60 protein-coding genes (2 of these 60 only partly in view) are annotated in these 55372 nt (G+C 68.4%); 23 read left to right on the top strand and 37 right to left on the bottom strand.

Translation table 11 applies throughout. The annotated features are described in order from the left end of the window. The 8 genes from BM362_RS08335 to BM362_RS08300 form a co-directional block, all read right to left on the bottom strand. Positions 1-1454, bottom strand: partial view of an AfsR/SARP family transcriptional regulator gene (locus tag BM362_RS08335; RefSeq protein ID WP_093572788.1) — the 5' portion only. The gene continues 1300 nt to the left of window position 1, outside the view; the window shows 1454 of its 2754 coding nt (coding positions 1-1454); it begins with the start codon at positions 1452-1454; the stop codon falls past the left edge of the window. 361 nt (positions 1455-1815) lie between these two features. Then, positions 1816-2718, bottom strand: coding sequence for an ectoine hydroxylase (gene thpD, locus BM362_RS08330; protein WP_093572618.1), 903 nt, complete (start codon positions 2716-2718; stop codon positions 1816-1818). Positions 2719-2781: 63 nt separating this feature from the next. Continuing rightward, positions 2782-3174, bottom strand: coding sequence for an ectoine synthase (locus tag BM362_RS08325; protein ID WP_093572617.1), 393 nt, complete (start codon positions 3172-3174; stop codon positions 2782-2784). A gap of 30 nt (positions 3175-3204) precedes the next feature. Then, positions 3205-4455 (bottom strand): diaminobutyrate--2-oxoglutarate transaminase, encoded by a 1251-nt coding sequence (ectB, locus tag BM362_RS08320; protein WP_093572616.1) that lies wholly within the window; start codon positions 4453-4455, stop codon positions 3205-3207. A gap of 41 nt (positions 4456-4496) precedes the next feature. Further along, positions 4497-4991, bottom strand: coding sequence for a diaminobutyrate acetyltransferase (ectA, locus tag BM362_RS08315; protein ID WP_167545226.1), 495 nt, complete (start codon positions 4989-4991; stop codon positions 4497-4499). A gap of 242 nt (positions 4992-5233) precedes the next feature. Further along, entirely contained in the window at positions 5234-8251 is a 3018-nt protein-coding gene (locus BM362_RS08310) for a patatin-like protein (protein ID WP_093572615.1), read from the bottom strand. A gap of 47 nt (positions 8252-8298) precedes the next feature. Then, the gene (locus BM362_RS08305) at positions 8299-9543 is read right to left on the bottom strand and encodes a DUF445 domain-containing protein (RefSeq protein WP_067576683.1); all 1245 of its coding nucleotides are present in this window, start codon (positions 9541-9543) and stop codon (positions 8299-8301) included. A 4-nt stretch (positions 9544-9547) separates the two neighbouring features. After that, positions 9548-10339 carry an Abi-alpha family protein gene (locus BM362_RS08300; RefSeq protein ID WP_093572614.1) on the bottom strand — a complete coding sequence of 264 codons (792 nt, stop codon included), beginning with the start codon at positions 10337-10339 and terminating at the stop codon, positions 9548-9550. Positions 10340-10430: 91 nt separating this feature from the next. Between BM362_RS08300 and BM362_RS08295 the strand changes: the two genes are divergently transcribed. Continuing rightward, the gene (locus BM362_RS08295; protein ID WP_167545225.1) at positions 10431-11207 is read left to right on the top strand and encodes a maleylpyruvate isomerase mycothiol-dependent enzyme family protein; all 777 of its coding nucleotides are present in this window, start codon (positions 10431-10433) and stop codon (positions 11205-11207) included. A gap of 14 nt (positions 11208-11221) precedes the next feature. On the opposite strand, the gene BM362_RS08290 is transcribed toward BM362_RS08295, so the two are convergent. From BM362_RS08290 to BM362_RS50220, 3 genes are read right to left on the bottom strand one after another with little or no spacing between them, the layout of a single operon-like run. After that, entirely contained in the window at positions 11222-11638 is a 417-nt protein-coding gene (locus BM362_RS08290) for a LapA family protein (protein WP_093572612.1), read from the bottom strand. 37 nt (positions 11639-11675) lie between these two features. Beyond that, a complete protein-coding gene (locus BM362_RS08285) occupies positions 11676-12806 on the bottom strand; it encodes a dipeptidase (RefSeq protein ID WP_067576687.1) in 1131 nt (376 codons plus the stop codon). Positions 12807-12855: 49 nt separating this feature from the next. After that, on the bottom strand, positions 12856-13206 hold the full coding sequence (locus tag BM362_RS50220; RefSeq protein WP_342029787.1) for an alpha/beta hydrolase: 351 nt from the start codon (positions 13204-13206) through the stop codon (positions 12856-12858). Positions 13207-13467: 261 nt separating this feature from the next. Here BM362_RS50220 and BM362_RS08275 point away from each other — a divergent pair, with 261 nt between their 5' ends. Next, positions 13468-13920, top strand: a complete 453-nt coding sequence (locus BM362_RS08275; RefSeq protein WP_093572611.1) for a MarR family winged helix-turn-helix transcriptional regulator — start codon at positions 13468-13470, stop codon at positions 13918-13920. Positions 13921-13942: 22 nt separating this feature from the next. On the opposite strand, the gene BM362_RS08270 is transcribed toward BM362_RS08275, so the two are convergent. The 7 genes from BM362_RS08270 to BM362_RS08240 form a co-directional block, all read right to left on the bottom strand. Next, complete coding sequence (locus BM362_RS08270) at positions 13943-14446, bottom strand: RNA polymerase sigma factor (protein WP_067576689.1); 504 nt, start codon at positions 14444-14446, stop codon at positions 13943-13945. Between the two features lie 185 nt (positions 14447-14631). Further along, positions 14632-15126, bottom strand: a complete 495-nt coding sequence (locus BM362_RS08265; RefSeq protein ID WP_093572610.1) for a winged helix-turn-helix transcriptional regulator — start codon at positions 15124-15126, stop codon at positions 14632-14634. A gap of 137 nt (positions 15127-15263) precedes the next feature. Further along, positions 15264-16118: an amidohydrolase family protein gene (locus BM362_RS08260; RefSeq protein ID WP_067576694.1), complete on the bottom strand. Its 855-nt coding sequence runs from the start codon at positions 16116-16118 to the stop codon at positions 15264-15266. A gap of 13 nt (positions 16119-16131) precedes the next feature. Beyond that, positions 16132-17694, bottom strand: coding sequence for a benzoate-CoA ligase family protein (locus BM362_RS08255; RefSeq protein ID WP_093572609.1), 1563 nt, complete (start codon positions 17692-17694; stop codon positions 16132-16134). Positions 17695-17704: 10 nt separating this feature from the next. Then, complete coding sequence (gene boxB / locus BM362_RS08250; protein ID WP_067576698.1) at positions 17705-19126, bottom strand: benzoyl-CoA 2,3-epoxidase subunit BoxB; 1422 nt, start codon at positions 19124-19126, stop codon at positions 17705-17707. Between the two features lie 4 nt (positions 19127-19130). Beyond that, positions 19131-20768: a 2,3-epoxybenzoyl-CoA dihydrolase gene (gene boxC, locus BM362_RS08245; RefSeq protein ID WP_093572608.1), complete on the bottom strand. Its 1638-nt coding sequence runs from the start codon at positions 20766-20768 to the stop codon at positions 19131-19133. A gap of 32 nt (positions 20769-20800) precedes the next feature. Beyond that, a complete protein-coding gene (locus BM362_RS08240; RefSeq protein ID WP_093572607.1) occupies positions 20801-21238 on the bottom strand; it encodes a hypothetical protein in 438 nt (145 codons plus the stop codon). Positions 21239-21329: 91 nt separating this feature from the next. Between BM362_RS08240 and BM362_RS08235 the strand changes: the two genes are divergently transcribed. Continuing rightward, a complete protein-coding gene (locus BM362_RS08235; RefSeq protein ID WP_093572606.1) occupies positions 21330-22187 on the top strand; it encodes an alpha/beta fold hydrolase in 858 nt (285 codons plus the stop codon). Here the strand turns inward: BM362_RS08235 and BM362_RS08230 are convergent. Then, positions 22177-22938 (bottom strand): 2-keto-4-pentenoate hydratase, encoded by a 762-nt coding sequence (locus tag BM362_RS08230; RefSeq protein WP_208865113.1) that lies wholly within the window; start codon positions 22936-22938, stop codon positions 22177-22179. The two genes, BM362_RS08235 and BM362_RS08230, sit on opposite strands and share 11 nt — an antisense overlap. Continuing rightward, positions 22935-23732 (bottom strand): 2-keto-4-pentenoate hydratase, encoded by a 798-nt coding sequence (locus BM362_RS08225; RefSeq protein ID WP_067576704.1) that lies wholly within the window; start codon positions 23730-23732, stop codon positions 22935-22937. The genes BM362_RS08230 and BM362_RS08225 overlap by 4 nt, the downstream gene beginning before the upstream one ends. 152 nt (positions 23733-23884) lie before the next feature. On the opposite strand from BM362_RS08225, the gene BM362_RS08220 reads away from it, so the two are divergent. Genes BM362_RS08220 through BM362_RS08210 form a run of 3 tightly spaced genes read left to right on the top strand, consistent with a single transcriptional unit; the run spans position 23885 to position 25440 of the window. Then, a complete protein-coding gene (locus BM362_RS08220) occupies positions 23885-24388 on the top strand; it encodes a VOC family protein (RefSeq protein WP_067576706.1) in 504 nt (167 codons plus the stop codon). A 42-nt stretch (positions 24389-24430) separates the two neighbouring features. Further along, the gene (locus BM362_RS08215; RefSeq protein WP_093572605.1) at positions 24431-24997 is read left to right on the top strand and encodes a hypothetical protein; all 567 of its coding nucleotides are present in this window, start codon (positions 24431-24433) and stop codon (positions 24995-24997) included. 41 nt (positions 24998-25038) lie between these two features. Further along, positions 25039-25440 carry a CoA-binding protein gene (locus BM362_RS08210; RefSeq protein WP_093572604.1) on the top strand — a complete coding sequence of 134 codons (402 nt, stop codon included), beginning with the start codon at positions 25039-25041 and terminating at the stop codon, positions 25438-25440. Here the strand turns inward: BM362_RS08210 and BM362_RS08205 are convergent. The 5 genes from BM362_RS08205 to BM362_RS08185 form a co-directional block, all read right to left on the bottom strand. Further along, positions 25429-25971, bottom strand: coding sequence for a chloramphenicol phosphotransferase CPT family protein (locus BM362_RS08205; RefSeq protein WP_093572603.1), 543 nt, complete (start codon positions 25969-25971; stop codon positions 25429-25431). The genes BM362_RS08210 and BM362_RS08205 overlap by 12 nt on opposite strands. Beyond that, positions 25968-26636, bottom strand: coding sequence for a response regulator transcription factor (locus BM362_RS08200; protein ID WP_093572602.1), 669 nt, complete (start codon positions 26634-26636; stop codon positions 25968-25970). Before BM362_RS08200 ends, BM362_RS08205 begins: the two co-directional genes overlap by 4 nt. A gap of 2 nt (positions 26637-26638) precedes the next feature. After that, a complete protein-coding gene (locus BM362_RS08195) occupies positions 26639-27976 on the bottom strand; it encodes a HAMP domain-containing sensor histidine kinase (RefSeq protein WP_244287064.1) in 1338 nt (445 codons plus the stop codon). Positions 27977-28056: 80 nt separating this feature from the next. Continuing rightward, complete coding sequence (locus BM362_RS08190; RefSeq protein WP_067576718.1) at positions 28057-28764, bottom strand: type 1 glutamine amidotransferase; 708 nt, start codon at positions 28762-28764, stop codon at positions 28057-28059. Next, positions 28757-29983: a MurT ligase domain-containing protein gene (locus BM362_RS08185; RefSeq protein WP_067576720.1), complete on the bottom strand. Its 1227-nt coding sequence runs from the start codon at positions 29981-29983 to the stop codon at positions 28757-28759. The genes BM362_RS08190 and BM362_RS08185 overlap by 8 nt, the downstream gene beginning before the upstream one ends. A 243-nt stretch (positions 29984-30226) precedes the next feature. On the opposite strand from BM362_RS08185, the gene BM362_RS08180 reads away from it, so the two are divergent. After that, positions 30227-31006, top strand: a complete 780-nt coding sequence (locus BM362_RS08180; RefSeq protein WP_161269810.1) for an IclR family transcriptional regulator — start codon at positions 30227-30229, stop codon at positions 31004-31006. Positions 31007-31190: 184 nt separating this feature from the next. On the opposite strand, the gene BM362_RS08175 is transcribed toward BM362_RS08180, so the two are convergent. The 3 genes from BM362_RS08175 to BM362_RS08165 are packed head-to-tail and all read right to left on the bottom strand — an operon-like array spanning position 31191 to position 33304. Next, the gene (locus BM362_RS08175) at positions 31191-32468 is read right to left on the bottom strand and encodes an RNA polymerase sigma factor (RefSeq protein ID WP_093572601.1); all 1278 of its coding nucleotides are present in this window, start codon (positions 32466-32468) and stop codon (positions 31191-31193) included. Positions 32469-32522: 54 nt separating this feature from the next. Continuing rightward, positions 32523-32879, bottom strand: coding sequence for a YciI family protein (locus tag BM362_RS08170; protein ID WP_067576724.1), 357 nt, complete (start codon positions 32877-32879; stop codon positions 32523-32525). Continuing rightward, positions 32879-33304: a YciI family protein gene (locus BM362_RS08165; protein WP_067576726.1), complete on the bottom strand. Its 426-nt coding sequence runs from the start codon at positions 33302-33304 to the stop codon at positions 32879-32881. Before BM362_RS08165 ends, BM362_RS08170 begins: the two co-directional genes overlap by 1 nt. A 135-nt stretch (positions 33305-33439) precedes the next feature. Between BM362_RS08165 and BM362_RS08160 the strand changes: the two genes are divergently transcribed. Together BM362_RS08160 and BM362_RS08155 are read left to right on the top strand one after the other, a co-directional pair. Further along, complete coding sequence (locus BM362_RS08160) at positions 33440-34438, top strand: small ribosomal subunit Rsm22 family protein (protein WP_067576728.1); 999 nt, start codon at positions 33440-33442, stop codon at positions 34436-34438. Between the two features lie 86 nt (positions 34439-34524). Then, entirely contained in the window at positions 34525-35283 is a 759-nt protein-coding gene (locus BM362_RS08155) for a maleylpyruvate isomerase family mycothiol-dependent enzyme (protein ID WP_093572600.1), read from the top strand. Positions 35284-35288: 5 nt separating this feature from the next. On the opposite strand, the gene BM362_RS08150 is transcribed toward BM362_RS08155, so the two are convergent. Then, positions 35289-36560, bottom strand: coding sequence for a cytochrome P450 (locus BM362_RS08150; protein WP_093572599.1), 1272 nt, complete (start codon positions 36558-36560; stop codon positions 35289-35291). 47 nt (positions 36561-36607) lie between these two features. On the opposite strand from BM362_RS08150, the gene BM362_RS08145 reads away from it, so the two are divergent. Both BM362_RS08145 and BM362_RS08140 read left to right on the top strand, forming a co-directional pair. Continuing rightward, a complete protein-coding gene (locus BM362_RS08145; protein ID WP_093572598.1) occupies positions 36608-37336 on the top strand; it encodes an alpha/beta fold hydrolase in 729 nt (242 codons plus the stop codon). Positions 37337-37357: 21 nt separating this feature from the next. Next, complete coding sequence (locus tag BM362_RS08140; RefSeq protein ID WP_067576735.1) at positions 37358-38182, top strand: acyl-CoA thioesterase; 825 nt, start codon at positions 37358-37360, stop codon at positions 38180-38182. Positions 38183-38202: 20 nt separating this feature from the next. Here the strand turns inward: BM362_RS08140 and BM362_RS08135 are convergent, their stop codons facing one another. Beyond that, positions 38203-38757, bottom strand: coding sequence for a hypothetical protein (locus BM362_RS08135; RefSeq protein ID WP_067576737.1), 555 nt, complete (start codon positions 38755-38757; stop codon positions 38203-38205). Positions 38758-39084: 327 nt separating this feature from the next. Here BM362_RS08135 and BM362_RS08130 point away from each other — a divergent pair, with 327 nt between their 5' ends. Next, positions 39085-39297: a hypothetical protein gene (locus tag BM362_RS08130; RefSeq protein WP_037354589.1), complete on the top strand. Its 213-nt coding sequence runs from the start codon at positions 39085-39087 to the stop codon at positions 39295-39297. Between the two features lie 664 nt (positions 39298-39961). On the opposite strand, the gene BM362_RS08125 is transcribed toward BM362_RS08130, so the two are convergent. Continuing rightward, positions 39962-40507 carry a TetR/AcrR family transcriptional regulator gene (locus BM362_RS08125; RefSeq protein WP_067576739.1) on the bottom strand — a complete coding sequence of 182 codons (546 nt, stop codon included), beginning with the start codon at positions 40505-40507 and terminating at the stop codon, positions 39962-39964. A 795-nt stretch (positions 40508-41302) separates the two neighbouring features. On the opposite strand from BM362_RS08125, the gene BM362_RS08120 reads away from it, so the two are divergent. Together BM362_RS08120 and BM362_RS08115 are read left to right on the top strand one after the other, a co-directional pair. Then, the gene (locus tag BM362_RS08120; RefSeq protein WP_198545174.1) at positions 41303-41911 is read left to right on the top strand and encodes a nuclear transport factor 2 family protein; all 609 of its coding nucleotides are present in this window, start codon (positions 41303-41305) and stop codon (positions 41909-41911) included. Continuing rightward, complete coding sequence (locus BM362_RS08115; RefSeq protein ID WP_009084166.1) at positions 41908-42522, top strand: response regulator transcription factor; 615 nt, start codon at positions 41908-41910, stop codon at positions 42520-42522. The genes BM362_RS08120 and BM362_RS08115 overlap by 4 nt, the downstream gene beginning before the upstream one ends. On the opposite strand, the gene BM362_RS08110 is transcribed toward BM362_RS08115, so the two are convergent. From BM362_RS08110 to BM362_RS08095, 4 genes are all read right to left on the bottom strand, one after another. Then, positions 42512-43729, bottom strand: coding sequence for an amidase (locus tag BM362_RS08110; protein ID WP_167545224.1), 1218 nt, complete (start codon positions 43727-43729; stop codon positions 42512-42514). The genes BM362_RS08115 and BM362_RS08110 overlap by 11 nt on opposite strands. Next, positions 43726-43974 (bottom strand): hypothetical protein, encoded by a 249-nt coding sequence (locus tag BM362_RS08105; RefSeq protein WP_067578010.1) that lies wholly within the window; start codon positions 43972-43974, stop codon positions 43726-43728. Before BM362_RS08105 ends, BM362_RS08110 begins: the two co-directional genes overlap by 4 nt. Positions 43975-43996: 22 nt before the next feature. Further along, the gene (locus BM362_RS08100) at positions 43997-44503 is read right to left on the bottom strand and encodes a flavin reductase (RefSeq protein ID WP_067576743.1); all 507 of its coding nucleotides are present in this window, start codon (positions 44501-44503) and stop codon (positions 43997-43999) included. 96 nt (positions 44504-44599) lie between these two features. After that, positions 44600-46057, bottom strand: coding sequence for a PAS domain-containing sensor histidine kinase (locus BM362_RS08095; protein WP_067576746.1), 1458 nt, complete (start codon positions 46055-46057; stop codon positions 44600-44602). 136 nt (positions 46058-46193) lie between these two features. On the opposite strand from BM362_RS08095, the gene BM362_RS08090 reads away from it, so the two are divergent. From BM362_RS08090 to BM362_RS08050, 9 genes are all read left to right on the top strand, one after another. Next, the gene (locus BM362_RS08090) at positions 46194-47315 is read left to right on the top strand and encodes an acyl-CoA dehydrogenase family protein (protein ID WP_093572596.1); all 1122 of its coding nucleotides are present in this window, start codon (positions 46194-46196) and stop codon (positions 47313-47315) included. Positions 47316-47347: 32 nt separating this feature from the next. Beyond that, positions 47348-47728 carry a hypothetical protein gene (locus BM362_RS08085; RefSeq protein ID WP_067576750.1) on the top strand — a complete coding sequence of 127 codons (381 nt, stop codon included), beginning with the start codon at positions 47348-47350 and terminating at the stop codon, positions 47726-47728. A 13-nt stretch (positions 47729-47741) separates the two neighbouring features. Continuing rightward, entirely contained in the window at positions 47742-49013 is a 1272-nt protein-coding gene (locus BM362_RS08080) for an aromatic ring-hydroxylating oxygenase subunit alpha (RefSeq protein ID WP_067576752.1), read from the top strand. Then, positions 49006-49509: an aromatic-ring-hydroxylating dioxygenase subunit beta gene (locus BM362_RS08075; protein WP_093572595.1), complete on the top strand. Its 504-nt coding sequence runs from the start codon at positions 49006-49008 to the stop codon at positions 49507-49509. The genes BM362_RS08080 and BM362_RS08075 overlap by 8 nt, the downstream gene beginning before the upstream one ends. Beyond that, positions 49506-50249 carry an SDR family NAD(P)-dependent oxidoreductase gene (locus BM362_RS08070; protein ID WP_093572594.1) on the top strand — a complete coding sequence of 248 codons (744 nt, stop codon included), beginning with the start codon at positions 49506-49508 and terminating at the stop codon, positions 50247-50249. Before BM362_RS08075 ends, BM362_RS08070 begins: the two co-directional genes overlap by 4 nt. Before the next feature lie 21 nt (positions 50250-50270). Further along, a complete protein-coding gene (locus BM362_RS08065) occupies positions 50271-51227 on the top strand; it encodes a PDR/VanB family oxidoreductase (RefSeq protein WP_093572593.1) in 957 nt (318 codons plus the stop codon). Between the two features lie 181 nt (positions 51228-51408). After that, entirely contained in the window at positions 51409-52728 is a 1320-nt protein-coding gene (locus BM362_RS08060; protein ID WP_067576760.1) for an MFS transporter, read from the top strand. A 29-nt stretch (positions 52729-52757) separates the two neighbouring features. Further along, positions 52758-53327 (top strand): helix-turn-helix domain-containing protein, encoded by a 570-nt coding sequence (locus BM362_RS08055; RefSeq protein ID WP_093572592.1) that lies wholly within the window; start codon positions 52758-52760, stop codon positions 53325-53327. Positions 53328-53400: 73 nt separating this feature from the next. Beyond that, positions 53401-54012: a DUF4190 domain-containing protein gene (locus BM362_RS08050; protein WP_093572784.1), complete on the top strand. Its 612-nt coding sequence runs from the start codon at positions 53401-53403 to the stop codon at positions 54010-54012. Positions 54013-54067: 55 nt separating this feature from the next. On the opposite strand, the gene BM362_RS08045 is transcribed toward BM362_RS08050, so the two are convergent. Then, a complete protein-coding gene (locus BM362_RS08045; protein WP_067576764.1) occupies positions 54068-54661 on the bottom strand; it encodes an SRPBCC family protein in 594 nt (197 codons plus the stop codon). A 27-nt stretch (positions 54662-54688) separates the two neighbouring features. After that, positions 54689-55372, bottom strand: partial view of a xanthine dehydrogenase family protein molybdopterin-binding subunit gene (locus tag BM362_RS08040; RefSeq protein WP_093572591.1) — the final stretch only. 1656 nt of this gene lie beyond the right edge of the window; only the last 684 of its 2340 coding nucleotides appear in the window; the start codon falls outside the window, past its right edge; it ends in the stop codon at positions 54689-54691.

Here is a 55372-nt window from a genome sequence, read left to right as displayed (position 1 = left end):
CGTTCGTTTCCCAGCTCCCCGACGAGATCCATGAGTGTCCATTGTGGACTCGCGGCGAGCCGGGCCCCGGCGATCCGCAGTGCGAGCGGCAGGTAGCCGCACAGCCGGGCCAGCGCGTGGTTGAGGTCGAAGTCCGCGGGCCCGGCCAGTTCCTCGATCACGCTCACCGCGGCTGCCGGCGCGAGCGTGCCGAGCACGCGCAGCTTCGCCGCGTGCGACACCGCCAGCGCCTCCAGCCGCGACCGGCTGGTCACCACCGTCATCGACCGTGCGCCCGGAGGCAGCAGCGGACGCACCTGTTCGGCCGAACGCGCGTCGTCGAGCAGCACTAGCATCCGCCGCCCGGCGATCAGCGAGCGGTACAGCGCGACGCGTTCGTGCACCTGCTCCGGCACCTCGTCCGCGGGCACGCCCAGCCCGAGCAGGAACTGCGACAGCAGATCGCCCGGCTCCAGCGGCGGCTGATGCGGATCGAACCCTTGCAGCGCCGCGTACAGCACCCCGTCCGGGAACAGCCGGGCCGCGCGGTGCGCCCACCAGATGACCAGCGCGCTCTTGCCGACCCCGGCGGTGCCCGACACGATCACCGTGCTGTCGCCGCGTTCCGCGAGCCCGTCGAGCCATTCCACCTCCGCCTCGCGCCCGGCCAGCGTCGGCAGCGCAGGCGGCAGCTGAGACGGCGCGACGGCCTGCTCCGGAACCGCGCTCTCGTGCGCGGCGAGGTCGTCGTTGAGCACCCGCTCGTGCAGCGAGCGCAGATCCGCGCCGGGTTCGACGCCGAGCGAGCCGAGCGTGGCCCGCGAGATGGTGCGATACAGCTTGAGCGCTTCCCCGCGCCGCCCGGCGTGGTAGAGCGCGCGCATCAGCTGTCCGGCGATGCGTTCGGCGAGCGGGTCGGCGCGGACGATCGGGCTCAGTTCCACGATCAGCTCGTCGTACCGGCCGAGGTCGAGATCCGCGTTGACCCGGGCGTAGCGGATCGCGCGCCGCAACTCGTCCAATTCGGGCGCCCGTACCGAATCGGGCACACCGGACAGGGTCGGTCCCTGCCACAGCGCGAGAGCTTCGGCGAGCAGCTTCGAGGCGCTCTCCGGCGATTCCAGCGCGGCCTGGTCCAGCAACGCCCGTGCCCGATGCGCGTCGATCCGGTCCGGCGCGAGGGAAAGCTGGTAACCCGGCGGACGGGTGCTGATCTCGGCGACCGGATCGGCCATCTCCCGCAGCAGCCTGCGCAGCTGCGACACGTTGCCTTGCACGATGGTGCGGGCGGTGGCGGGCGGATCGTGGCCCCACAGCGCGTCGATGATCTCTTCGAGCGGCACCACCTTGCCCACGCGCAGCGCGAGCAGCGCCAGCAGTCCCCGCACCCCGGGACCGCCGACGGGAACCGCGCGGCTGCCGTCGAGCAGCCGCACCGGGCCGAGCAGTTCGACCCGCGCGCCGCCATCGGCCATGCTCGCGCGCACCTCCCAGGCTCACCCCCAGCCAGACAGGTCAACTTACCGTCAGCGGCAGCCCGCAGAAACCGCTCTTTCGTGAATTTCTCCCCTGAACAGACGAGTCCGGCCCCGCACCATCAGTCCCGATCTGATGGTGCGGGGCCGGACTCAATGATCGTCGGCCGGGCCGCCAGGGGGCGCGGTCCACCCGTGCATCGCGGCCGTCCGCCCGCGGTTCGGGGGGCTCACCCCGAGCAAGAACCCGGACCGCCGCGGACAACCATGCCTCCGCAGACGAGCTGCGAGGTGGCGACAACGTAACAGGGCGCACATTCTTCGTTACGAGCGACCCGCCGGTTGGCGAAGGTAACGCTGGTCACCGCGTGATCGGCGCGGAGTTGCGGCCCGCGATGAACGACGGCCGCGGCGCGCTCGCGGCGAACGGCTCCTGCAACGCGTTCTCCACGCTGTTGAACACCAGGAAGATGTTCGAACGCGGATACGGCGTGATGTTGTTCGACGATCCGTGCATGATGTTCGAGTCGAACCACAGCGCCGAACCCGCCGAACCGGTGAACTGCTCGATGCCGCAGTCCGCGGCGAGCTTGGTGATGTCGTCGTTGGTCGGCACACCCACCCGCTGGTCCTTGAGCGAGCTCTTGTAGTTGGCGTCCGGGGTCTCGCCGACGCACTGCACGAACGTCCGCTGCGAACCCGGCATGACCATGAGCCCGCCGTTGTACGGGTAGTTGTCGGTGAGCGCGATCGAGCAGCTCACCGCACGCGGCGACGGCATGCCGTCCTCCGCGTGCCAGGTCTCGAAATCGGAATGCCAGTAGAAACCAGTGCCCTTGAAGCCCGGCATGTAGTTGATCCGGCTCTGGTGGATGTAGACCTCGGAGCCGAGGATCTGCCGCGCCCGGTCGAGCACCCGGGGATCGCGCACCAGTTCGGCGATCAGGCCGGAGATCTCGTGCACGTCGAAGATCGACCGGACCTCGCCGGTCCGCACCTCGGTGATCACGCGTTCGTCGTCGCGCAGCGTCTCGTCCGACGACAGCCGGACGACCTCCTGCCAGTACGTCTGGACCTCACCGGGCGAGAGCAGTCCGTCCACGACCGTGTAGCCCCTGGCGTCGTGGTTCGCCAGGGTCGCGGCGTCGATCGGGCCGTCAGCCTCGGTACCCCACACCGTGGGGTGCACGCGCGGAAGGTGTTCCGGCGTACCGGTGATCCGGGTCGGGTAACCATCGTTGACCCGGGTGTCCATGATCGTCACAGTGGCTCGCCTCCTGTTCTTCTGGCGTTTCTTCTTTCTTGTGGTGGTGGGAGCGGCGCAGGCTCAGGAGTCTTCGGTGACGAGCGGGTAGACCCCGTTCTCGTCGTGCACCTCGCGGCCGGTGACCGGCGGGTTGAACACGCACACGCACTTGATCTCGGTCTTCGGGCGGACCTGGTGCTTGTCGTGGTCGTTCAGCAGGTACAGCGTGCCCGGCTTGAGCTGGTGCACCTCACCGGTGGCGAGGTCTTCGATCTCGCCCTCGCCCGAGGTGATGAAGACCGCCTCGATGTGGTTTGCGTACCAGAAGTCGTTCACCGTGCCCGCGTACAGCGTCGTCTCGTGCACCGAGAAGCCGACGCCCTCCTTCGCGAGGATGATGCGCTTGCTTCGCCAGTTCTCGGTCTTGATGTCAGCGTCGGTGTCGGTGATCTCGTCGAGCGTGCGGACCAGCAAGTGACGGGCTCCTTCTTGTGCTTCGGGTGGTTACTTGAGAACGGCGGCGACGGACTCGGTGATGATCGCGAGACCCTCGCTCAGTTCTTCGTCGGTGAGGGTGAGCGGGGGCAGCAGTTTCATCACTTCGCCGTCCGGACCGGAGGTCTCCATCAACAGGCCGCGCTCGAAGGCCTCCTTGCAAACCGCGCCCGCCAGCTCGCCGCTGCCGAATTCGAGACCGCGCGCCAGGCCGCGGCCCTTCGCGACGAGATTCGCCTCCGGGTAGGTCTCCACCAGGTCCTTGAAGGTGCTCGCGATGCGCTCCCCCTTGGCCTTGGTCGACTTCTCCAGCTCGTCGTCGCTCCAGTAGACGCGCAGCGCCTCGGTCGCGGTGACGAACGCCGGGCTGATACCGCGGAAAGTGCCGTTGTGCTCGCCCGGCTCCCAGACGTCCAGCTCCGGCTTGATCAGCGTGAGCGCCATCGGGAGGCCGTAACCGCCGATCGACTTCGACAGGCACACGATGTCCGGCGAAATGCCGGCGTCCTCGAAACTGAAGAACGGGCCGGTGCGGCCGCAGCCCATCTGCACGTCGTCGAGGATGAGCAGGATGCCGTGCCGCTTGCACAGGCCGTCGAGGCCCTTGAGCCATTCCAGCCGCGCGGCGTTGATGCCGCCCTCGCCCTGCACGCCCTCCACGATCACCGCGGCGGGCTCGTTCAGGCCGCTGCCGGAGTCTTCGAGCAGCTTCTCGAAGTACATGAAGTCCGGCATCGCACCGTCGAAATACTGGTCATACGGCATCGGCGTCGCGTGCACCAGCGGGATGCCCGCGGCCCCGCGCTTCATCGAGTTGCCGGTGACCGACAACGCGCCGAGCGTCATGCCGTGGAACGCGTTGGTGAAATTGATGACCGATTCCTTCCCGGTCACCTTGCGCGCCAGCTTCAGCGCGGCCTCCACCGCGTTCGCGCCGCCGGGACCGGGGAAGACGACCTTGTAGTCCAGCTCGCGCGGCGCGAGGATCTTCCCCTTGAACGTCTCCAGGAAATCCCGCTTCGCGACGGTGTACATGTCCAGCGCGTGCGTCACGCCGTCACGCTGGATGTAGTCGACAAGCGCCTTCTTCAGATGCGGGTTGTTGTGCCCGTAGTTCAGCGCACCGGCACCGGCGAAGAAGTCGAGGTAGGCCTTGCCGTCCTCGCTGTAGAGCCTGCTGCCCTGCGCCCGGTCGAAGACGACCGGCCAACCCCGGCTGTAACTGCGGACTTCTGATTCGAGCTCTTCGAAGATGCTCATAACGATTTCTTTCGCTCCTACTCGGCGAAATTGACGGGTTGTTAGCGGCGCAACGGCCCGATGCGGTAAAGATCCTCGGGTTCGTGTGCCTCCCCCTGCGGAAAATCAGCGACTTCGAACAGCCGGCGGTGTTCCAGATCCGCGTTCCAGCGCTTCGCGAACGACTCGAACAGGCGGATCGACGCCGCGTTGTCCGGGGTGATCGTGGTTTCCAGGTACCGCACGCCCTCGCCGACCAGGCGCGCGTACAGGCCGTCCAGCAACTGCCCGGCCAGGCCTTTTCCGCGCTGCGAGGCGTCGACGGCGACCTGCCACACGAGTGCGACGTCCGGCGCGGACGGCCTTCGGTAAGCGATCACGAATCCGACCGGCTCACCGTCGACCCTGGCGACGACCGAGGTCTCCGCGAAATCCCTGCACCACAGCAGGTACGCATACGGCGAGTTGAGATCAAGCTTCTGCGAATCGCGCGCGATTCGCCAAAGAGCGGCACCATCGGCCTTGGTCGGGGATTCGATCAAGTGCTTTCCGGACATACTTTGGAAACGTAACAGAGAATTTTCGCGCCGCCAGCGATCCATGCCACGTCCACCGCCCTCACCAGGGACGACAGGGATACCCCGGTGAGGAGTGCCACAAACATGTTTGACGAGGCTAAGTTCTGGGCATGCGTGCGCCTGGGCCGCACACCTTCGGTATGCGACCTGTGACCCCAGACCATGGGCCTTCGGCGGCGCGCCCGCAAGTCCAGCGCCGAAAAACGCGCTCTACCTGGGGTTCAGCGGGGCCTGTCCGGACCGGACCGCCGCCGCTTCCTCCGTCCGAGCCCGGACAGCGGCGTCCAGATCGCGGGCAGCAGGAGCAGCGCGACGACCGCGAGCCACCACAGCGGAGCCTGCCCGCGGCGCCAACCGTCCACAACGGTGCCGAGCCAGCCGAACAGCGGCTGCGCGATGGGCGGCAGGAAAGCCGCGAACAGCAACGCGGCTATCACCAGCACGCCCAGCACGGTGAGCACCATTCGCCACGTGCGCCTCAAGGTCAGCAGGCTCACCACGAGGAACACAAGTGCGCCGCCCGCCACGGGCAGACCGAGCCATTGCAGGACGGATCCGCCTTCGCCGCTGAGCACGAACCCGGCGATCGCGGTGATCGCGGCGGCCAGCAGGTTCCAGGGACGGCCCAGCCGCGTCGCGCCTTGGGTGACCCACCACGCACTCCGGCTGCTGAACTGCGTGAACTTCGCCAGCGGCTGGAGGGTTTTCGGGACCCGGGTGGCGGTGGAGGCGGCATTGAGCCCGGCGGCTCCGGCTTTGACAATCGTTTTGGTGAGCAGCGTACTGCCGAGTTCGCCCTCGAAGCGTTCGGCGGAAACCTGGCAGGCTTGGAAAGCGCGCTGCGCCGCGTCCGGTTGTCCACCGTTTTCCGGCTGGACGGCGGTTTTCTCGACTTTTTGTTCGAGCGGCCGGGAAACCATCAACTTCCGGAAACTCTCCGACGCTTTTCCGTTGCCCTCCTTCGCATCCGCCTCGGCCTGGCTCGCGAGCACCGGCAGTTCCTCCCGCGCGATGGCCAGCTGCCGCGACTTCGCCAGCACCATCGACGTCACCGGCAGGCTGGTCGGGATCTCCTTGCCGAAGTCGACCGGCGACAGATTCGCGTCCAGGCCAAGGAAAGCCAGTTCGTCGCCCAGCTGCGCGAGCAGACCGGACAGGTCCGCGGGCATCCCGTTGTCCGCGGGCGACGGCGGCTCCCAGCCGATCTCGCGGAACGTCGTCCGCACCTGCTCCCGGAATTCCCCGGGGCCCACGATGTCGCGCAGTACCCGCAGGCGTTTCGGGTCGAGCAGGCACTGCGTCAGCCAGCCCGCGCCGTCGATCCGGCCCCACATCCAGTCGTTCGCGCGCCAGGACGCTTTGTAGAATCCGCCGAAGTTGCTCGCCTGCGTCCCGGTCAGCTTGTCCCGGCCGCGCGGCCGGGCCAGATCCAGCAGGGTGCGGCTGTCCGCGCTCATCTGCACCAGATCGACGCGCTGGTCCACCGCCGGCGCCTCGGCCAGAAGTCCGCGCGTTGCCATGTGCAGCAACAAGAACCGTGCCATCACGAAACCGTCCGCGACGTCCGCGTTGTCCAGGCCGAACCAGTCGAGCAGCGTCGTCACCGTGTCCGCGGCATCGGCGGACCATTGGTTTTCCTTGCCCGACAACGATTGCAGCACCGGAGCCGCCGACCGCAGCGCACCGGTCAGCTCCGGCCACGCCTCGCGGACCGCGTCCGACGCCCCGAGATCCGCCCATTCGGCGGCGAGCTGGCCGATCCAGTCCGGCATCGAGGCGCCCGGCCGCGGCGGTTCGTGCCGGGCCACCCACGCCGACAACCGCACGTCGCGAGCCGCGCTCCGGCGGGCGGCGTGCATTTTCGCGCGGACCTCGTTGAGCTGGGTCGCCTGGTCGAGATCCGGGCCCATCCGGAAGCCCGCGTTGATCAGCTGGATACCGGTGGCGACCGCGTCCTCCAGAGTCGAGGTGCGGTAGCGAACCATCTCGCCGACCGTGACCGACTCGCCGGGCAGCGTGTCCGGAATCCCGCGGCGCAGCCCGTCGGCGGCGATGTCTTGCAGCAGCGCCGAATTCCCGGCCGCCCAGCCACCGTCCTCATCGGACAGTTCGTAGCGGCGGGTGACCGCGCGCACCAGTTCGGCCGCGTCGAGCGCGACCCGGCGGTCGAGGTACGCCCGGTGCACCCGGTCGTCCACCAGCTGTCCGCCGCGCAGGCCGAGCGACGCGAGCGCGACCCGGGTGTCCCTGGTGCGCGTGACGGCGGAGTTGTGCCTGCTCAATTCCTCCAGTTCGACGCTGATGGTCTGGCTCATGATCGTCGAGGCGACCTTCGCCAGCGCGGTGCCGAGCATCGGCGGATCAGCCGGGTCGCAGGTCATCGGCTTGGCTTCGCCGTCGACCGTCGGAACGACATACAGCAGCAGCCGCCGCACATCCGTCGACGACGAGCGTTCGAAGATCTCCCGCAGCGCCGGCCGCAGCGGTTTGTTCACCAGCACGCCGCCGTCGGCGAGCCAATGCGAACGCACCAGCTCCGTGTAGTCGGTCATGTCCGGATGCATCCGGTCCGCCGCCTCGGGGCCGATCGGCATGCGCGACAGCTCGAACGCGCCGGGGAAGGACGCGCTCGACCTGGCGGCGAGCGCGAGCGGGCCGTGCACCTGGTTATTCCACAATGGACCGTCGAAGCGGAACAGCATGCGATGTTCGGTGTCCCGCACCCGGTTTCCGAGCGCGTCGTCGTACTGCGTGGTCTCGCCGTCGAGCATGGTGCCGGTGAGCAACACGGTCACGTCCGGCGGCTCGGTGGGCACGACGCCGGATCCGGTGATGTCGTGCATTGCCTGGACCAGCCCGCCCAGCAGCACCTTGTCACCGTTCAGCACCGAACGCGGCCGCGTCTCGCCGGGGTCGCGGATCAGATTCTCCAGCGACCCGGCGGAGAACCAGGTGTCGCGCAATATCGCCGGCGTCGACCGGTATGCCTCGGCCAGCCCGAGACACGCGGCGTTGATGCCGCCCGCGCTCGTTCCGGTGAGCACATCCAGGCGCACCGAAGCGTGCAAAAGGTCGAGCAGTTTCCGATAGCCGTTACTTGCGTCCGGCGTGCGCGAAGCATGCAGCAACGCCGACGTCTCGGTAGCGACTCCCCCCATCCACACTGCCAGGCTGGATCCCCCCACCATGGCCATCGCGATCCGGATTTCCTGCGGCCACGGCACCGCCGTCTCACCCATGAGGGTCAGTCTCCCGGCCCAGGCCGCTCCTCCACAAGGGGGCGGCGTCAGGAGGCGAGGTGCTCCAGCACCAGTACCTGCGCCTCGCCGACCGCGAACCCGAGCACCGCGCCGGTCGCGATGAGAATCCATTCGTCCTGCTGGAAAGCCGGGCGCAACAGCTGCTCGAACTCCTCGGGCGACAATTCCTTCATCTTGCCGACCAGGACGTTCCGGATGTCCATCGCGTCGGTGGCGTAATCCTCGATGTAGCTCATCGTCTCCGGCAGCCGGGTCATGATCTGCTCGGCGATGGCCAGCTTCATGTCCTGGTAGCGGCGGCTGCCGATGGCGAAGACCAGCAACGGTTTCGCCACGTTCGCCGCGCGGCCCAGCTCGCGGTCGAGCTGCCGCTGGATGAGCGCCAGCACCCGATCGGAAAGCGGTCCCTGCAGCACCGCCTCGATGACGTTGTGCGGCGTGATGATTTCCTTCGCGATCAACTCGCCGTAGGCCTCGGCGACTTCCCCGCGCCGCTTGAGGAACAGGCCCTGCCAGGTGACGCCGAAGTATTTCTTCGGCTCCAGCGGGTAGAAAATCATCCGCAGCGCGAGCCAGTCGGTGAACCAGCCGGTGAACAGACCGAACAACGGCATGATCGGCGGGAACTTGAACAGCACCCAGGCGACCATCTGGATGACGCCGATCAGGCCGCCGAACACGAGCCCGGAGCGCGCGATGAACTTGAACTCCTCCGCGCCCGCTTCCTGGAAGATCCGGTTGAGCAGCCGTTTGTCCTTGACGAGGCTGGTCACCACCATGCCCTTGAGGTCGAACACACTGTCCACATCGGACTGGATGAGTTCGAGCACGGCCTTGACCATGTGCGGCGATTCGGCCTGCACGCGCTGGATCACCAGCCGCTGCACGCCGACCGGCAGCGATTCCCACAGACCCGGCTGATAGTGCCCGGCCACCTCGCGCACGATGTCCTCGACCGCCGCGAGCAGCGGTTTCTCGATTTCCTTGGCGATCCGGGCGGCGTCGAGCCGGGCGACGACCTCGGCCGGTTTGATCAGCTGCTCGGTCATCGTGTCACAGGCGATGCTCGCCATCCGCGCGGCCCGTTTGGGCACGATGCCCTGCCAGCCAAGGAACGGTTTGACGCCGATGAACTCGACCGGCTGGAACATCATCCGGATCGCGACCAGCTTCGTGCCGTACCCGATCAGCGCGGCGACGATCGGGATGGAGACATAGAGCGGCCAGTACCGGACGAAGTCGTCGAGAATCTTCGAGACGAACTCGCCCATCGGCTCAGCCGAGGCTCGGGTCGCAGGCCTGCCAGAACTGCGCGCCCAGCCGCGAGACATGGATCGTGCGGCGGACGATCTTGATCCGTTTGGCCCGCTTCTCGACCTCGCGGACCGTCTCGTCGGTCAGCAGGATCTCGTACTGCGTCTCGAGCGAGGGCACCTCCTCGTCCAGTTCGACCAGGCCGAGGCCGATCAGCCGGGTCACGTAGCCGGGCACCTGGTCCGGCAGCGACACCCCGGCCGCTTTGCCGACCGTCGAGGCGTTGCGCAGCAAGATCCGGCCGGTGCCGCCCATGGCGCTGCGCTCGGCGACGTCGATCGCGGGGAACGGGGAGCCGTCCGACAGCGCGGAGAGGATGCGCGCCTCGTCAGGCGTGAGCTGGCGGAGAATGATCGCGTACAGGTACTCGCGGGCGCGCTCGCGGCCGAAGCCGATGGAGTGGTTGAGCAGTTCGGCCATCGCCGCGCGCAGCGGTTCGACGTGGTCGCGGGCGGGCACCAGCGTCACGGTCGTTTCGACGGCGCGGCTGCCGGCGTCGGCGCGGTTCATCGCGGACGCCGCGGTCAGCGCCGCGTGATAAGGATCGTCGACCTCGTCGAGGCGGCGGCGCAGTTCGCTCAGCAGCCCGCGTTCGACCTGCTTGAGGCCGCGTTCAGCGGTGTCCACCCCGGGGAGTTTGCGGGTCAGGTCGAAGCCGGTGCGCGCCGCCCATCCGGCGAGCTGGCCTGCCCGGCGGGCCAGGTTGGCCACGTCCTCGGCGGTGCCCCGGCCGTTCGGTCGCTGGTAGTCCACAGGCTGCTCCCCTCACTGTTCGCGCTGATGCTACCTGCGAGTAGGCCGGACGGCCCTGTGATGCCGAGCCGGTGGGTGTTGGATAGCGCGCATGACCGCGCCGTGGGGACCGCCGATCGACGTGCTGCCGCTGCTCGTGCGCGAAGAACAGGCGCTGATCGGAGTTCTCTCCGACCTCCGGACGCCCGAGTGGGCCCGGCCCGCGCTCGGCGAGTGGACGGTGCACGACCTGGCCGCGCACGTCCTCGGCCTCAAGCTCAGGCGGCTCTCCCGGGACCGGGACGGCCACTTCGCCGACGGGACGTCTTGGGTCTCCGCCTGCCGGCAGCTGTCGCCGGAGGTGCTGTTCGCGATGCTCGTGGACAGCACGACGCAGCTCACCGAACTGTGGAAACACCGAGACCTGGACGAACCGGCCGCGGCACCGCTGTGGCTGACGGTCGCTCGCGACTACGCCGAGCAGTGGGTGCTTCAGCAGCAGATCCGGGAGGCCGCGGCGGCTCCGCTGCTCGACGACCCGGAGTTCCGGACGCCGGTAGTGGACACGTTTCTGCGTTCGCTGCCGCAGGCATTGCGGGCGGTGACCGCGCGGGCCGGACGTCAGGTGACGTGTTCGGTGGAGGGGGCCGGGCGGTGGACTCTCCGCGCTACCGCGGTGGGCTGGACGATCGACCGCGGTGCGGCGAGGTCACGGTCTCCGCTCGCGTCTCTGGCGACCGACGCGGACGCGTTCTGGCGGTGGTGCAGCGGGACGTTGCCCGCAGCGGAAGCGAGCGCGCGAGTGCAGGTCAGCGGGGACCCGGCGGTGTGCGAGATCCTGCGGGGGCGGGGAGGTCGTGGGTGTTTATCCCGGTTCTCGCCGCGATGAACACTCAGGACCGCTCACCTACGACGCCGCGCCTGCTTCCTGAGCTGCAAGATCCGCGCCCCGCCGATCAACGCGACCAGCGCCGCACCCGCGATCGCGGCGAACAGCATCGCCACCGCGAGCGGCATGCTGCCGGACGCGCCGAGGAAGTGGACGGTCGCCGTGTCCAGGTTCTGCAGGATGAACACCAGCAGGAAGGCCAGCACGACGATCGCCACGATCACGGCGATCCAGGTGCCGCTGATCCGGGTGGACTTGACCTTGCCCCGGCGGCCCGCGGGTTTCGCGGCGGGCGGCCGCGGTCCGGGTTCGGCTCCCGGTGCGGTGCCCGGGGCGGCGTGGTCGAGTGCGCCGGGCACCTCAGTGCCCGGCGCCTCGGGAACTTCCGATTTCGCGGCCTCGTCGGGACCGTCGTTTCGCGCGTGGGACATACCGCGATTGTCCGCCCACTCGCCGTGCCGCGCTAATTCAGCGCTTGGCGTCGACCTCGCGCAACACCCGCAGCGTGTTGCGGCCGGCGAGTTTCGCGCAGTCCTCGTCGCTCCAGCCGCGTTCCATCAGCGCGGCGATGAGCGCCGGGTACTTCGACACGTCTTCGAGGCCTTCCGGCAGGGTGCCGACGCCGTCGTAGTCGCCGCCGAGCCCGAGGTGGTCGATCCCGGCGACCTCGCGCGCGTGCTCGATGTGCGCGACGACGTCCTCGATCGTCGCCTTCGGCTTGGGCGGCGCGTCCCAGGTCTCGGCGAACCGGCCGCGCTGGCCGAGGTCGAGGAACTCCTGCCCGGCGGCGGTCATCGCGTCCCGGAGCCGGTTGTCCCACTCGGTGACCGCGGCGGAGATGAAGGCGGGCACGAAGGTGATCATCGCGACGCCGCCGTTGCCGGGCAGCTGGGCGAGCACGTCGTCGGGGATGTTGCGCGGATGGTCGTTGACCGCGCGGCACGACGAGTGGCTGAAGATCACCGGCGCGCTCGACACCTCGATCGCGGCGCGCATGGTGCTCGGCGCGACGTGGGAAAGGTCGACCAGCATGCCGATCCGGTTCATCTCGCGCACGACCTCGCGACCGAACTCGGTGAGCCCGTCGTGCTCGGGCTTGTCGGTTCCGGAGTCCGCCCAGGTGGTGTTGAAGTTGTGCGTCAGCGTCATGTAGCGAACGCCGAGCCGGCGCAGAATCCGCAGCACGCCGAGGGATTCGGCGATGCTGTGCCCGCCCTCGGCCCCGAGCAGCGACGCGATCCGCCCGTCCGCGAACGCCGCCTCCGCCTCCTCGGCCGTAGTCACCAGCCGCAGCCGCTCGGGGTAGCGCTCGGCCAGCTGGTAAACCACCTCGATCTGCTCCAGCACCGCGGTGACCGCGCTGTCGCCCGTGAACTCGCACGGGACGTACACCGACCAGAACTGCAGGCCCAGCTTGCCTTCGGCGAGTTTGGGGAAGTCGGTGTGCAGCGTCGGCTGGGCCACCGTGAGATCCACGCCCGCCACCGCCTCGACCGGGTTCGGGCCGGCTTTGTCGCGGAGCGCCCATGGCAGGTCGTTGTGTCCGTCGGCGAGGATCGTGGAGGCGAGCAGGTCTTGCGCGCGGGTCAGCTCGGTCATGCCCCGACCCTAGCGAGCCAGGCCCTTGCCGCGCTTGCTCCTTCGCCGGTCACCGCTGATGCCCTCCCGGCCAGCGGTGCGTCGCCACGTCGGCATGCCGTTCGCGGAACTGGCGGACGAGTTCGTCGGCGGCGGGCAGCGGATCCTGTTCGCCACGGGAAAGGAATATGCGAGTTCCGGTGAGATCGAGGCGCGGCAATTCCGGCAATGGGGACATCGACGAGAACAGCATCGCTTCCCTGAGCGCGTCCGGCCGGGTGAGCGCTACCGCTGCCGTGCTGTTCGCTCCATTCGAAAATCCTACCGCCACCGCCCTGCTGAACCCGTACTTTTCCCGGGCCTCGTTGAGGAAATCCGCCAGTTCGCCCGCCCTCGCCCGGACGTCCTCATGATCGAACACTCCTCCGCCGACCGCCGAAACCACCGCGCCGCCCCGTTTCCGAAATCGGCCCCGTCGGCGCGAGCGTCGCCGATTCCGGGCTCAGTTCGCTCGCCACACTGAGCAAATCGTCTGGCCACCGCCGGTTCCGTGGAGGAGAATAAGCACCGGGTCGCCCTCGGCGGACCGGTGCGTCATCGTCACTCCTCTTTGGACACCTCATCCTTCGTTGTCCAGCGTAAATTCTCGCGCGCAAGATGTATTCCGGGTAGACTCCGGCAGATGACCCCGGATCCGCAGACGGACGACGACGAGATCGTGACGTGGTGGGGCCTCGTGATCGAGGGCTATCTGGCCACGCAGAACGCGCTGATGGGAGAAATCGCCGCCCGGTTCGACCTGGCTCCCGCGTCGTTCGACATCCTGCTGCGCCTGGTGCGTTCGCCCGAACACCGCATGCCGATGACCCGCCTGGCGACCGAAGCCGCCCTGTCGAGCGGAGGCTTCACCAAGGTGGCGGACCGCTTGGCCGCCGCGGATCTGATCTGCCGGATCCCGAGCCCGGAAGACCGCCGGGTGACGTTCGCCGCCCTGACCGAGCACGGGTTGGAGGTAGCGCTCAAAGCGAGAGCCGCCTGCGCGGAAATCCTGCGGCGGATCGTGCTCGCCCCGCTGGGCCCGGACGCCGAGGGATTGGCGGAGGCGATGCGGACGCTTCGGTCGGTGAACGGGTGATCGCGGGTTGGCCACCCCGGGTTCATGGATAACTGAAGCCCTCGGCCTCCAGCCGACGGCGCAGGACCGCCAAGCAGCGGTACCGGATCCGGCTCACGCTCGACGGCGAGATGCCCAGTTCGGCGGCCAGCTGGTCGTGCCGGAGCTCCGGGCAGTGCGCCAGCAGGAGCATCATCCGCCGGTGCCGCTCCGGGAACTTCTCCACCGCGCGCCATAACGCGGTCGCCAGCTCGCCGGCCAAGGTCTCCGCCTCGGGCGACTCCGCCGATGCGGGCATATCCAGGCGCGAGTCAACCACCGACTTCACCCGCGCCCGATTTTCGGCCGCCCGGAGCGCATGCCGCCACGCGACCGTCGTCAGCCAACCGGCCAGGCCGTTCGCATCCCGCAAGTTCGGCTGGCGGCTGAGCAATTCCAGCCAGGCCATTTGACAAGCATCGTCCACGTCGGCACGAAAACCCGGGTTCGCGCCGACGATCCGATTCATTCTCGTCGACAAACGGCGCACTTCATCCTCATTCCGCATTCCCGGCTCCCTTTCTCGCACGGGAAGGCTGACGGGCCGGGCAGCTCGGCGGATCCGTTTCAGCAGGGCGAACGCCGGATTGAGTGATCAACTTCGGCTGAATGTATCCAGCCCCGGGCGGGCGTCTCGGGCGCGCAGCGGGCCGACAGATCGATCCGAGGCAACGAGGCACATCGCCCGCCGCATCAGCCCCGAGCGACAGCCTCCGCGTAAGCCGCCGCCAAGCGCTCCATCGCCGTCGGCCCGCCCCCGCCCGGCCGGGGGATCCCGAGATGCCGCTCCCGAAGCTCCGCCATGAATTCTTCCCACAGCGGCGGGCCGCCGGCCTCCAGCAGTTCCGCTCGGACGCGCAGTTCCGGCGTCGTCGGCCGATGCCGCAAGCCCCAGCTTCCCAGCGCCACCAAGACCGGCACCAGCTGAATCGCCGCTTCGGTCAAACTGTAAGTCGCGCGCTGCCCGCGACCGGCCGAATCGCGCGTGAGCAATCCGGCTTCGGTCAGCGTGCGCAGCCGGTCGGCGAGGATATTCGACGCGATTCCTTCCTCCGACTGCGACTGCAATTGCCGGAAATGCCGCCGGTCGCCGAACATCACGTCGCGCAGGACCAGCAGGCTCCAGCGGTCGCCGACGACCTCGATCGCGGCGTTGATCGGGCACCCCGAGCGCGGATCGTCCGGCATCGCATACCTCCTCCGACCGCTTGCACTTTACCATCGCCTCCGGCTAGTGCTTGCAAAAGACAAGCAGAAAGTTTCCGTCGACAGCTGCGGTACCGGTCCGGACCACACGCTAGACCGGCCGCTCGACGCGAAGAAACTCAGCGCAGGCCGGGCATCAGCCGTAACGCGTTGCCGGAAAGAACACCGTCCAGGACGTCCGCGGGCAAACCCAAATCGGCCACCGCACGGACATTCACCGCGGTTCCCGGCACCCCGGGCCAGTCGGTACCGAAGATCCATTTCCGCGCCAACCGCACGAGATCGAATCGCGCGTAATACTCCGGCAGTTTCTTCGGCGGCAGCCCGGCGAGGTCGAGCCACACGTTCGGCCTCGCCTGGGCCATGAACGCCGCCACGTCGTACCACCAGCCACGGCCGCCGTGCGCGAAGACGAAGTTCACCGACGGGAAGTCTTCGACCACATCGGACAGCAGCGAAGGATCCCCATAGCTGGCACGGGATCCCGGGAAAACCGACAGTCCCGAGTGGAGGATCACCGGAACTCCGCGTTCGGCACACAAGGCGTAGACCGGGTACAGCTCCTTGTCCGCCGGGGAAAACGCGCCGTGCACCGGGTGGATCTTCAACGCCACCGCGCCCAGCGCGAGCTGGCGTTCCACCTCCTCGGCCAGCGGATGGTGCAGATGCGGGTTCACGTTGGCCACCAGCCGGAACCGCTCGGGGTTATGAGCGACCAGCGGAAGATTGTCTTCGATCGCCTGGATACCGGTGGCCCGCGGACTGTATTCGCAAAACAGCAGCACCCGGTCGACGCCCTCCCGTGCCATGAGGTCGTCCATCGCCGCGGGGAGCACCGCACCGTCCGCGTCATACACTGTGCGCCACGGATACTCGCCGGCGAAGTCGCGCGCCCAGTCCAGCCACGCGGGCTTGAGCGTGGGCAGTCGCGGGGTGTGCACGTGGGCGTCCACCACGAAATGCTCGTCGATCATGCCGGCCAGTCGATCACGATTGCGGCTGCGGCACGAGCAGCGACTCGCGCACCATTTCGCGGATCACGTTCCGCCGGATCTTCCCGGTCGCGGTCTTCGGCAGCTCGGCCATCTCGACCACCCCGCGCGGCCGCTTGAACGCCGCCAAGCCCTCCCGGCAAAACTCGATCAGCTCCTCAGCGTCCACAGCGGACGAAGGCGCGGCGACAACGCAGGCCACCGGTTTGTCCAGTCCGTCTTCGTCCGGCGCGGCGACCACCGCTACCTCGGCAACCGCCGGATGTTGCAGCAGTCGTTCCTCCACTTCGGACGGAGACACCCAAATCCCGCCCGCCTTCAGCATGTCCCCAAACCGGCCGAGACAGGTATACGTACCGTCGGAGTTACGCACGTAGCTGTCCCCGGTGCGCAACCACGGCCCCTGAAAAACCTGTTTCGTAGTCTCGTATCGCGCCCAGTACCCAGTCGCGATGGACGGGCCGGAGACGAACAGCTCACCCGGCCGTCCCGCTTCCGAAATCACCGCACCCTGCTCGTCCCGGATTTCGACCGAGTACCCCGGCACCGCCACCCCGGTACTGCCCGGCCGTACCGCACCCGGCTGGTTGGACAGGAAGATATGCAACGCCTCGGTCGACCCGATCCCGTCCAGAATCTCGACCCCGAACCGCTCACGGAACCGTGCCAACAGCGCCGACGGCAACGGCTCCCCAGCCGAAACCGCGTACCGCACCGAGGAGAACGAGTCGTCCGGCACGTCACTGGCCAACAGCGCCGCATAGAAGGTCGGCACGCCGAAGAACAGCGTCGGCCGGTCCGCCCGCGCCCGCGCGGCAATGATCCCCGGCGTCGGACGTGCCGGTTCCAGCAGCGTCGTCCCTCCGCAAGAGAGTGGGAAGAACGCCGAATTTCCAAGACCATAAGCAAAGAACAACTTCGGCACTGACAAGAATCGGTCCGAAGAGGACACTCCAAGCACCTGCGAAGCGTAAGTCGAGCACACCGCGCGGATGCTCCCGTGCCGGTGCATCGCGCCCTTCGGCTTGCCGGTCGTGCCCGACGTGTACAGCCACAGCGCGGGCGAATCCTCCCAGGCCGGCGAGGCCACGACATCGTCTGCCGGGGTCAGCGGCCACCGATGCGTCCGCACTCCGAAGGGGAATTCCGCCGGGTCCGCCCGGTCGAGCACCACGTCGGTCACCTCGGGCGCACCGGTCAGCGCGCCCGCCGCCTGCGCGGAAAACTCGCCGGACACGCACAGCACCCGCGCCCGCGAATCGGCGAGCACCTGGCCCAGTTCCAGCCCGGTGACCATAGTGGACACCGGAACCGCGACCGCGCCGACCAGCATCGCGCCGAGGATCCCGCTCAGCAGTTCGACGTCGTCGACCATGCAGAACATGACCCGCTCCTCCGGACGCACACCGAGCGCGCGCAGTCCGGCCGCGACCCGGTGGGTCTCGGCGGCGAGTTCGCCGTAGCTGAGCGTGCGCCGCGGTGAGACGACCGCGAGCGCGTCCGGACGGCCTTGGCCGAGCAGGTACTCCGCGGCGTTGAAGTTCGCGGGAACCGTCATCGGTGCCCCCTCAGGTGAGGTACACGTACTCGTAGTCGAAAGGTTTGCCGTTGATGCCCTGCCTCGGCGGTGCGACCCAGCTGGCGATCTTCCCGCGCTCGTACACCGGGTGCATGAGCGACCGGACGAACGTCAGGTCCTCGGTCGTCGGCAGCCATTTGCGCCGCGCTGCCTCCCACGTGGCCTCGTCGACGATGCTGCCGTCCGGAGTGACGTGGTGGCCGGAGTTTATGCCCACCTCGCGGTTGAAACCAGGGTGCGGCAACGCGAACCGGAAGTCGATGCCCGCGTCGCCGAGGATCTTGTTCCACCGGTTGACCCCGGTCTGGCAGTCCGCGGTGTACTCGCCGCGCAGGTCGAGATTCAGCAGCAGAATGGCCTGCAGTTCCTCGGACGTCCAGGTCCCGTCGTCGCGCGGACGCTCCAGCAGGCGGCTGTCCTCGGTGAGTTTGTGGTCGTCCTTGCGCCGCGTCTCCTGCCAGCGGCCCTTGAGCCCGGCGGTGTAGTAGTTCGCCGCGTTCGTCGACGTTTCACTGCCGAACAGGTCGAGCGACACGGTGTAGTGAAAGTTCAGGTATCGCTGGATCACCTCCAGCGGGATCCCGCCGTGCGACGCGATGTCGTACGTGTCGTGCTCGCGGATGAGATCGGCGCTGCGCTGCACCACCCGGTCGACGCCAGTGGTGCCCACCATCATGTGGTGCGCCTCTTCCTTGAGCATGAACTCGCAGGTGCGCGACAGCGGGTCGAACGAGCTTTCCTTCAACGTGCCGAGCTGGTATTTCCCATCGCGGTCGGTGAAGTAGGTGAACATGTAGAACGCGAGCCAGTCGGCCGTTTCCTCGTTGAACGCGCCGAGGATGCGCGGCGCGTCCGGACTGCCGGAGTTGCGCAGCAGCAGTCCCTCGGCCTCGTCCCGGCCTTCGCGGCCGAAGTACGCGTGCAGCAGGTACACCATCGCCCACAGGTGCCGCCCCTCTTCCACATTCACCTGGAAGAGATTGCGCAGGTCGTACAGCGAAGGCGCGGTGAGCCCGAGCAGTCGCTGCTGCTCAACCGACGCCGGTTCGGTGTCGCCCTGGATCACGATCAGCCGCTGCAGGTCGGCGCGATACTCGCCGGGCACCTGCTGCCACACCGGTTCGCCGGCGTGCTCGCCGAACGCGATCCGCCGGTCCTGTTCCCGCTCGGCGAGGAAGATGCCCCAGCGGTAGTCCGGGACGTTGACGTGGTCGAAGTGCGCCCAGCCGTCGCGGCCGACGCTCACCGCGGTGCGCAGGTAGACGCCCTCGGTCTCCAGCGTGGGACCCATCTCGCCCCACCAGTTCATGAACTTCGGCTGCCAGCCCTCCAGCGCGCGCTGCAGCCTGCGGTCGTCGGCGAGCTGGACGTTGTTCGGGATTTTGGCGTCGTAGTCGATCTTTTCGGGCATCGGTTCAGACCCGCTTCCTGTCGAAGACCGCCTTCTGCCCGGTGCCGTAACGACGCAGCGCGCCCTCGGGCCCGGAGGCGTTCGGTCGGGTGAAGATCCAGTTCTGCCAGGCGGTCAGCCGCCCGAAGATCTTGGTTTCGATCGTTTCCGGGCCGACGAACCGGTGGTTCGCCTCCATCCCGGTGAGCGCGTCGGGCGACAGCGAGGCCCGGCCTTCCAGCGCGATCCGGATCTCGTCCGCCCAGTCGAGGTCGTCCGGGGCGTCGGTGACCAGGCCGAGTTCGACGGCCTCGGCGGCGCTCAGCGCACGGTCGCGTTCGCGGGCCAGCCACCTCAGGTGGTCGTCGTCGCCGTAGAACCGCGACTGGAGCCTGGACAGTCCGTTGCCCATCGGGAAGACGCCGAAATTGGCCTCCGACAAGGTGATCGACGCGCGTTCCGGCGAATCCTCGTCGTCGATCGGCGGCCCGTCCAGCAGGTACTGCCGGTCCGCCGCGAAGGCCAGCTCAAGCAGGCTGCCCGCGAAGCAGCTGCCCGGTTCGATCAACGCGATCAAGGTGCGGCTGGTGACGTCCAGCCGCTTCAGCGTGCGCTTGTAGTAGTGCAGGATTTCGTTGCTCAGCCAGTCTTTTCCGCTGAGCACGACCTCCTCGTGCGCGAGCACCTGCACCGGATCGCCTTCGGTCTTCAAAACCCAGGTACCGAGTTCCGGTTCGTTCGTGCGCAGCCGCAGGATCGCGTCGTCCAGCTCGCGGGTCAGCCGCAGCAGCCAACCGTCGAGCGCCGGTTCTCCGGAAGGACCGAGCACGGTGAGCGTGACCAGCGAGTTCGGCCGGTCGTACGCGATCCGGACGTGCCGGTACTCGATGCTGTCGGCGGTCACCGACGGCTCCAGCGGGGCCAGCTCGATCCCCCGCTCAGCGGGCAACCGGTCGGATTCGGCGGCGAGGTCGTGCGCCCGCGCCAGCACCTTCTCCCGGAATCCGACGCGCGGCACCAGCTCGTCCACCAGCCGCCAGTCGACCGCGGTCCGGCCCTTGACCCCGTCCGGCCGCGTCGCGAACACGTCCGCGAGATCCCGCCGGACGCGCCGTTTGTCGACCACCCGCGTGAGCCCGCCGGTGCCCGGCAGCACGCCGAGCAACGGCACCTCGGGCAACGCGACCGTGGACGAGTTGTCGTCGACCAGCAGGATCTTCTCGCAGGCCAGCGCGATCTCGTAACCACCGCCGGCACAGCTGCCATTCACTGCCGCGACGTAGGTCTGGCCGGAGAACTCGGTCGCGTCCTCGATGCCGTTGCGGGTCTCGTTGGTGAACTTGCAGAAGTTCACCTTCCACTCGTGCGGCGACGCGGCGAGCATCCGGATATTGGCCCCGGCGCAGAACACCTTGTCTTTGGCGCTCGTCACGATCACCGCGCGTACCTGTGGATGTTCGAACCGCAGCCGCTGCGTGGCGTCGTAGAACTCGATGTCGACGCCGAGGTCGTATGAGTTGAGCTTCAGCTCGTACCCGGGCACGAGGCCGCCCTGTTCGTCGACGTCCATCTCCAGCCAGGCGACCTCGCCCTCGACGGTCAGCCGCCAGTGCCGGTAAGTGTCCGGATGCCGCTCGAATGTGACAGGTGTGGTGGTGGTCACGTCCTCGATTGTCTACAAGGTTTCAACGAACGTCAATGTTGTGTAGACATTTGCCCCGCGACGCTCACCCGGTTGAGCCGCATCGCCGTCCAGCAGACGAATACCCACAGCGCGAGCGCCGCGAACGAGTCGGTGAAGATCGTCGCGAACCAGAACGCCGGGATCCGCGGCACGCCGACGAGGAAATGTCCCGCGCTCGCCAGCCCGGACAGCGAGTAGACCAGCAGAAACGCCAGCGAACGCCAGTACCGGCCGTGCACGTAGGCGCGGTAGCCGAGCGCGCCGAACACGGTGAAGACCACCCAGCTGAGGGCCACCAGGATCTGCGCGGCCTGCACGCTGACGCCCGGGATCTGCGGGTAGTCCGCCGCGCGCACGACGTTGTGGGTGTAGTGCAGGACCGTGCTGACCAGGGTGAACACCAGAATCATCCGCAGCGGGCCGAGTCCCTTCTCGCGCAGAACGTCCATGCTGCTCACCCCCGTGCGATTTGATAGATCGCTCTAGCGGGAGCGTACCCGGTCGACGGCGATCGACCAAGCCGTGCGCGAAACTGGAGCCATGACCGAGCAGACTGTCGAGGCCGACGGCATCACCCTGTGCCACGAATCGTTCGGCGATCCGGACGCGCCGCCGTTGCTGCTGGTGATGGGCCTTGCCGCGCCGATGATCTGGTGGGACGACGAGTTCTGCGCCCAGCTCGCCGCGGCCGGTTTCCACGTGCACCGGTTCGACAACCGCGACGTCGGGCGTTCGCAGTGGTGGACCGGCCGGGCCAGCCTGCCGCTCGCGTACTTCCTGCGGTCCGCGCCGTACTCGCTCGGCGATCTGGCCGACGACGCGGGCAAACTGCTCGACGCTCTCGACATCGAGAGCGCGCACGTGGTCGGCACGTCGATGGGCGGGATGATCGCGCAGGAGTTCGCGATCCGGCATCCGCAGCGCGTCCGGACACTGACCTCGATCATGTCGACCACCGGCGCGCGCACTGTCGGCCTGCCCAGCCCGCGGGCCGCGCTCGCGATGCTGGCTCCGGGGCCGCGTACGCGAGAGGACTACGTGACGCAGCTGGTGCGCACGTCAAAGCTGATCGGCTCGCGCGAATACCAGTTCGACGAGGACCATTTCCGCCAGCGCGCGGAACGCACGTACGACCGCGGCCTCAACCCGGCGGGCGTGTTCCGGCAGCTCGCCGCGATCCTGTCCTCCCGCGACCGGACCGCCGATCTGCGTCGGCTTTCCGTGCCGTCGCTGGTGATTCACGGTACGGCCGATCCGCTCGTGCACCGCTCCGGCGGGCGCGCGACGGCCCGCGCGCTGGGCGCGGACCTCGATCTCGTGCCCGGTATGGGACACGACCTGCCGCGCGAGGTGTGGCCGCGCGTGATCGCCGGGATCAAACGGCTCGCTACCCGCTGATCGTCACCGAGCCCAGGTTCGAGAAGTGCGCGGCGACGCGGGAGCCGGGACGCAGTTCGACGGCGTCGGTCATCCCGCCGGTCAGCACGAGCCAGCCCGGTTCGAGCGCCAATCCGCGCGCGGCCAGTGAGTTCGCCGCCAGCGCCAACGCCTCGGCCGGATGGCCCTGCACGGCGGCACCGGTCGCGGTGTCGACGATCTGACCGTCCACTTCGAGCAGCGCGGCTTCCAGTGAAAGGTCCAAAGAGGACGGTGGACGGCCGACCGAGCCGAGCCCGAACAGCGCCGACGAACCGTTGTCCGCGACGACGTCCGGCAACGTGAAACGGTAGTCGCGGTAGCGGCTGTCGATGATCTCGATTCCGCCGTACACCTGGGAAACCGCCGCGAGAGCGGTAGCCGCGGTGACGCCAGGACCGGCGAGCCGCTCGCCGAGCACGAACACCAGTTCCGGCTCCGCGCGCGGGTGGATGAGCCGCGGCGTCGGCGCGCCCGCGGGCAGCACCATCGCGTCGGTCAGCCACGCGAGCAGGGGTTCTTCGACGCCCATCCGCTGTTGCTTCGCGCGTGAGGTGAGCCCGAGTTTCACCCCGATCAGCGTCTCGCCGCGTTCCTGACGCAGCCGCAGAGCCTCGTCCTGGATCGCGTACGCAGTGGCGAGGTCAAGGTCTGACCAGGTGTCGGTGAGCTGCGTGCCCTCTTCCGTCCGGTTGAGCAATTCCTGCGCTGCGGCAACGATTTCGGCGGTCATTTGTCCTCCTCCGGCGCGAATACCGCGGTCACACTGCCCAGGCCGGCCATGGTCGCCACGACGGTGTCGCCGGGGCGGACGGTCTGCGCGGCGGTCATCGAACCGGGCAGTACGACGTGGCCGGGCTCCAGCGTCACCCCGAGCGGGCCGACCGTGTTGGCCAGCCATACCAAGGCGTTGATCGGCGAACCCAGCACCGCGCCGCCCGCGCCGGTGGCCGCGAGCTGGCCGTTGACGTGCAGCGTGCAGCCAGCGAGCCGCAGGTCGACGTCACGCAGGTTGGTCGGACTGCTGCCGAGGATGACGCCGCCGGACGACGCGTTGTCCGCGACGGTGTCGAAGATCGAGATTTTCCAGTCGCGGACCCGTGAGTCGACGATCTCCAGCGACGGAAGCACGAAGTCGACCGCGCGGACGGCGTCAGCGACGGTCACGCCCGGACCGCGCAGCGGCGCGCCGAGCACGAACGCGATTTCCGGTTCGATGCGCGGCTGAAGGAACCGCGTGGTCGGGATCGGCTGGTGTTCGAGCAGGAACATCGAGCTGGTGAGGTGCCCGAAGTCGGGCTGGTTCACGCCCATCTGGCGCTGCATCGCCGCGGAGGCGAGGCCGACCTTGTGGCCGCGCACCACGTCTCCCGCAGCCACCCACGCGCGGACTTGCTCCTGCTGCACGCGGTAGGCGTCTTCGATGGTGCCCTCGGGGAAGGTCTTCACGAGCGGATCGATCGGCTCGTGGCGCTCGTACGCGCTTTTCAGCAGTGCGACGGCGTCCTGCAGCTCAGCGGGTTCCACGGGTCGGACTTTGCCTGACCGCGCCGCCTGAGCCAACCCGGTCGTTCCATTCACCGGTACGAGCTGCTTCTCTCGCTCGCTAATCTCTTGCGCGCGAGAGTTTGTCGGCGTACTGTACTTCGTGTTGGCTCCCAGAGAGGACGTGACCCGCGATGGCACCCACCGAGACCGAAGTCGCCCAGCTCGCGCAGGCCCGCGACCGGCTGCGGGAGCAGCACCTGCACCCCGCCGCGGAACGCCCGGCGACCGTCGGCCGCGGCATTCACCACACCGCGCTGCTGTCCAGCGACGTCGAGCGGACGATCACCTTCTACCAGGATATTCTCGGCTTCCCACTCACCGAGCTGATCGAAAACCGCGACTACCCGGGGTCGAGCCACTTCTTCTTCGACGTCGGCAACGGCAACGCGGTCGCGTTCTTCGACCTGCCCGGCCTCGACCTCGGCCCGTACGCGGAGGTGCTCGGCGGGCTGCACCACCTGGCCCTGTCGCTCACCCCGGAAGCCTGGGCGGGCGCGCGCTCCCGGCTCGACGCCGCCGGCGTGCAGTACCAGGAAGAGAGCGGCACGTCGATCTACTTCGCCGACCCGGACGGCGCCCGGATCGAACTGATCGCGGACGACCTCGGCGAGATGTACGGGTCGAAGATCGGCTGAACCACTGGACTCGGTGCGCCGCCGGGTTCAGAGTGTGGGCCCATGGGCGACTGGGCGGCTTCGCGGCAGAAGGCACGGCTCGACCGGCGGGAAGCAATCGACGAGCTGATCGCGCGGATCCGCTTCGAGGTGCGGCTGCACCTGGCGGAGCCGACCGCGATCAGTCGGTACGACGATCTCGCCGAGGTTTTCGCCCTCGGCCACAGCGAGTGTGCCGCACTGCTGGCGCACCGCCGGTTGCTGCCGTGGTGGGAACGACGGCTGCTCGCGCGATTCGCGCGTCGGCTGCATGGCCGTGCGATCGCGGGCAGCGTGTTCGACGTGCCGCCAGGTGCGCCGGTCGCTGATGCCTTTCGGGTGGAAATCGCCCGCCTCATCCCCAACGCGGGCGACACCGGTGCTCGCTATGACCTGCAAGGACGCGGTCTGCTGACCGTCCTTCGCCTAGCGCTCGGCACCCGCGGCGAAGCGTGGCCGGACCGGCACGAAGTCGCGTCCACTGTCGCGCGCAATGTTCTGGTGTGCAGCTCCGCGTTCCTGCGGCGGTCGCCGTGGCACGTGCTGTGGCCGGTGTACCGCGTCCGCGGCTTGCGGCTGTGGCGGTTGTGACGTGGCGGAATCGTTCGCTGGATTGGGATGTTGAGGAGGATATGAAGCCTGAAGAGATCCTCGCCAGCGCGCGCACAATCGCCGTGGTCGGCCTGAGCCGCGACCCGGGCAAGGCCGCGCACGGCGTACCGGCTTCGCTGCAGGCGCACGGTTTCCGGATCATCCCGGTGCACCCGTCGGCGACTGAACTGCTCGGGGAGAAGGCGTACCGGTCGCTGGAGGACATTCCGGAGCCGGTGGATCTGGTGGACGTCTTCCGTCCGGCCGGGGAAGCACCGGACATCGCCCGTTCCGCGGTGGCGATCGGGGCCAAGGCGTTGTGGCTGCAGCAGGGGATCGTGTCGGCGGAGGCGCGGAGGATCGCTTCCGAGGCCGGGTTGGAGTATGTCGAGGATCGGTGCACTGCCGTGGTACGGGCAGTGGCGGGGATTTCACTGGCTTAACCGGGCGAATGCTCGGGAACGCCCTGTTTTATCGATGAATTCCGCGATTAATTGTGCGCATTCTTTCGGACTGTGTACCGACGTGTCACATTCGAGGTCATAATCGTCATGGGCGTGCACGATCGGATACTGCCGCTCCGCCAGACCGGCGGGGCGGTTACCCCGCGCCTGCTCGCGCCGTCGCAGCTCCGGTAGCGGACAGTGCACGCCTACGAGGGTAACTTCCTGCTCCCGCAACACTTCCAGGCAGTCGGCAAGCCAAGGCGGCCGGAGTACGTGGTCGGCGATCACGCCGTTGCCCGCCGCCGCGAGCCCGGCCAGCATGCGGTGGTAGCCGCGCACCGTCCGTTCGAAAACCTCGTCGAACTCCGGCGTGCCGAATTCGGGGGTCTGCGTCCGCGATCGCATGCTGTTGACCGCGTCCCGGGGCAGCGAGAAATACGGACCCGGCAGCACGTCCAGCAACTCCGCCGCGATACTCGACTTGCCGGAACTGGACGCGCCATTGAGGAGAATGACGTGTCCGCTCATCCGACAAGCCGATACCCTACCCCGCGCACCGTCTCGATCGTCCGCGTCCCGAACGGCGCGTCGATCTTCCGCCGCAAATACCCCACATAAACCTCGACCACGTTCTCGTCCCCCTCGTAATGCGCGTCCCAAACGTGGCCAAGAATCTCGTTCTTGGTCAACGCCGCCCCCTGCCGCCGCAGCAGAAACTCCAGCAACCCGAACTCCCGCGCGGTCAACTCGATCCGCGTCTCTCCCCTGTGGACAGTCCGCGCAGCCGGGTCGAGCTGCAGATCCCCAGCGGTCAACACCGCCGGACGAGCCGGAGCGCCCCGCCGAAGCAACGCCCGCAGCCGAGCCAGCAAAACGACGAACGAGAACGGTTTCGAGAGATAATCGTCCGCACCGAGATCGAACGCGTCGGCCTCGTCGTACTCGCCGTCCTTCGCCGTGAGCATCAGCACCGGCGTCCAATTCTCCGCCGCCCGCAAGCGTTTCAGCACTTCGTAGCCGGAAAGCTCGGGAAGCATGATGTCGAGCACCACGGCATCGTAATCGTGCTCCGTCGCCGACCAGAGCCCGTCCCGTCCGGTGTGCGCCACGTTCACCGTGAACCCCTCGGCGACCAGGCCACGGCGAAGGGTTTCGGCGAACTCCAGCTCGTCCTCCACGATCAGCAACCGCATGCTCAGTCCTCCTGGATCCGGGGCAATTCGATGCTCGGCAGTTCGATCACGAAATGCGCACCCGGGTAGCTCGGGTCGGCCACGTCGAGGTACCGCGCGCGGCCGCCGTGCCGGGCCGCGATGCCGGCCACGATCGACAAGCCCAGTCCGGTCCCGCCGCGCCGTCGCGAAGCATCCAGCCGCACAAACCGCTCGAACACTCGCTCCCGGTCGTCCTCGGCGACGCCCGGGCCGTCGTCACTCACCTCCACCACGACCATCTCATCTTGCACCGAACTCGCAATCCGGATCCGCTCGCGCGCGTGCCCGCATGCGTTGTCGACGAGATTGCGTACGGCGCGACGCAGCTGCGCCTCACTGCCACGCACCTTCGCCGGTCCCGCGCGCACTTCGATCTCGACAGCCGCTTCGCCGCGTACGCGTTCGGCTTCGGCGCGAACGATGTCGTCCAGATCGACTTCAGTACGCGCGGGCCGGTCGGTGGCGTCGTCGGTGCGCGCGAGCATCAGAAGGTCGTCGACTAGCTCTCGCAGGCGCGCGGTCTCGCGAGTAATCACCGGTACCAATTCGCTAGTGGTCTCCGGGTGCTGGTTAGAAACGTCTAGGGCAGTGCTGATGGTCGACAGCGGCGAGCGCAGCTCGTGACTCGCGTCGGCGACGAAGCGGCGTTGCGCGGCCTGTGCGGAACCAAGCCGCTCAAGCATCTCGTTGAGCGTGACAGCAAGCCGGTGCACCTCGTCGCCGCCAGGCGGCAGCGGTACGCGCAACGCGAGGTCGCGCGTCGAAATCTCGGCGACAGTGCGCCGCATCCGCTCCACTGGGCGAAGCGCAGAGCCGACGGAGCGGTACACCGCGAAACCGGCGATACCGAGCAGCGGCAGCGAGATCAGCCCTAGCAGCAGCGTAAGCCGAGCAGAGGCTTCAGTGACCGGCTCAAGCGACCGTGCCGAGATAACGGTGAACGGTCCGCCCGGTCCGTTGACACCTTCCGAAACCAAGCGGTAGTCGCTGCCGTCGCCGTCTAAGCCGAGCGGCAGGGTCTCGACAGTCTCCTGTCCCGGAGCCGGGCGCGCGGCGGTGATAGCCGGACGGCCGACAATCGCCGGGTCGCTCGCGATAGGCGTGCTTCGCGGCCCGAGGACCTGCGTCACGGCTTCAGTGTCGCCAGTGCTCGCGACGTCGCTCGGAGACAGGTCTCGCGCGCCCGCGCGCACGAGCTGGACAGCAACCTGCCGCGCGGTACTTCGCGCGCTCTCGGTGACACTTCGGTCGAGCGACTGTTGCAGCAACAGCACCACGACGACGCACGCGGTCGCGATGGCCAACGCGAGCGCGAGCACGGCAACCCCGGTTGTCCGCATCCGGACACCTGCGGCAGCGAGAAGTCTCACGCACGCAGCGTAACGAGCGCGGAGGGAGGTCATCGGGCGCGGCGTGCGGCCAGCCGTTCCGAGCGCAGCGCATCCACCTCAGTCAGGTCCAACGGCTTCAGCACATGGCCGAGCACCCACGACAACAGCAGATCAGCCAGCTCGGGATTGCGCGCCAGCGCCGGGCCGTGGAGGTAGGTGCCGAGGACGTGATCGGTGACCGCGCCCTCGGTGCCGTCGCCGTTGCCGGTTCCCCGGACGACGCGGCCCAGCGGTGCGCTGCCCGGGCCGAGCACGCTCGCGCCCTGGTGATTCTCGAAGCCCGTCAACGGCGTATCGAGCAGGTTCGGTTCGACGATCAGCTCAGCCACCGCACGCTGCTCAGCCGGCTCGGTGACAAGGTCGAGCAGGCCAAGCCCAGCGTGTTCGATGCCGTCAACGCCGCGGAAGCGCGTGCCGAGGATCTGCAGACCAGCGCACACCCCGAACACCGGACGTCCCGCGTCCGCCGCGCTGCGCAGGCCCGCCGAGTTGCGCAGGAAGTCCGCGGCCAGCACCTGCGCCATGTCCTCGCCGCCGCCGAGCAGGTAGAGGTCCAAAGTGGACGGCACCGCGGAGTCCAGCGAAACCGGCACCACCTCGGCGTCGTAACCGCGCCACTGCAAGCGTTTGCAAAGCACCTGCGCATTGCCGGAATCGCCGTACGTCCCCAGTACCTCGGGCAGCAGAAGGCCGATGCCGACGGTCGAGTCAGACATCAGGCAACCGGTCCACCAGGTCACGGAAGGCGGTGTAGTTCGCGACGAGTTCGACCCCGCCCGGCGGCAGCGTGTCGATCGCGCTGACCGGGTCCGGGGCCGACCAATGCGGCACCTCGGCGTAGCAAAGCCGCACCGCGAGATCCGCGGACCGCTCACCGGCCACGACGACCTGACGGCCGCGCAACCGCTCGAAGTGCACGTCCCAGAGCCACGACAGATCACGGCCGTCCGCTTCGTGCGCGTTGACCGCGACGACGACCGGGGTGTCTTCGTCGAGGACGCGCAACGTTTCGGCCCAGCCCGCCGGATTTTTCGCAAGCATGAGCCGAACTGAATGCCGTGTGCGGCGAATCGTGCGGTAGCGGCCGCCGATGTCGGTGATGGTGCGCAGCCGGGCCGCGGCGGTGTGCGGTGGCACGCCAACGCAGTGCGCGGCGGCGAGCGCGAGAGCCGCGTTAGCGCGGTTGGCCTCGCCGGGCAGCCGCAGGTCGAGGTCGACTTGCCGGCCGCCGGGCGTGTGGACCAGGTCGCCGTCGAGGGTCCAGGTCGGCTCCGGGCGAGCGAAAGCGCACACCGCACAACGCCATTCGCGATCGGTATGCGTGATCGCACCGCCGCAGCGCGGGCAGGAGACGGAATCACCCGACCAGCGCCGTCCAGTGCCGACCCACACCGGGCGCATCGCCGCCGAAGCCGCTGAGGTGACCAGCACGTCGTCGCAGTTCGCGACCACGACCGTGCGCGACAGCCCGGCGAAGGCGGCGCGGAGGTCGCGCTCCATCATCCGGACCTCGCCGACGCGGTCGAGCTGGTCACGGCTGAGATTGAGCAGCACGAGCGCCGCGGGCTGCACCTGCTCGGCCACCCACGGAACGTAGGTTTCGTCCACCTCCAGCACCGCGTACGGCGCGTCCGGGCGGGCGGCGAGCGCGGCCACCAGACCGTCGGGCATGTTCGCGCCGTCGCCGTTGTGCGCGACCTCGGCGAGCGCTTCGAGCGCGCGGGTCAGCATCAGCGACGTGGTGGTCTTGCCGTTCGTGCCGGTGATGATCACGACCGTGCGATCGCGGCCGAGCCTGCGCAACGCCTTGGGGTCGAGCCGCAGCGTGACCCGGCCGCCGATCACCCCGCCTCGGCCCAGCCGGGCGGTACGGGAAAACCACGCGGTCAGCCGCCCGGCGGCGACCGACGCCCGGGTACGCAGACGTGTTGACATCACGACAAACCGTGCGGCACAACCGCTGTGATTTTCCTGAGAGGGTGACTCCAGTCTCCGTTACCCTTTGTAAGCAGTCTTACCGATCGGAGGTTGAACCATTCGGCGCAACCTCGAACGCACCCAATGACAGAGTTCGGTCAAGATCTTCCGTCCATACATCGGAGGTGTTAGCGTCCAACCCCGCTTGATGGCACCACGCACCGGTGACCGGGAACGCAGAGCGACAGGCGGAGGGCGAACGTGGACGCAGCAGCAAGCGGGCTGGACCAAAGCGGCACCCTGGAGCGCGGGCTGGCGGTGCTCGAACACGTCGGGCAGCACCAGGAAATTTCCACGAACGCGCTCGCCCGGCAACTGGGTCTGTCCCGCAGCGCCGCCTACCGGATCGTCGGCACGCTGAAGCGGCTGGAGTACCTGGAGGCGGACACCGTCACCGGACGCGTGCGGCTCGGCACCCGGCTGGTCGAACTGGGCGCCCGCGCGATGGCGGCGACCGACCTGCACCGCTGCGCGCCGCGGTATCTCACCGCGCTGGCCGAGCGTTCCGGTGAGACGACGTACCTCGCGGTGCCGGACAACGACGCGATGGTCTACGTCGCGACCGAGCGCAGCGCCAGCGCGGTCACGCTCTCCTGCCGCCTCGGCACTCGACGGCCGCAGCACGCGACGTCGCTGGGCAAGGCCTGGCTGGCCGCGTTGCCGGAGGCTGACCGGGTGGAGCGCGTGCGCCGGATGAAGCTGGACAGCCTCACGCTGAAGACCATCAACGACCCGGTCCGGCTGCTGGACGAGCTAGCGCGCACGCGACGTCGCGGCTGGGCCGTCGACGACCTGGAGAACGAGCCGGACGTCGGCTGCGTCGCGGCGGCCGTGCGGGACCACTCGGGCCGTCCGATCGCGGCGATCAGCGTCGCCGGACCGGCCCCGCGGGTGATGCGCCGGGCGGACGAACTGGGCGCGACGGTAGCCGGGACCGCGGCCGCGTTGTCGATGCGGCTGGGGTACGTCCGAAATCGTTGAGGCCATTCACCGGATCGGGTCGGACAGCCGATTTCCGGTGCTGCCACCTGCGGAAACAGGTTATCCACAGGCATGTCGACTTGTGGACAACCCTGGGGATGGCCGACGGTGACAGCGGGAATTGTCGGCCGTGTGGTGGACCGTTGCGGGCATGTCGATCACTGCCGCACCGCACAGTGCCCCGCTACCTCGTTCCCGCTTCCAGCTTGCTGCACGACTCGGCCCGTTCCAGCAGCAGCACGCGCTCCCGCTCGTTGCCGGTCATCTTCGCCGCGCGCTCGAACTCGGCGCGCGCCTCGTCCCGGCGGCCCAGCTTGTACAGAAAGTCGCCGCGCACGCTCGGCAGCAGATGGTAGTTCTTCAGCGCGGGCTCAGTCAGCAATTTGTCCACCAGCGCCAGCCCGGCTTCCGGCCCCTCCGCCATCGAGACCGCGACGGCCCGGTTCAGCTCGATCACCGGAGACGGCGTGAGCTGCGCAAGACCCGCGTACAGCGCCGCGATCCGCGCCCAGTCGGTCTCCTCCGGCGCAACCGCGACGGCGTGGCACGCGGCGATCGCGGCCTGCGCGGAATACGGCCCGTACATGCCGTCCGCCAGCTGTTCGGACCGGGCCAGCGCGGTGCGGCCGCGCTGGATCAGCAGGCGGTCCCAGCGGCTGCGGTCCTGGTCCATCAGCAGCACGGGTTCGCCGTTCGGACCGGTGCGCGCCGCCGAGCGCGAAGCCTGGATTTCCATCAACGCGACCAGTCCGTGCACTTCCGGTTCGCCGGGCATCAGCCCGGCCAGCACCCGGCCGAGCCGCAACGCGTCCTCGCACAGCGCGGGCCGCATCCAGTCGTCGCCGCGCGTGGCGGAGTAGCCCTCGTTGAAGATCAGGTAGATCACTTCGAGCACGGCCGGGACCCGCGCCACGCGCTCGCCGCCGACCGGTGTTTCGAACGGCACCTTGGCCTCGGCGAGCGTCTTCTTCGCCCGCACGATGCGTTGCGCGACAGTGGATTCCTTCACCAGGAACGCGCGGGCGATCTCGTCGGTGCTGAGCCCGCCGAGCATGCGCAGCGTGAGCGCCACCCGCGCCTGGGTGGACAGCACCGGGTGGCACGCGGTGAACACCAGCCGCAGCAGGTCGTCCTCGATCTGCTCGTCGTCGAGCACCGCGTCGAAGTCCGGCAGCACGCCCTCGCCGAGTTGTTCGGCTTCCCGGCCGATCTCGTCCAGCTTGCGGCCGAGGGTTTCGTTCCGCCGGAACAGGTCGATGGCCCGCCGCTTGGCGATCGTCATCAGCCAGGCGCCCGGGTTGCGCGGCACCCCGGTCTCCGGCCACTGTTCGAGCGCGGCGACGAGCGCGTCCTGCGCCAGCTCCTCGGCGAGGCCCACGTCGCGGGTCATCCGCGCGAGACCAGCGATCACCCGCGCCGACTCGATCCGCCAAACGGCCTCTACCGCACTTCGCGTGTCCACCGGCCCATCAGACCGGCCCGGCCCGCCCGAGGCAACCCTCAGGCGGGCACGGCGTCACCGCTCGCCGGCCATCGGGCGGATCTCGACAGTGCCCGCCTGCCGGTCCGGATTGGGCGCCCGCTTCATCAGCTCGACGATTTCGGCGAGCGACTCCCCCTCCAGAATCCACACGCCGGCGACGAGTTCCTTGGTCTCGGCGAACGGGCCGTCGACCACGCTCGGCTCCGCCTCCCCGTCGAACCACAGCAGCCGGGCGCCTTCCGCGCTGGGCGTCAGCCCGGCAGCCTGCACGAGGTGACCGGATTCGGCGAGCTCCTCGTTGAACCGGCCCATCTGCTCGATCAATCCGGCGCTCGGCGCGGCTCCCGCTTCCGATTCCTGGCTGGCTTTCACCAGCACCATGAATCGCATCAGTTCCGCGCAGCCTGCTCGCGCAGCTTCTCTTCGGCCTCGCGCAGTTCCGGGGTGAGGTTGTCGCCGAAGTCCTCGGCGTCGAAAATCCGCCGGATCTCGATCTCGTGGTGCGCGCCGTCGGTGTTGGGCACCCGCTTGATCCACTCCACGGCTTCCTCGAGCGAACGGACCTGGAGGATCCAGAACCCGGCGATCAGCTCCTTGGTCTCGGCGAACGGACCGTCGACGACGCTGGGCTCGCTGTCCCCGGAGAACTTCACCCGGGCACCCTCGGAGCTGGGTGCCAGGCCCTCGCCGGCGAGCATCACGCCGGCTTTCACGAGTTCCTCGTTGAACTTGCCCATCTCGGCGAGCAGTTCGGTGCTGGGCATCTGGCCGGCTTCGCTCTCTTCGCTGGCCTTCATGATCACCATGAATCGCATCTTCGGTTCCCCTTCGCTCTCGGCTTGCTTCCACCACTGCGTCGAACGGGCCGCGGCCGGATCGACAAGGTCCTCGAACTTTTTTTCTGGTCGCGAAACTAGCAGGTCAGGCGAATCTCAGGGGACAAAACGGGCATGGGAGAATCGTTGTCCGTGGCAGTACTTCCCGAAGCTCTCCGCGCCGCCCTCGACGACGAGCTGGCCCGGTTCCCGGAATCCCGGCTCGCACAGGCCGTGGACCGGCTCAGCAAGCGTTATCGACAAGGTGACTCGGCAACGTCGCCGATCCTCTCTTCGGAGCTGGATGTCGCCGCGTACGCCGGGTACCGGATGCCGGCGACGTACGCGGCGGTCAGCGCGGTGCTGGGCGAGGTGGCTGCCGCCGCGCCCGGATTCGCCCCGAAGACGCACGTCGACATCGGCGGCGGCACCGGAGCAGCAGTGTGGGCCGCGGCCGACGTCTGGCCGTCGCTGGAGAAGTGCACTGTCCTGGAGCAGGTGGCAGCCGCGCTGGCGCTGGGACGCAAGCTGGCGGCGAGCGCCGACGAGCCAGCCGTCCGCACCGCGGTCTGGCAGCGCGGGCTGGTCGATTCCGCATCCGCGGCGCCGGAGGCCGACCTGGTCACTCTCTCGTACGTCCTCGGTGAGCTTCCCGAACGCGGCCGTGCCGGCGTCGTCCAGTGGCTCGCCGCGAAGGCCGGCACGGTCGTGCTCATCGAACCCGGCACGCCAGCGGGGTTCGCGCGGATCCGCGCGGCTCGCGAAGTCTTGCGCGAGCTGGGCCGCAGCGTGGTGGCACCGTGCCCGCACGATGACGCCTGCCCGATCAAACCGGGCGAGGACTGGTGCCACTTCTCCGCACGGCTTCCCCGAAGCGGGGTGCACCGGCGGATCAAATCCGGCACGCTGGGATTCGAGGACGAGAAGTTCTCGTACGTGGCGGCCACGTCGGCACCGGTCGACCGTCCGTCGGCCCGGATCATCCGGCATCCGCGCAAGCACAAGGGGTTCGTGCAACTCGACCTCTGCACAGCAGACGGGCTCGCGCCCGGGACCGTCGTGTCGAAGCGGCACGGCGTGCGGTACCGCGCCGCTCGCGACGCGGAATGGGGAGACGCCTGGAGCGTGGAGTAACCCGGGTTCTCCGGCTGCGGTGTCTGGATGGCTGCGTCGGCTCCGACTGTCTGGTGTCAGCGGATCTGAACCGGAGAGGACATCCCATGGACTTCCACGAGCATTGCGCCGAGATCCTGCGGCAGACCGAACTCCTCGCCGCGGCTGTCGACGGCGCGGACCGGACGGTGCGGGTCGCGGCGTGCCCGGAGTGGAATCTCGGACAGTTGCTCGATCACGTCAGCACCGGGCACCGGTGGGCGGAGGAAACCGTGCGGACGCGGGCCGACCATTGGCTGCCGGACGACGAACTCCGGAATCCGGTGGACACCGCGCGGCCGGCGTCGTGGCTCGCGGACGGGGCCAAGGCGCTGGTGTCGACCCTGCGCGAAGCGGGCCCGGACGCGGAGGTCTTCACGCCAGTCCCGAACGGACCGCCGCGGGCGGCGTTCTACGCACGCCGGTTCATGAACGAGACACTGATCCACCGCGCCGACGCGACGCTGGCTGCGAGCGGGGAATTCACCGTCGCGCCGGAAGTCGCGCACGATGCGATGGAGGAATGGCTGGAACTCGGGTCGCTGCCGCAATTGTTGGAGTACGTTCCCGAACGCCGTACACTGCACGGTCCGGACCGCACGATTCACCTCGCGCCGACCGACCACACGGCGTCCTGGACGGTCGACCTGACCGGCGATCAGCCGTCCTGGCATCCGGGTCCGCCGGCGACCGCGGCGGTCACCGCGGCCGCGCCGCTGGGCGACCTGCTGCTGATGGTCTACGGCAGGCTGTCGCCGGAGATCGCGCACCGCACCGGCGACACGGAATACCTGGACCGCTGGCTCTCGCTCGTCGGCTTCGGCTGAGCCGGTCAGTCCCAGCGGATCGGGAGGCTCTTGAGCCCGTTCTGAAAGTTCGACCGCAGCCGGCGGGGTTCGCCCGCGAGCCGGACCTCGCCGAGCTGGTCGAACACCGCCGCGAACAACGCCCGCATCTGCGTCCGCGCGAGGTGCGAACCGAAGCAGAAATGCGGGCCGTGGCCGAACGTCAGGTGCTCGCTCGGCGCGCGCGTCACGTCGAACACGTCCGGATCGGGAAAGACCGACTCGTCGCGGTTGGCCGAGGAAAACCACACCACGACCTTGTCGCTAGCCTTGATGTCCACATCGGACAGTCGAGTGTCCTGGGTCGCGGTGCGGCGGAAATGCATCACGGGTGTGTGCCAGCTCAGCATCTCCTCGACCGCGCCGGGAAGCAAGCTTCGGTCGTCGAGAAGTGTGCGGTACTGCTCCGGATGCGCGAGCAACGCGGCCATTCCACCGGGAAGGCCGTTGCGCAGGGTTTCGTTGCCCGCTACGGAAAACAACCAGAAAAGGTTCTCGAACTCCGCAATCGACACGCGGCCGCCGTCGTCGTCCACGTACTGCATCAGGTTGCTCATCACGTCGTCGCCGGGGTGCTCGCGTTTGTGCTCGCCAAGCGCGTGCGCGTAGGCGTAGAGGTCCGGCATTCCGGCGCGGCTGCGCGGATCCGGCATCTTGCCGTCCGGACCGGGTTCGGGACGCACGGCCAGCGCGGCACGGGCGAGGTCGGTGACATCGTCGGCGTCGACGGTCGCGCTCACCGCGTATTCGGCGTCCTGGAAGCCGATCACGCGGTTGCTCCAGTCGAACATCAGCCGGCGATCCTGTTCGGGCACCCCGAATACCTCGGCGAGGGTGAGCAACGGCAGATCGGCGGCGATGTCCTTGGCGAAATCGCATTCGCCGCGATCGGCCACCGCCGCGACGAGATCCCGTGCCCAGCCTTCGATCCGTTCCGTGATCCGGCCGACCGCGCGCGGGGTGAACGCCTTCGTGAGCAGCCCGCGCAGCCTGCCGTGCTCGGGCGGGTCCATGTTGAGCATCATCCGGCGCACGTACCGCAGGTCCTCCGCGGTGGCCGGGTCGCGGATCTGCGTGCCGCCGAACTGCGACGAAAACACCGCAGGGGTGCGGAGCACGTGCCGTACGTCGGCGTGGCGCAGCACGGCCCAGAAATCATCGATCCGCGTCACCGGCGTTTCCCGGCGCAGACGGGCAAGCAGGTCGTAAGGCACGCCCGTGACGTAGGTGTCCGGGTCGGCGATGACAGCACTCGACACGTCTCGACCCTAGCCCCGAGACCGCCGCCTGCGGAAAGATCCGTCCGGTGGAAAAGCTGAAGCTGCGCGTCACCGGAGAAGGCGAACCGCCGGTCCTGCTCCTGCACGGGCTCGGCGCCACCGGCGCGGTCTGGGACGGCCTCGCCGGCCTGCTCGACCAGCGGCTGCTCGCGCCGGACCTGCCCGGCCACGGCGGCTCGCCGCGGCTGCCCGAGTACACGTTCGAGGCGCTCGCCGCCGCGGTCGCCGAGGCGCTGGACGAGCCCGGCCCGGTCGCCGTCCTCGGCCATTCTCTCGGCGGCGTCGTCGCGCTGGAGCTGGCGAGCGGCCGCTATGGGCTCGACGTCAGCAGTGTGCTGGCAGTGGGCATCAAGGTGGCGTGGAGCGGAGACGACCTGGCCCGTGCCGCCGCGATGGCAGCGCGTCCACCGCGGCAGTTCGACACTCAAGAGGAGGCCGAAACCGCCTCTTTGAAGATCTCCGGCCTGACCGGGCTGGCTCCGGCAGACCCGGACGGCGTCACCGAAACCGCCGACGGCTGGCGGCTGGTCCTTGATCCACCCGCCTTCGGCGTCGGCCGCCCGGAAATGCCGAGCCTGCTGGCGGCCGCGCGCTGCCCGGTGGTGCTCGCCACCGGGGAAAACGATCCGATGTGCCGTCCCGAGCAGCTGCGGGCCCTTGTTCCCGAGGCAGTGGTCCTGTCCGGGCTCGGGCACAACGCGCATGTCGAGGATCCAGCCGCGGTGGCGGCGCTGCTCCCCCCGCGAAGCGACTGAGCAGGCGCTTAGACTGGCCGGGTGACGACGATCGATCCGACCCGGACCGGGCTAGACCAGCTGCTGAAGCTCGAACCGCTCGAGCTGAACCTGTTCCGCGGCTGGTGCCACCAGGGTTCGCCGCAGCGGGCGTTCGGCGGTCAGGTCGCGGCGCAGGCGCTCACCGCGGCCGGCGCGACCGTGCCCGCGGCGCGGCACGTGCACTCGCTGCACGGCTATTTCATCCGCGGCGGACGCACCGACATGCCGATCATCTACGAGGTCGAGCGCACCCGCGACGGCGGTTCGTTCACCACGCGCCGGGTCGTCGCGATCCAGAACGGCGAGAGCATTTTCAGCCTGTCCGCGTCGTTCCAGACCGAGGCGGAAAGCAGTGCGCACCAGGCGCGGATGCCGGACGTCCCCGCCCCGGACGAGGCGGGCGTCGTCGAGCAGGACCGCTCGCCGATCGTCCTGTCCGCCATCGAGGTCCGCTTCGTCAGCAGCCCGGAAACCGGCCTGCCCGACACTGGCCGCGGCCCGCGTCAGCAGATCTGGGTCCGGGCGAAGGACGCGCTGCCGGACGCCCCGCTGGCGCACGTCTGCGCGCTCACCTACATCTCCGACATTCGCCTCGCGGGCACCGCCCTGCTGCCCCACCGCGACGACCCGGGCGAGCCGCAGCTGACGTCGCTGGATCACGCGGTGTGGTTCCACCGCCCGTTCCGCGCGGACGAATGGCTGCTGTTCGACATGGAAAGCCCCAGCTACGCGAGCACCCGAGGCCTGACCCACGGCGAATTCTTCACCACCGACGGACGGCTCGTTGCCTCGGTGACGCAAGAAGTACTGCTGCGCAGGCGCTGATTCAGTCCGATGTAGACAGTTCAGCCAAGCCGAACCCGCACCGGCCCCGCCGGCTCCGCGACCGCCTCGGCAACCGGCTCGCGCAGCACCTTCGACAACTGCCACGCCTCCAGCCCGGCGAGAACGGTGTTGGCGACGACGAGCACCAGATACAACCCGGCCTGCACCGAAAGCCGGAACGGATGCTGGTCGGAAGCCCCGGCCAGCAACGAAATATGGCACGCGACCACGACCACCATCGACGCCGCGGACAACCCGCCCAGCACGATGAGCACCACCCGCAGCACCCGGGTGCGCCGCCAGTTCAGGTAGCCGGTCTGGACCAGACCCGGAGTGCTGACCATGACCAGCCCGCACCCGTAACCGGAAAACCCGCCGACCACCCCGCCACCCGCGACCAGCGCGGTCGTCAGGTGATTCGAAACCGGAACCCGGTAGGCGGCGAGGATCGCGGCCACGCAGACCAGCAGCCCCAACGGCAGGTGCGGCCAGCCGTACCAGGGAAGCCGCCGCTCCATCCGGAGAATCGTCGGCAGATCGATGTCGCGGTACGCCTCGGGGTCGCGCAAAGCCATTCGCACCGTTCCTCTCGTCCCGGAAACCCCCGGTGTGTGCGCGGTGACCGGCGAAGCCTAGGGCAGGCCGCCCAGCCGTGCAAAATCCACCCGAATCCGCCGCTAAGCGGGACCAGGTCACCGCCCCTTACTTTCGCACCCCGCTCCCAACCCGCCCGCCAACCGGCAAAGCCCGCGTGACCCACGCCACCCGCCAGCCGGCGCGCATCCTCCCGACCAGCAGGAACTAACCTCGAATCCGCGTTCACTTCTTGCGCTTCCTCCGGGGTTGTCCCGGGATGTCCGGTAGAGCGATTTTCTGTCGGTGGTGCAAGTTAGGCTGCACGCATGAACACCGACGAACCAACCGTCGCCGCCGAGGATCTCGCCCAAGGCCAGTGGTTCTGGCACGAACCCGCTCCCGGCCTGCGTTCCTGGCCGCTGCAGGTGGCCACAGCCGAGATCCTCGAAGACGCAGTCCGCATCATCACCACCGACGAGGTCCGGGAACTGGTCTCCTACGCCCGCGACCGCCGGGTCCGCCTGGCCGTCGCCTCCTGAACTAAACCACCGACAGCACCACCACTGGGGAAATCTGGGGGACCGGGCCGGCCGCACACGCGAGCGGCCCGTCCAATATGGACACGACGTCCGACGCTTCGGCTTTCGGCCGGATCTCGCGCTGAGTTTCCTGAACTTTTCGGCAGAGCTTGCTGCCTGCACCCCACCGCGTCCGCCCCACGGCGGTCACCGCACGACGCGCTCCACTCACTCCGCGATATGTGCCGCGCGCGTATTCACCGCGCCTGGGTGACCGCTCGCCGCGCCACATCCGCTGCGATCGCTGTCTCGCGCCACTTGTCTCGGCACTGCATCGCGCTCACTGCCCCGTGCCACTCCTGCACGCCGGGATCGCCAATCCGCAATAGCACCACGCCACAATCGCCCGACCGCGCGGGTGCCTGCCCCGCCACACACCCGCGCAGCGCATCACCTCACCGATGCACCACAACATCACATGGCGTCATCTAGCGCAGCACGCCTGCCGCACCCCGATAACCACGTCGCGATCGGTGCCAGTTGCGCGTGATCCGTTGCCTTGCAAGCAGACCTCATCTGCACCGATCCGCCGGTTATGCATGAAAGGCAAGCGCCATCAGGTTGCCCGGCCGACCGGAAAGCCGCCCCGCCGACCTCCGCTCGGCACACTGAGCCACGGCCCAGGTCAGCGGGAAAGGACTCCTTGCAGCAGGACGTCCAGGAGGTGGCGAGCACGGGAATCCCACTCGTCCTCGTCAAGGCGCGTCAGATAGCCCGACAAAATGAACAGGTCCCGGGCGTCGATGTCGGGGCGGATGGTTCCTTCGGCCTTCCCAGCGTCGAGCAGGAGGGTGATGGCGTCGCCGAGCGGGCCGTGGCTTTCTTCGGACAGGCCTTTCCACACCGCGGTTTCCAGTGCCGCGAAGACGCCGCGTTTGACTCGTGCGTATTCGGCGATCCGGTCGAACCAGCGGGACAGCGCCTCGACCGGTTCACTGGCAGCCAGCAGTTCCGGAGCCAGCGCGGCCAGGTCCTCCACCTCCTGCCGGTACACCTCGGCAAGCAGGTCCTCTCGGGTAGGGAAGTGCCGGTAGAGCGTTCCCTGCCCGACCCCGGCCGACTTGGCCACCGCGTTCAGCCGCAACTCTCCCGAGGAGGCGATCGCTTCGCGGGCGATCTCGACGATCCGCTCCCGGTTCTCCCGGGCGTCGGCCCGCTGAGCCGCGCTCATCGCCGACGACCGCTACCCATGGAAACGCACATACCGCAACGTTATCGCGGCCCCCGCGAGAGCTGCATAATTTGCGGCCCGGCGCGCCCGCCAGTGACCAAGCGTTCCCGGAGAAACGGCAGTATCGCCGCCAACGACCAAGTGCTCCCGAGGGAGGGCAAGCGCTCCCACCTGTCAATGACCGAGGGGGCGCGGCGAACAGCAACCAACCCATCGGCCAATCACCGAGAGCACTCCGGCAACAGCAACCAACCCACCCGCCAACCACCGACAACACCCCCGCAACAGCAACCAACCCACCCGCCAACCACCGACAACACCCCCGCAACAGCAACCAACCCACTCGCCAATGGCCAGGAGATCTCCGGGGAAACGGCCGCTCCCCGCCCGCCAACGGCCAAGAGCACCTGGAGAACAGCAGCCAACCCGCCAGGAAACAGCGGCATCCCCGACCACCAACAGCGAAGAACTCCCGGGGAGGCGCAGCGTTCCTGCCCCGCCCACACCCGCCATCCCGCCCCGCTGCTCCGAACAGGACATCATCCGCCCCAAGCATCCCCAAGGCGTTGTCCACCGGCCAACCCGTCCATTGATAACCCCCACCACCCGGTTGAAACACGCCGCGCATAACTCCCCGTTTCGATTGACAACCCTTCCAGCCCCGGCAGAGGCTGGTCACAAGCTGCCAACGCGCGGAGCGGTCCGGTTACCCTGTCAACGAGCCGAAAACCGCACCGAAAGGCCAACCCCGGCACTGAAGCGCCCGCCCTCCCGCCTTCCCTAGTGAGGAAAACGATGTCTTTCGAGCACTCCGCACTGTCCGACAGCAGCCAGGACCGGCGGGTGGCCGCGTTGGAGGAGACCGTCGCGGGGCTCGTGCGGCGGGTTGGGGTGCTCGAGGCCGAGGCGGAGATCCGCCGGGTACAGGCGCGCTACATGTTCCTCTGCGACACGCCCTGCCCCGAGTTCGGACTCACCGGCGACGATGAGCGGATCGACCTCATCATGGAGCTCTACACCGAGGACGCGGTCTGGGAGGGCGTCGGCGAGTACTACGACGGGCAGTTCGGGCGGGCCGAAGGCGCCGCGGCTATCCGGGCGCATTTTCAGCGGTTCTGGGGCGAGAAGAAGGACCCCGAACTTCTGCTGAACGCGCACTATCTCACCTCCGAGCAGATTCGCGTGGACGGCGACGAGGCCACCGGGCAATGGATCCACATGCAGCCGTGGCTGTTCTCGGACGGGAAAGCGCTCCTGCGGTCCAGCCGGTTGAACAACGCGTTCCGCCGCGTCGGCGACACCTGGCGGATCACCCGCACCCGCACCGAAAACGTCTTCATCGCCCCGCTGCCGGAAGGCTGGGCCAGCGACTATCCCTCGGCCTCGGTGCTGATGAAGCCATGAGCGACGACCCGGTCGTGCACGTGGTGGACGACGACGAGGATCTCCGGCAGTCCCTGGTGTTCCTGCTGGAGAGCGTCGGCGTGCAGGCGTTGACGTACCCGGACGCCCAGACATTCCTCGACGAATTCGATCCGGCCGAACCCGCGGTCGTGATCGTCGACGTGCGCATGCCGGCGATCAGCGGTTTTCAGCTGCAGGAAAAGCTCGCGGAAATCGACTGCCCGGCTCCGCTGATCTTCTGTTCCGCGCACGGCGACATTCCGATGTCGGTCCGGGCGCTCACCGCGGGGGCGGTCGATTTCCTGGAGAAGCCCTACCAGGCCCAGCGCATGGTCGAGGTGGTCCAGACCCAGCTCATCGAGGCCCGCCGCCGGTTCGCGGAGCACGCGGAGCGGCAGGCGGTCCGGGCCCGGCTCGACACGCTGACTCAGCGCGAGCGCGAAGTACTTCGGCTGGTGGTCGACGGGATGCCCAGCCAGGCGATCGCGCACCGGCTGGGCACCAGCGTCAAAACCGTCGACGTGCATCGGGCCCGGATCAAGGCGAAGACCTCAGCGGACAGCTTGGGGACGCTGGTCCGCGACATCCTCACCCATCGCGTCACCGTTTGAGCGCGGTCTCCACCCAGCAGCCCGTACCCAGCAGCGCAGCCTCGCCGGAAGCCTTGCCGACCAGCTGCAATCCCAGCGGCAAGCGAGCTTCGTCGCGCAGGCCCGGGACGGCGACGACCGGGAGGCCCAGTGCCTGCCACGGGCGGCTGAGCGCGGGATCGCCGGTCGCAGCCAGGCCGGCGGGGGCCGAACCGAGCGCGGCTGGGGCGAGGACGGCGTCGTAGCCGGTCCCTAGGTCGGCTAGCCGGGCAGCGCCGGAAGCGACGACGTCCAGTGCGGCCTCGTACTCGGCGCGCGGCATCTCCGCGCCGGTACGCAGCAGTTGCGCCAGCGGGGCGCTGAGACGGTCCGCAGAAGCAAGCTCGACAGAGCGTTCCCGCGCCGCTTCGTAAGCCATCACCACGGGGTGTGCGGCGGTCAAACCAAGCACCAAAGCAGGGTCCGGGAATTCGTCGACCACGGCACCGTCGGCACGCAGCAGAGAAACCGCGGTTTGCAGCGCGTTCCGCATAGCTGGGCTCACGTCGGTTGGGGACCAGACCAGCAATCGCGGTGCCGAACAAGCGGCAACCTCGGGCTCCCCCGACAGCGCTGACCAGGCCAAGGCCAGATCGGAAACCGTCGCGGTGAGCATGCCGTGGCTGTCCAGGCTCGGGCTCAGGCCGGTGACGCCGTCGACCGGGAACCGGCCTCGGCTCATGACCAGCGAGGCGACTCCGCAGAACGCGGCCGGTCGGGTCACCGAGCCAGCGGTCTGCGAGCCCAAAGCCAGCGGGACGTGGCCAGCGGCAACGGCGGCGGCGGAACCGCTGGAGGAACCGCCGGGGGTGTGGCCGGGTGCCGCGGGATTATCCGTGGGACCCGGTGCGAAGAAAGCGAATTCCGTGGTGACCGTCTTGCCGATCGGCACCGCTCCGGCCCGCCGCCATTCGCCGACGATCGAAGCGTCCACAGTGGCCGGTGGAGCCTCCGCGCGCAGGACGGAACCGCAGCGGGTCGGGAGTCCGGCCAGGTCGATGATGTCCTTGACGCCCAACGGAACTCCGCCCAGCGGCCCCGTCGACGCAGGCACGTAAGCCGACGAAACCCAAGCATCGAAAGACGCCGCCGCGATCCGCGAGCGCGCCTCCGCGACGGCGGCTTCCGGTGTCGTCCGGCCAGCGGTCAGATCGGCGACCAGGGCGCGCAGCGACCACGGGCCGGTCACGGCTGGGTCCAGGCGGCGTCGGCGGTCCAGTAGTCCATGCCGCTCGCGCTGACCGCGTGCCGCCACCCGGACGTCCGGCGCAGCAGCGGTTCGACGCGCGCGGTGGCCTCGTCGGCGGCGTCCGGGCCGTCTGCCGGGACCTGCCAGTGCACCCAGTCCAGTTCGCGGCCGTGCTCGTCGTGCACGAAGAGATCGACGTGCCGCCAGCCGTAGCCGTGCGTGTCGTTGTAGCAGGTCAGGGTCATCCGGTCCACGGGTTCTCCTCGATCAGGCGCTGAGTGCGGCAAGCCGGTGGAAGCGACGCTGGAAGTACACCAAAGCACCGCTGTCCGGCGCGGTCAGCACCTTCTCGATCTCCACGAACAGCACCGAATGCGATCCGTGCTCCTGTTCGGCGACGATCCGGCCGACCAGCGAGGCCGCCGCGCCGCGCAGGACCGGGGCGTCCTCGCTGCCGAGGTCCCAGCAGTCCTGCTCGAAGCGTTCGGCGGTCGGCACCTTCGTCGCGCCGGCGAAGTGCATGGCCAGGTCCTCCTGGCCGGGGCCGAGGACGTTGACGCAGACCTGGCCGTTGCCGACCAGGATCGCGTGCGACCGGCTCGACCGGTTGACGCACACAAGCACGGTCGGCGGGCTGTCGGTGACCGAGCAGGCGGCGCTCACCGTCATCCCGGCGAGGCCGTGCGGGCCCGCGGTGGTCACGACGTTGACGGCCGCGGAGAGGTTGGCCATCGCGGTGCGGAATTCGCGCTGGGTCCGGGTCAGCTCGGACACGATGCCTCCTAGTACTGGGGCCGGGACTGTCTCGACCGTACAAAGCCGCACCGGTCCCGGGATATCGAGAACTTCCCCGGCGTAGCTGAAGAATTCCTAACCCGGGCCGGTCGCGGGCAGTGCGAAGCCGAAGCGCGAACCGCCGCCCGCGCGGTGTTCGGCCCAGATCGTCCCGTGCTGGCGGGTGATGATGCGGTGGCTCAGCGCCAGTCCGATGCCGCTGCCGCGCTCCTTCGCGGTGAACGACTCGTCGAACGGATTGCGCGGGAAGCCGCGGCCGCGATCGTCCACGGTGACCACGCCGGTGTCGCCGTCGCGGCGCGTGGTGAGCACCAGTCGCCGCCGCTGCTGCGGGCACTGGGCCATTTCCTCGATCGCGTTGAAGCACAGGTTGAGCACGACCTGGCCGGTCAGCACGCGTTCGCAGTGCACCGGCACGGCTTCGGCGGACCGCTCGAAGGTCACCTCGATCGCGGCCGGTTCAGCTCGCAACCGCACGAAGTACAGGCATTCCTCGACGATCTCGTTGAGGTCGGCGACCTGCTCCACCTGCTCCAGATGCCCGACGAACGCGCGCACGGACGACACGATCTGGCTCGCCCGCTCGATCTGCCGGACCGCGCTGTCGATGCCGTACACGACCGGCTCGGCATCAAGCGTCCGCGACCGGACGCCGGCCAGGAAGTTGCCCGCCGCGGCGAGCGGCTGGCTCAGTTCGTGCGCGATCGCCATCGCCATGTCGCCCATCGCGGTGTAGCGCGCCAGGTAGTTCTCCCGGTGCAGCTCACGCTCGCGCCGAACCTCGCCGCGGATGCGCTCGGACACGTCGTAGAGCAGCAGCAGAAACGCGTCTCCACCAGGCTCTCGAAGCCGTTCGACGCTCCCTTCCAGCCACACCCTGCCCTGGATTTCCAGCCGTACCTGCGTGGCAGGCACCGCGCGTTCGCGGACCTCGTCCCAGGTGGCCGGACGGTCGTCGAGCCGCAGGCTGGCGTAGTCGGTCAGGCGGCCGAGCGGTTCATCCGGCGTCGCCCCGAACAGCGCGACCGCGGAGTCTGTCGCGAACCGCAGCTCGCCCGAGCCGTCGAGCATCAACGCGACCGCCGACGTCTGCCGGGCCAGTGCGTCCACCCAGGACGTGGTCAACCGCAGCTCACGCTCGATTTCCTGCTCGCGTTCGATGTCGCGGAACTGCACCATCACCGCCGGGCCCTGAGCCAGCTCGACCCGCGTGGCCACCGCGTCCGTCGGAATCACCCGGCCGGATTTCGTGCGGTAGTGCCATTCGATCCGGCTGACGCCCTTGTCGACCGCCTCCTGCAGCCACGCCCGCCCGATCACCCGGTCGTATTGCTGCGCGGAGCTGCTCATGTGGTTCGCCTTCAGCGGCCGCAGCTCGGTGACGCTCCATTCGAGCATCTCGCAGGCGGCCGGATTGGCCCACAGGATGTTCTTCGTCGCGCCGTCGTGCACGAGCACGCACGTGCGGCTGGCGTTGAGCATCGCGACGAAATCGTGCGTCGTCAGCTCGGGCGCGCGCGGGTCTGCCTCCATCGGCTCAGCGTAAAGCCCCTGGCTGGCGGCTCGCACTGAAGAAATCCCCTACGCCCGCTCAGGCACTACCAATTCCCGCGCGGCGGCGTCCTTCGTACCGTCGACAGCGACCGCACCGGCATTCTGAGGAGCAGCGATGAGCGCAGTCACCATGGAGGAGGTGCTCGCCGAGCTCGCCAAGCGCAAGGACGAGTTCCAGCAGCAGCGCTACGTTCCGCGGGACTTCATCGACCGGCTCAAGCAGCTCGGCATCTACCGGGCCAGCACGCCGGCGAAGTTCGGCGGCGACCCGCTCCCGCCCGCCGAATTCCTCCGCCTGATCGAGCGGATTTCCACAGTGGACGGTTCGACCGGCTGGGTCGCCAGCTTCGGCTCGTCGCTGATCTACCTCGCCGCGCTCCCGCTCGACACGCAGGCCGAGCTGTACAAAGACGGTCCGGACGTCGCCTTCGCCGGCGGGCTCTTCCCGGTCCAGGCCGCCCCGGCGACCGAGAGCGGCTTCCGCCTGGACGGCCGGTGGAAGTTCGCCAGCGGCTGCATGGGTGCGGACATCCTCGGCGTCGGCATCCCCGGCGACGAATCGACCGGCGGGAAACCGCGGACCGCGCTGCTGCGGCCCGAGCAGGTCGAGATCGTTCCGGAATGGGACGTCGTCGGCATGCGCGGCACCGGTTCGTTCGACCTGGTCGTACGCGACGTCGAGGTCCCGCGCGAGTGGACGTTCATCCGCGGCGGCGCGCCCACAGTGGACGAACCGCTCTACCGCTACCCCACGATCGCTTACGCCGCACAGGTTCTCGCCATCGTCGGCGCGGGTGTCGCGCGCGCCGCGCTCGACCACGCCCGTGAGGTCGGCGCTGGCTACACCGGCGTCACCGGTGCGCCGAAGCTCGCCGACCGCGGCTACTACCGCACCGGGTACGCCGACGCCGAGGCCGCGCTGCGGTCCGCCCGCGCCTGGTTCTACGAGGTCAGCCACGAGGTCTGGGACACCATCGTTTCCGGCGGCGAGGCCAGCGACGAGCAGAACGCCCAGCTGCGGCTTTCGTCCGCGCACCTCGCCAAGACGTCCTCGGAGGTCGTCTCGAAGCTCGTCGAGATTTCCGGCACCGCGCCGATCTACTCGACGCACCCGCTGCGTGGACTTCAGGGCGACGCACTGGTACCCAAGCAGCATGCGTTCCTGGGCCCGGCCATCCACGACGCCGCCGGCGCGGTGCTCCTGGGACAGCCGCCGACCAGCCCCGGATTCCGCTGACCAGCCACCACCACGACGAGGAGTCTCCGACTGTGAGCACGCAGCCCCTGCGGGTGCTTTTCTGCATCGGCATCAACCAGAACTTCTTCGACCTGCCCGCCGACGGCATCACCATCGGCGACGTCTGGCAGTCCTTCGTGTCCATGATGGACCAGCTGAAAGCGTTGCCCGGCATCACTTTCATCGGCGACATCGACGACGATTCGCACATGGTCGGCCCGTCTGAGGGCTGGCCGTGGACCTGCTACCTCCTGGCCGACGCCGACAGCCAGGAAACCGTCAAGGCAGGCTGCAACCTGCTGCGCACCACAGAGGTCGGCAGCAACGGCGTCAAGCTGTGGCGCTTCGCCAAGATCGAAGCCCGCATCGGCCGACCGCTGACCGTCCGCGAAGACGTCGAACTGCCCGACTGAAATCGGAGACCTCATGACTGAGAACACCGTTGTTCCCGCCGATTTCGCCGAAAGCGACCGGGTGGCCGCGCGGCTTTACACCGACCCGGAAATCTTCGAACGCGAGATGACGCAGATCTTCGAGCGTTCGTGGGTGTGGGTCGCACACGTCAGCGAGCTGGCGCAGCCGGGCAACTTCAAGTCCACGTACGTCGGCCGCCAGCCGGTAATCGTGACGCGGGACCGCAAGGGCACGCTGCACACGATGCTCAACCGCTGCCGCCACCGCGGCGCGAGCCTGTGCGAGAAGCCGAGCGGCAAAGCCAACGGCTTCACCTGCCCGTACCACGCCTGGAGCTACGGCCTCGACGGCAAGCTGCGCGGCATCCCTTACCCGGACGGCTACGAAGGCGTCTTGGAAAAGGGCGAGCTGTCGCTGAAGAAACTGCGCACCGAGTCGTACGGCGGCATGGTTTTCGCGACCTTCGCCGAGGACGGCGAGTCCCTTGAGGACTTCCTCGGCGACGCCAAACTGTGGATCGACCGTTTCATGAAGCAGGGCGGCGGTTACCCGATCAAGGTGCTCGGCAAGCACCAGTTCAGGTTCCGCGGCAACTGGAAGATCCAGCTGGAAAACACCACCGACGGCTACCACTTCCCGATCGTGCACCGGTCGTGGATGGCTTCGGTGGACGCGGAAACCGCCGACATGATGTCGTTCATGACCGATCCGTCGGCGATCACGCATTCGCTCGGCAACGGGCACAGCGTCATGCAGATGGTGCCGGAGCACTCCGACCTGGACGTCGACGACGGCACCGAGCCGCTCCAGGGCCGGTTCGACCACGTCGTGGCCGAGCTGTCGAAGACCCTGGACGAGGCGCAGGTGCGCAAGGTGGTCCGGGCCATGCACGGCACCGGGTTCAACCTCAACCTGTTCCCGAACGTCTCGATGTCCGCGGCGTTTTTCCGGGTGCTGCGGCCGATTTCGGCCAACGAGACGCTGATCGAGCACGTCGCGATCGGTCCCGACGGACCGCCGGAGCTGGACGTGGTCAACCGCGAACGGCTGCGCATCCACGAACACTTCCAGGGCCCCTTCGGCTTCGGCACGCCGGACGACGCCGAAGGCTGGGACCGCGTGCAGCGGGGCGCGCACGGCGGCCCGGACCTGCCGATCCTGGTCAACCGCGGGCTCGCGAGGGAAAAGGCGAGCCCCGAAGGCTGGCCGACCTCGCACGTCACCGACGAAACCGGCATGCGCGCCGCGTACGCCCAGTGGAAGGAAATGATGGGCGATGACTGAAACCATCCCCACCACCGACACCCGTGTCGCGCGCGCCGTCGACCTGGTCAACCGCGAGGCGGAACTGCTGGACCGCACGGAATACCACGTGTGGGAAAAGCTGTTCACCGAAGACGGCATTTACGTCATCCCGATCGACCGCGAGACCGACGATTTCGCCGGCTCGCTGAACATGGTCTACGACGACGCGCGGATGCGGCAGATGCGCATCGCGCGGATGACCGAGGGCTACGCACTCGCCGCCGTCGATTCCGCCCGCACAGTGCGCACGGTGTCGCGCTTCGTGCCGGAATCCGTGTCCGACGAGGAAGTCGTGCTGCGTTCGGCGCAGATCCTGGTCGCCTACAAGCGCGGCACCCACGACCTGTGGGCGGCGGATCTGGTGCACCGCATCCGGTTCTCGCCGGACGGTCCCGCAGGCGACCGGATCGCGTTGAAGGTCGTCCGGTTGGTCAACAGCGACGAAGCCGTTCCGGCCGCGGGATTCCTGCTGTGAGCGCGCCGGCGGAACCGCACGTCGCGGTAGTCACCGGTGGTGCGAACGGTCTCGGCGAAGCGATCGTGCGACAGCTGCACGCCGAGGGTTACCGCGTCGCGATCGTGGACGTCAACGGGGACGCGGCCGAGAAGCTTGCCGCAGAGCTCCGCAGTTGCCGTGGCTACGCGGTCGACGTGCGGGATCGAGCGGCGCTCGCGCAACTGAAGGACGACGTCGTCCGCGATTTCGGCAGCGTCCAGGTGCTGGTCAACAACGCGGCCCGCACTCAGGCGGCCCCGCTGATGGAGATCACGCCAGAAGACCTCGACGCGGTCCTCGCGGTCAACTTCACCGGCACGTTCACCGCCTGCCAGATCTTCGGCGCGTACTTCGCCGAGCAGGGCTACGGGCGAATCGTGAACATGGCGTCGCTGGCCGGGCAGAACGGCGGGACCGCGACCGGCGGACACTACGCGTCGTCCAAGGGCGCGATCATGTCCGCGACGAAGGTGTTCGCGCGCGAACTCGCCTCGCGCGGGGTCACCGTGAACTCCGTGTCCCCGGGACCGCTGGACAGCCCGATGGTGCATTCGATCGTCGGCGAGGACAACCTCGAATCCTTCACGAAGAACATTCCCGTCGGACGGCTCGGCGACCCGGCGTTCATCGCGCGGATGGTGTCGCTGCTCGCCTCGCCCGGCGCGGCCTCGGTCACCGGGGCCTGCTGGGACGCCAACGGCGGCCTTTACCTGCGCTGAACCGCTTGAAACGGAGAGCCGATGCCGAACACCGTGGTCCGCGTGGCCGAGGTCGTCGAGGAAGCGCCTGGGATCCGGGCGCTTCGCCTCGTGCGCGCCGACGGCCTGCCGTTCGACCCGCACTCCGCCGGTGCGCACGTCGACGTCACCGGTCCGACCGGGATCCTGCGCCAGTATTCGCTGTGCGGGCGGCCGGACGACACGTCGTCGCTGCTGATCGCGGTGAAACGGGAGCCGGATTCGCGTGGTGGTTCCGAGGCGCTGCACGCTGTAGCGGAGAACGACAAGCTGGAGATCGGCTCGGCACGGAACCTGCTTTCGCTGGCTCCGGACGCCGGCCGGCACGTGCTGATCGCGGGCGGCATCGGCATCACTCCGTTGCTGAGCCTGGCTTATCAGCTGCACGCGGACGATGCGGACTTCGAACTGCACTACTTCGCGCGCAGCCGGGAGTCAGCGGCTTTCGTTTCGCTGCTTGAGGAACAGGCCGGATTCCGGGATCGCGTCCTGCTGCATTTCGGCGTGCCTCGCGACGAGCAGCCTGCTGTACTCGCGGAAGTGGCGGCTGGGCTCAGTTCTTCCGGGCACGTCTACACCTGCGGTCCGGAAGGGTTCATGGACCAGGTCACCGGCGTGTTCGCGCCCGTGGTCGGCGATACGCAGGTGCACGTAGAACATTTCACCGCGGCCGAGGTCGACACGAGCGGCGACCAGCCGTTCACCGTCGAACTCGACACCGGCGAGGTGTTCGAGATTCCGGCCGACCGGTCGATCCTGTCGGTGCTGACCGACAACGGGATCGAGGTGTTCAAATCGTGCGAGGAAGGCATCTGCGGTTCCTGTGTTTCCGGGGTGCTGGAAGGCACGCCGGAGCACCGCGACCAGTGTCTTTCGGCCAGCGACAAGGCTTCCGGCGACCAGATGGCGCTGTGCGTGTCGCGGGCTCGCTCCGAAAAACTGGTGATCGAACTGTACTGAGCCGCCTCGGCCAGAATCCTCGCGATTCCGGCCGTCGCGTCTATTAATTGATCGATTTTATTTATCAATCCGCCGCAAATCGGACTTTGCCTCCTTCGTCACGCTTTCCCTAAGCTGTGTCCACCGTTTCCCCACCACCGGACACTCCGCGCATTCCGCGCGAGACGACGAAAGGCCGGCTATGGCCAAGCGCGACGAAGCGCACTCTCCCGGCGTGCTGCGGCTCGGATTCGCCGCCGGCGTCGGCACTTCCCTGGAAATGTACGACTTCTCGATCTACGGCACCGCAGCGGCGCTGGTGTTCGGGTCGGTGTTCTTCAAAACCGGCAACGCCTGGTTCGGCACCTTCATGAGCCTCGCGACCTTCGCCATCGGTTTCGTGATGGCCCCGCTCGGCGCGGCGCTTTTCGGCTGGCTCGGCGACCGTCGAGGCCGCCGCACCGCGCTGTACGCCGCGTTTTTGCTGATGGGTTTCGCGACGCTGGGCATGGGCGTCCTCCCGCCGTACGCGGTGATCGGCATTGCCGCACCGCTGCTGCTCGTCGGACTGCGCCTGCTGCACGGCGCCGCCCGCGGCGGGGAAAGTGCCGGCGCGGCCGTGTTCGCCGTTGAACACGCGCCCGAAAAACGGCGTGGTCTCTACGGTTCCTTCGTCGCACTAGGCTCACCGATCGGTGTCGTACTGGCGAACCTGGCTTTCGCGCTGGTTCTCCTGCTGCCCAACGACGACATCATGAGCTGGGGCTGGCGTCTCCCCTTCCTGGCCGGCGGCATCGTGCTGGCGATTGGGATCTGGGTCCGCCGCGGCGTTTCGGAAAGCCCGGAATTCGAGAAAATGGCCGCCGCGGAAACCCGCGCGAAAAAGCCGCTCGCCGACGTCCTCCGCTCGAATTGGCGACGACTGCTGCTGATCGCCGGCGCGAACCTCGGCCTCACCGCCTGCACTTTCGCATTGGTCACGTTCATGCTGTCGTACGCGACCGCCGCCGCTCCGGAAGGCCTCGGCCTCCCGCGCGCCCCGATCGTCACCATTTCGACAATCACCCTGCTGTGCCACGCCGCCGCGAACGTCGGAGCCGCCTGGCTGTCTGACCGAATCGGCCGCAAACCGGTGATGCTGACCGGTTCGGTCCTGTCGATCATCGCCGCGCTCGTGATGTTCCCGATCGCGTCGGCGGGCACCGTCAGCTCGGTATTCGTCGCGCTGCTCTTGGGTTTCTCCGCCACCGGAATCCTTTTTGGACCGATGTACACCTGGTTCGCCGAACTGTTCCCGCGTGAGCAGCGCCAGTCCGGCCTCGGCGTCGGCTACCACGTCGGCGCGGTGCTGGGCGGCGGCCTGTCGCCGATGATCGCCAACCGGATCGTCGCGGCGACCGGCGACGCCCTCGCGGTCGGCTACTACCTGGCCGCGCTGCTCGTGCTGAGCCTGGTCTGCCTGCTGATCCTCCCGGAAACGGCCCCCGCACGGCGCGCCGCAGCCCCCGAATTGGTCTCGTGAACCCCGTCCGCTTCGGCAGACTAGGCACCATGCGCGAGATCGACGAAGTCCTGGACGCGGTCGGCCCCCGGTTGCGAACCCTGCGCAACCGGCGCGGCATCACCCTGGCCGACCTGTCAGCCGAGACCGGCATCTCGGAAAGCACCCTGTCCCGCCTGGAAAACGGCCAGCGCCGGGCGAACCTGGAACTGCTGCTGCCGCTTTCGCGCGCCTACGACGTGCCGATCGACGACCTGGTGGGCGCACCCCGCGCCGGCGACCCGCGCGTCCACCTGCGCCCGATCCACCAGCACGGGATGACCTACGTCCCGCTGACCCGGCGACCGGGCGGCGTGCACGCGTACAAAATGCTCATCCCCGGCCGCTCCGCCGAACCCGCTTTGAAAACACACAGCGGGTACGAATGGCTGTACGTCCTCAATGGCCGCCTCCGCCTGATCGTCGGCACGAAGGACCTGACCGTCCCGCCCGGCGAAGCAGCGGAGTTCGACACGACGGAACCGCACTGGCTCGGCTCAGCCGACGGCGGCGCGGTCGAACTGCTGATCCTCTTCGGGCTCCAGGGCGAACGAGTGCACGTGAAACCGCACCCGAACTGATTACAAACACGGCGTAACACTCGTGACGATCAATGCGACCTGTTTGTGCAAGTTCGATCACGAAAGGCTCGCGATGTCCGCCCCTGACTATCCTCCGCCCGCGCCGCACCCGGCCCCGCCCGCCCCGCCGAAGAACGGCCTGGGCACTGCCGGGTTCGTGCTCGGACTGGTCGGCCTGATTTTCTCGTTCATCCCGATCATCGGGGTCGTCGCGTGGCCGCTGGTGATCCTCGGGATCATCTTCTCCGCGCTCGGCTTCGCCCGGGCAAGGTCTGGAAAGGCCACGAACAAGGGCCTCTCGATCGCCGGTCTCGTGCTGTCGGTGATCGGCCTGGTGATCGCCATCGTGTGGGCCACGGCGTTCACCAAAGCCGCCAACGACGTCAACACCGAAGCAAACCGCTCCGTGACGGTCCACTACGAGGTCACCGGCACCGCGAAGGACGCCTCGATCACCTACACCACCTTCGGCGACGGCAGCACGTCCACCAACCAGGAGAAGCCGAAGTCCCTCCCGTGGTCGAAAGACCTGTCCACGAAGGGCCTGTTCAAGGGCGGCAGCCTGGCGGTGACCACCGGCACCGAAGGCGGAGAGGTGACCTGCAAGGTCGTCGTGGACGGCAAGGAAACCAAGACGGCGAAGGCGTCGGGCAACTTCGCGACCGCCTCCTGCGACGGCTTCTGACAGCCGGACCGCTCAGGCAAGATGCCTGGGATCGGCGAGTCACGCGCGCGGGCAACTACCGGCGACGCAACAGCCGGACCAGAACCGCCACTGCCACGATCGCCGCCGCAGGCACGGCAGCCTTCTTCAGCAGGACCGGCAACGCCGCCGCTCCGAGGTCCACGGCTTCCGGCTCGGCCGGGGCCAGCGGGTACCGAACCGGCGCTTCCGGCGCTTCCAGCGCATCCGCGAGCCGGGCGGTGAACTGCCGGACGATCCGATCGCTCACCTCGGTGAGGATGCCCCGGCCGAACTGCGCGGGACGGCCGGTGAGGTCGAGTTCGGTCCGCACGCGCACCAAGGTCCCGGCCGGATCGGCGGCCAGCACCGCGATGACTGTCGCGGAGGCGGTGCCGCTGCCCCGGCTTTCGCGGCCCTCCAGGTCGAGGGTCACCGTCCGGGTGGTCTCGTCGCGATTCACCGTGCCCGCGCCCTGGTAGCTCATCTGCACCGCGCCGACCTTGACCTTGACCCGTCCGGCGAACGAGTCTCCCTCCGATCGGTCGAGTACCGCCCCGGGCAGGCACGGCACCATCCGGTCGAGATCGAGGAACAGCCGCCACGCTTCGTCCGGTTCGGCGGGGACGGTGAACGAGTGGTCGAGACGCATCGCTTTCCTTCCGTTGGGAGTGCGGATTCAGCCGGCTCGCAGGAGGTCCCGCACCCGGCTCGGCGAGAGGGGGCCGCGGCGGACCACCACGCCATACGGGCGCAGGGCGTCTTCGAGCGCGTTCGCGAGTACCGCTTGGGGCGCTATCGCGCCGCCCTCGCCGAGGCCCTTGACGCCGAGATCGTTCATCGGGCTCGGGGTGTGCAGCTCGTCGAGGTCGAGGTCGGGGATCTCCGACGAGGTCGGCAGGAGGTAGTCCATGTATGTGGCGGTACGCGGCTGGCCGTCCGGCCCGTAGATCATCTCCTCGTAGAGCGCACCCGCGATGCCCTGCGCGATCCCGCCGGTCACCTGGCCCTCGGCGATCAGCGGATTGACGATGACCCCCGCGTCGTGCACGACGACGTACTTCTGGATCGCCACCTCGCCGGTGTGCTCGTCCACCTCGACGACCGCCGCCTGCGCCCCGCTGGACACTGCGAATCCCGGCGGGCGGAAGTGCACCGTCTCGGACAGTTCGGCACCAGGGCCGTCGTCGGACATCGGGGCGCCCGCGGCCAGTTCCGCGAGCGTCAGCGACGGTCCGGCCGCGTTCCCTCGAATGGTGATTACCCCGTCGGTCAGCTCAAGATCGGCCGGGGCTGCTTCGAGCCTGCGGGCCGCGGCGGCGAGCACCTTCTCCCGCACGAGCAGCCCGGCGCGATGGGTGGC

This window comes from Amycolatopsis rubida, assembly GCF_900115345.1.
Taxonomy (GTDB): domain Bacteria; phylum Actinomycetota; class Actinomycetes; order Mycobacteriales; family Pseudonocardiaceae; genus Amycolatopsis; species Amycolatopsis rubida.
Note: the sequence above shows the minus strand (reverse complement) of the source record. Positions and strands in the feature narration are given on the sequence as shown.

Coding starts and splice junctions, on each gene's coding strand:
- BM362_RS08065 (WP_093572593.1), top strand. CDS start 50,271: ATGCCGAACACCGTGGTCCGCGTGGCCGAGGTCGTCGAGGAAGCGCCT.
- BM362_RS08215 (WP_093572605.1), top strand. CDS start 24,431: ATGGGCGACTGGGCGGCTTCGCGGCAGAAGGCACGGCTCGACCGGCGG.
- BM362_RS08205 (WP_093572603.1), bottom strand. CDS start 25,971: ATGAGCGGACACGTCATTCTCCTCAATGGCGCGTCCAGTTCCGGCAAG.
- ectA (WP_167545226.1), bottom strand. CDS start 4,991: ATGTCCGGAAAGCACTTGATCGAATCCCCGACCAAGGCCGATGGTGCC.
- BM362_RS08160 (WP_067576728.1), top strand. CDS start 33,440: ATGGGAGAATCGTTGTCCGTGGCAGTACTTCCCGAAGCTCTCCGCGCC.
- BM362_RS08310 (WP_093572615.1), bottom strand. CDS start 8,251: ATGGGTGAGACGGCGGTGCCGTGGCCGCAGGAAATCCGGATCGCGATG.
- BM362_RS08135 (WP_067576737.1), bottom strand. CDS start 38,757: ATGGCTTTGCGCGACCCCGAGGCGTACCGCGACATCGATCTGCCGACG.
- BM362_RS08275 (WP_093572611.1), top strand. CDS start 13,468: ATGACCCCGGATCCGCAGACGGACGACGACGAGATCGTGACGTGGTGG.
- BM362_RS08120 (WP_198545174.1), top strand. CDS start 41,303: ATGTCTTTCGAGCACTCCGCACTGTCCGACAGCAGCCAGGACCGGCGG.
- BM362_RS08155 (WP_093572600.1), top strand. CDS start 34,525: ATGGACTTCCACGAGCATTGCGCCGAGATCCTGCGGCAGACCGAACTC.
- BM362_RS08185 (WP_067576720.1), bottom strand. CDS start 29,983: ATGTCAACACGTCTGCGTACCCGGGCGTCGGTCGCCGCCGGGCGGCTG.
- BM362_RS08170 (WP_067576724.1), bottom strand. CDS start 32,879: ATGCGATTCATGGTGCTGGTGAAAGCCAGCCAGGAATCGGAAGCGGGA.
- BM362_RS08115 (WP_009084166.1), top strand. CDS start 41,908: ATGAGCGACGACCCGGTCGTGCACGTGGTGGACGACGACGAGGATCTC.
- BM362_RS08095 (WP_067576746.1), bottom strand. CDS start 46,057: ATGGAGGCAGACCCGCGCGCGCCCGAGCTGACGACGCACGATTTCGTC.
- BM362_RS08105 (WP_067578010.1), bottom strand. CDS start 43,974: ATGACCCTGACCTGCTACAACGACACGCACGGCTACGGCTGGCGGCAC.
- BM362_RS08080 (WP_067576752.1), top strand. CDS start 47,742: ATGACTGAGAACACCGTTGTTCCCGCCGATTTCGCCGAAAGCGACCGG.
- BM362_RS08240 (WP_093572607.1), bottom strand. CDS start 21,238: ATGGACGTTCTGCGCGAGAAGGGACTCGGCCCGCTGCGGATGATTCTG.
- BM362_RS08285 (WP_067576687.1), bottom strand. CDS start 12,806: ATGACCGAGCTGACCCGCGCGCAAGACCTGCTCGCCTCCACGATCCTC.
- BM362_RS08050 (WP_093572784.1), top strand. CDS start 53,401: ATGTCCGCCCCTGACTATCCTCCGCCCGCGCCGCACCCGGCCCCGCCC.
- BM362_RS08295 (WP_167545225.1), top strand. CDS start 10,431: ATGACCGCGCCGTGGGGACCGCCGATCGACGTGCTGCCGCTGCTCGTG.
- BM362_RS08045 (WP_067576764.1), bottom strand. CDS start 54,661: ATGCGTCTCGACCACTCGTTCACCGTCCCCGCCGAACCGGACGAAGCG.
- BM362_RS08210 (WP_093572604.1), top strand. CDS start 25,039: ATGAAGCCTGAAGAGATCCTCGCCAGCGCGCGCACAATCGCCGTGGTC.
- BM362_RS08270 (WP_067576689.1), bottom strand. CDS start 14,446: ATGCGGAATGAGGATGAAGTGCGCCGTTTGTCGACGAGAATGAATCGG.
- BM362_RS08090 (WP_093572596.1), top strand. CDS start 46,194: ATGAGCGCAGTCACCATGGAGGAGGTGCTCGCCGAGCTCGCCAAGCGC.
- BM362_RS08075 (WP_093572595.1), top strand. CDS start 49,006: ATGACTGAAACCATCCCCACCACCGACACCCGTGTCGCGCGCGCCGTC.
- ectB (WP_093572616.1), bottom strand. CDS start 4,455: ATGAGCATCTTCGAAGAGCTCGAATCAGAAGTCCGCAGTTACAGCCGG.
- BM362_RS08125 (WP_067576739.1), bottom strand. CDS start 40,507: ATGAGCGCGGCTCAGCGGGCCGACGCCCGGGAGAACCGGGAGCGGATC.
- BM362_RS08230 (WP_208865113.1), bottom strand. CDS start 22,938: ATGACCGCCGAAATCGTTGCCGCAGCGCAGGAATTGCTCAACCGGACG.
- BM362_RS08305 (WP_067576683.1), bottom strand. CDS start 9,543: ATGGGCGAGTTCGTCTCGAAGATTCTCGACGACTTCGTCCGGTACTGG.
- boxB (WP_067576698.1), bottom strand. CDS start 19,126: ATGCCCGAAAAGATCGACTACGACGCCAAAATCCCGAACAACGTCCAG.
- BM362_RS08265 (WP_093572610.1), bottom strand. CDS start 15,126: ATGCCGGACGATCCGCGCTCGGGGTGCCCGATCAACGCCGCGATCGAG.
- BM362_RS08260 (WP_067576694.1), bottom strand. CDS start 16,118: ATGATCGACGAGCATTTCGTGGTGGACGCCCACGTGCACACCCCGCGA.
- BM362_RS08060 (WP_067576760.1), top strand. CDS start 51,409: ATGGCCAAGCGCGACGAAGCGCACTCTCCCGGCGTGCTGCGGCTCGGA.
- BM362_RS08220 (WP_067576706.1), top strand. CDS start 23,885: ATGGCACCCACCGAGACCGAAGTCGCCCAGCTCGCGCAGGCCCGCGAC.
- BM362_RS08235 (WP_093572606.1), top strand. CDS start 21,330: ATGACCGAGCAGACTGTCGAGGCCGACGGCATCACCCTGTGCCACGAA.
- BM362_RS08055 (WP_093572592.1), top strand. CDS start 52,758: ATGCGCGAGATCGACGAAGTCCTGGACGCGGTCGGCCCCCGGTTGCGA.
- BM362_RS08290 (WP_093572612.1), bottom strand. CDS start 11,638: ATGTCCCACGCGCGAAACGACGGTCCCGACGAGGCCGCGAAATCGGAA.
- BM362_RS08130 (WP_037354589.1), top strand. CDS start 39,085: ATGAACACCGACGAACCAACCGTCGCCGCCGAGGATCTCGCCCAAGGC.
- BM362_RS08200 (WP_093572602.1), bottom strand. CDS start 26,636: ATGCGGTTGCTGATCGTGGAGGACGAGCTGGAGTTCGCCGAAACCCTT.
- BM362_RS08165 (WP_067576726.1), bottom strand. CDS start 33,304: ATGCGATTCATGGTGATCATGAAGGCCAGCGAAGAGAGCGAAGCCGGC.
- BM362_RS08190 (WP_067576718.1), bottom strand. CDS start 28,764: ATGTCTGACTCGACCGTCGGCATCGGCCTTCTGCTGCCCGAGGTACTG.
- BM362_RS08255 (WP_093572609.1), bottom strand. CDS start 17,694: ATGACGGTTCCCGCGAACTTCAACGCCGCGGAGTACCTGCTCGGCCAA.